Origin of the sequence: Dolichospermum sp. UHCC 0406, from assembly GCF_009712025.1 — a bacterium.
Lineage (GTDB): Bacteria > Cyanobacteriota > Cyanobacteriia > Cyanobacteriales > Nostocaceae > Dolichospermum > Dolichospermum lemmermannii.
Window position 1 is genome coordinate 175,970 of the sequence record NZ_VILA01000019.1, and the last position, 57,671, is coordinate 233,640.

A 57,671-nucleotide genomic window follows, 5' to 3' on the forward strand; every position below is an offset into this window, starting at 1 on the left:
GGAGCGGTGGTGGTGGCGGTGACGGTGGTGGCGGTGACGGTGGTGGCGGTGGCGGTGACGGTGGTGGCGGTGACGGTGGTGGCGGTTAATAGCCAGCCAGAATTTACACCTCATTTAATGTAGCTGTTATTAGTAGCAGTTCTCTTGTCTTGCACTATGGCAAAGGTGTTGATAAATCTGAAAAATTCTTAGTTGAAGAAGGAAAACAAAATGAAATTATCAAAATTAACAAGTTTGGTTTTTGTACTAGGAGCAATATTATATAGCTCTAAAGTTGATGCTCAAAATGTGCCGAATATTTTAGAGTCAGGAAGAGAATCAAGATTACTGTTAGTACAAGTTAATTCTCAAGATCCAAAGTTTTATATCAAGCGTGGTGAAGCCCGATTTGAATCAGGAGATATAAAAGGAGCGATTGAAGATTTCAACCAAGCCTTACGTCTTAATCCTAATATTGCATTAGCCTACTTGAATAGAGGTCTTAACCGTCGTGAACTAGGAGATGAAAATGGGGCTACTGCCGATTTGCAAAGAGCATCTGAACTATTTCAACAACAAGTAGAAATAGCTGAATCTCAATATGTTATCAAGTTATTTCCGAAAATAAACAATAAGTAAATCTTCAGACGCTTGCTTTAATTAAGAAGATGAACATTGATAAGAGATAGAAAAAATCGGTGTTGCTAAATTGAGGTATGAAATTCCCAAATTGAACCTTTAAAACTCAAACCTCAGTGCGTCTTTGCGCCTTTGCGTGAGACTAAAATTCATACCCTTAATCAGCAACGCCAAAAAATCTTTTTGCATCTTTATAGCAATTTCAAGAAAATGGTATTATGTATCAAAATCAAACTAACCTAATCAAATGGATGAATTAGAAGTAAAAATCCTCCAACTTATTCAAGAAACTTGTCAACATCCTAGTGGTAGTCTAGCCCGTCAAAAAGGATTAAATCAGATTATTTTACTAATTCAAAAAACAGGTAAATTATTGCGCGGTACAGGTATACCTGATGCCGAAGAAGCTTTACAGGAAACTTGGTGGTTTTTTTGCCGTAATCTTTGTGAAGCTACTAGCGCAAAAGAACCTTATAATCCTGATAAAAGTAGCGTGATTACTTGGATTAACAATTACTTCAGTTATCGGTTACAAGATAAACGGATTAGTTATTATGAACAAAAAAGTAAATTCGATTTTTTCTTAGAAGAAAATGATCAAATAGATCCTGCAAGTTTAATTCCTGCACCTACAGAACCAAGACCAATATTAAATGAAATTCAAGAATGGTTAAAAACAAATTCTCCAGAACTAAAACGTATTCATATCCGAAATCGTCCAGATGTTAATAGTTACATTTTAATTACTCGTCGTTTACCACCAGAAAAATCTTGGCTAGATTTATCTGTAGAGTTTGGTATACCTGTAGCAACTCTTAGCAATTTCTATCAACGTCAATGTTTTCCCCGTCTGCTCAATTTTGGTAAATCCCAAGCTTATTTTGATAGCGAAGGTTACTTTGATATATAAATTATGAATTATCCTACTGAACAACAAAGCATTTCTATTCCTATTTCGGCAAAGTTCCGAGATACAGCTTTACAATTTGCCCAAGAACAACCAAATCCAGAAAAAGCAAAACTCGTATATCTGAATACTTTAGCTGTACAAGTTGTGAATAACTACTTGCAAATGTTAGATATTTCTACTACATTAGAAGCTAGTCATAGTTGGGATTATTGGGGAAGAATAGCTGGAAATGTAGCAGATTTATTATTAACTGGAATTGGACATTTAGAATGTAGATATATCAGAACAGGAGATCAGATTTGTTATATTCCTCCTGAAGTTTGGCATCATCGTTTTGGTTATGTGGTAGTAGAAATTAATCAAACCTGCCAAGAAGCCAAAATCAGAGGATTTTTACCCCAAGTTACCACAACAGAAATTAAACTAGAACAGTTACAACCATTAGAACTTTTCCTAGAACATTATCATCAATCTTCGGGTATACAATTAAGACAATGGTTAGAGGGAATATATACATCTCAATGGCAAAGTATTGAGGAATTAGCTTTACAAAAAACTTCGCAATTAGCCTTTCGTTCTGCAAAAGTGCGGGGATTTGAAATAGATACATCCAAAAAAGTTTGGCAAGTTATTGAACAATTATATCCCCAGCGCAGTTGGAGGAAAATCTTACCATCAACATTATTAGAAAATTCAGATGTAGAAGTAATGGATATTCTTGTTCATCTTTTACAAACTACAAATGATGAAGAAATTCGTTGGACTCTAGCAGAGATTTTATGGACAATTACACCAAATCATCCTGTTGTTACTGCTAGACGAATTATGGATTTAGGAATGCAGTTATCAGGGAAACCTGTAGCTTTAATGGTGGCTATATTACCCAAACTAGATAAAACTTTTGCTGTGCTTTTGCGAGTATACCCAATGGGAAATAAAATTTATTTACCAGCAGATTTACTATTATCAGGATTATATGAAAATGGCCAGCCATTTTTAGAAGTTAAAGCCAGAGAACAAGGAGATAATTACATTCAATTAAAATTTTGTGCTGAAATGGGTGAAAAATTCCAAATCCGGGTTACTCTAAATAATGCAACCATTACGGAAAAGTTTGTCATTTAACCAGACAAATAAATTAGTTGTAGGTTGGGTTAAGGCTTTGCGAAACCCAAGCAATTCGCAAAGATGTTGGGTTATGCCTACGGCACGCTACGCGAACACGTTGTTCAACCCAACCTACATAGACTATTATAAAAAGTTTGTCATTTAACTAGACAAATCAATTAGGGTAAAAACAGTGGGTAAGCTGATTATATTCGAGATTGGAGAAGGTAGTTTTGAAAAAGGATTTCCTGTAAAAATCAGAATTGGGGAAGACGGTAAACCCCATTTCGCAGAAATTTCTGGCAGGTTCCCACCAGATTTAGAAATTCCTCAAACTTATTATGAATGGCAATCAGCTTATTATCAATTGCCTGGTAATTGGTTAATCACTGTACCTCAAACTCAAATTACCAATGTATCTACTACAGAGATTTGTGATACTGCTGCTAAAAAATTCCAGTCTAGTTTTAATAATTGGTTAAATCAACCATCTGTGAGAAAATTAGAACGGCAATTTTTACAAAAAATCGGTGATTGGCATAATGTCAGATTTATTGTACAAACACAAGATTCACTTTTAAGAAGACTTCCTTGGCATTTGTGGGAAATATTTCATACCAGTCATATTCAACCTGAAGTTGTCATTAGTTCTGAGTATGAACCATCCAAAATTAAATTAAAAAGTCCGGTAAAAATTCTGGCTATTTTAGGTAATAGTCAAGGGATTGATATTCAACCAGATTTACAAGCATTGACCGCAAAATTACCAGGGGCAATTATTGAACCTTTGCTGCAACCTTCGCGTCAAGAACTTGTTAATAAATTATGGTATCAACCTTGGGATATTTTATTTTTTGCCGGACATAGTTGCAGTCAAGAAGGTGATAGTTGGGGAGAAATTCAAATTAATGACAATGAAACTTTATCACTTTTACAGTTGCGTCATACTCTGGGATATGCTGTCAAAAAAGGATTGAAATTAGCAATTTTTAATTCTTGTGATGGTTTAGGATTAGCGCGTAATTTAGCTGATTTACGCATACCTTATACAATTGTGATGCGAGAACCTGTTCCTGATATTGTTGCTCAACATTTTCTAGAATATTTTCTCACAGTTTTTGCGTCTGGTGAATCTTTATATATTTCTGTACAACAAGCGCGTGTGCGTTTACAGGAAGAATTAGAAAATCAATATCCTTGTGCTTCTTGGATACCTGTAATTTTTCAAAATCCAGCCGCAGCATTACTCAAATATCCCCAACCTCGCAATTTACAAAAAATAGTTTTACAGTCAGCAATAGCTACGATGTTATTAGTAATTATCGGTGCTATTTCATGGCTGAGTTTCCAGGAAATCAAATTGCGAAATCGGTTTAGTTATGGGGAGAAAATATTATTTAATTCTCCAACTAATTTGGATAAACAAGCAGCTATAACAGCATTTTGGTGGAAAAATTATAATCTGGCAATTAAAAAATTTACCACCTATTTACAAGATTATCCTAATGATCCAGAAGCTAGAATATATTTAGAAAATGCGAAGGTTGGAAATAAAGAAGTAATCAAAATTGGTGTAGCTGTACCGATAGGTAGTAATCCTCCCGTAGCGCAAGAAATCCTGCGAGGAGTCGCACAAGCTCAACAAGAGATAAATCATGATGGTGGAGTGAATAGTAAATTTCTACAAATTCAAATTACTAATGACAATAATAACCCAGAAATAGCTCAACAAATAGCGGCAAGATTTGTCAAAAATAAAGATATTTTAGCTGTAATTGGTCATAATAGCAGTGATGCTACCGTACCAGCTTCTAATATATATCAATCTGGCAAATTGGTGATGATTTCCCCAACCAGTAGTTCTACAAAATTAACTGACCGTGAAGATCAAACCAATGGTAATTATATTTATAGAACTGTAATTAGTTCTCATGTAATTGCGGAAACTCTGGCGGAATATGCCAAAAATAATGATAAAAGTAAGATTCTTATTTGCAGTGATTCTCAAGCAACGGATCAATCTTTCATTCAGGCTTTTATTAATACTATTAATAACAGAAATTTAGAATTAATTAGTGATATTCATTGTGATTTTTCTGCTAATAACTTTCAAAGTGATAAAATTATTCAAAATGCTATTAATCAAAATGTCAATACTATTCTGCTGAATCCTCATATTGATAGAATTAATCAAGCTCTGGAAATTGCTAAAAGTAATCAAGGTAAGTTATTATTATTAGGAAATCCTAGTTTACAAACACAAACAACTCTGGCTGCTGGTAATGCAGTTAATGGTATGATTATGGCAGTTCCTTGGCAAATTAATGATTTAGAAAATAAAGAATTTGTCAAAAGTGCTAATCAGATTTGGGGTGAACAAATTTTAATTACTTGGCGGACAGCTACGGCTTTTGATGCTACTAAAACAGTAGCTATTGCTATGGAAAAAAATGGTAATACTAGAATAGGTATTCAACAAGCTTTAAGTCATAATTTTGCTTTTTCAGGTGTGACAGGGAGAATCAAATTTTTATCATGGGGCGATCGTGATCGCATCAGTAAGGCTATGTTAGTTCAAGTACAAGTAGACTCCCAAGCATCTACAGGCTATAGTTTTATCCGAAAGGAGTAGACAATAATTTGGTATAATTATCTAAAAAACTAATTACCATCTTGGGGAAGTGCAAATAAAAGTAAATTGTAATTATTTGACTAATGACTAATCAACACCGCATTGGCATTATTTTAGGAACTCGTCCCGAAGCTATTAAACTAGCACCAGTAATTCAAGTTTTTCAAAATTCTCCAGATTTTGAATTGCAGGTAATTCTCACAGGACAACATCGAGAAATGGTTGAACAAGTGATGCAATTGTTCAAACTCAAAGCCGATTGGAATTTAGAGATTATGCAGCGTCAACAATCTCTTAATGATATTACCTGTAGAAGTTTACAAGGTTTAGAAGCATTATTTCAAGCCCAAAAGTTAGATTTTGTAATTGTGCAAGGAGATACAACAACAGCTTTTGCAGCCACCTTGGCAGCTTTTTATCAAAAAATCCCTGTAGGTCATGTGGAAGCAGGTTTAAGGACTGATGATTTATTTAATCCTTTTCCCGAAGAAGCTAATAGAAGGTTGATTTCCCAGCTTACACAATTGCATTTTGCGCCGACTACTTTGGCGGTGGAAAACTTACAAAATTCTGGGGTGTTAGGAGAAATTCACTTAACAGGAAATACGGTAATTGATGCCTTATTAAATGTGGCTGCCAAAAAACCAGTTTGCAATATACCAGGTTTAGACTGGAGCAAATATAGGACAATATTGGCAACAGTTCATAGACGGGAAAATTGGGGATCACCGCTGCAAGACATCGCTGAAAGTTTTTTACAAATTTTAGAGCAATTTCCTGATACAGCCTTATTACTGCCATTACATAAAAATCCCACAGTTAGAGAACCATTGCAACAGTTATTAGGGAATCATTCCCGCATTTTCTTAACAGAACCCTTGGATTATGCCGAATTAGTGGGAGCTATTGAGCGATCGCATTTAATCTTAACCGATTCCGGTGGCTTGCAAGAAGAAGCCCCCAGTCTGGGTAAACCGGTGTTAGTTCTCAGAGATACCACCGAAAGACCAGAAGCAGTCACCGCTGGGACAGCCAAACTCCTAGGGACACAAACCGCAAATATCGTCACAGCCGCTAGTGAACTACTCAGCAATCCCGACGCTTACAGCAAAATGGCCACCGCCATTAATCCCTTTGGCGATGGCCATGCAGCAGAACGCATCCTGCAAATTGTCAAAAATTACTTAAGCTAAATGCCTAAAGCTCTCCGAGTTTGATAACCAACAACGCCATCTACACGCAGTCCGTTACGTCTTTGGAAGTGACGAACTGCATTAATGGTTCGTGAACCGTAAACGCCATCAACTCTAATCCCTAAAGCTCTTTGGATTTCTCTGACTCGTTCGCCTCTTGCGCCATATTCTACCGTTACCCTACCCCCAACACCGTAGCCAGAACGATATCTGCGGTGAGAACGTCCAGGAGTATTACCAATCCATCTTTCAGCAGCATAGTATCCTCGGTAACGTCCCGAAGAAATTCTCGCAAACCCATTTCTAACACTACCAGTTTCACCAACGTATGTACCATTGCGGACACAGGCTACAGATGAATTTGCAGTGCTAGGTCCAGTGCGAATATAAAGACAGCTTCCATTCGTGCTGGCATATTCAGCCGAAGCAAACTGCATTTGAGTCACTGTAGCTAGTAATATAGTTACACCGGCCAAAGTTAACCATGCAGAAGATTTAAAAATTTTCCGCCAATTAAATGACGATTTCGGAAGACTTAATGCAAAATTTTCATTTGTCCTTTCATCCTCTATATACATATAGGAATAAGCCAAATATTCCATAATCATCTGCTCCTTGATGTGAAATTTTGTGATACTTTTGTCTAGTTTTAATCTTCATTGATTTTATACTTCTTTATGACAATATGTTGGCTAATATATTCCGCCATTTGAACTGTCACATCAGGTATTTGTAATGAAATCATCAATTACATAAAGAGGTTAGTATTTTTATTTCCCTAAACCATGAGAAGTGAGAAAACTATCCGCACGAATTGGACTCCCATTGCGCCAAATTTCTATTTTTTCTGGACTAATTAAGTAGGAAAAAGTCCCATTATCTGCCTGATATTTGTGATTGTCAAGCTTCCAAGCCCGAATTTTTAAAACTTGACTTGGTTCTTGTTTCAATTTCCCCACATAAAATAACTGACCATGTTCTTCGCAAACTTTTATACTGACTGTTGTTGTCTCCCCTGTCATAACTGTAGTTCCATCACAATCAGTATTATTACTTACAGATAAAACTGGTTGTAGAATTGGGGTAATTGGTTTATTTACTGGTGTTTTTGCGATGGTGGCAGACGGTAATAAACTGAGAGGATTACTAGCTAAACGACCATCTGCATAAAATTCAAAATGCAAATGAGGGGCGGTGCTATTGCCTGTTGAACCCATTTCGGCAATAATTTGACCTTGTTTGACCTGTTGACCTTTACTTACTAATAAACGGCTATTATGTCCGTAAACTGTTACATTGCCATTAAAATGTTTAATTTCGATAAAATTGCCTAATCCCCAATCATCCCAACCAGCTTTCACGACTGTACCAGCAGCAGCAGCTAAAATTGGAGTCCCTTTTGCACCCGCAATATCAATTCCCTCATGCTGATATTTACGGAAACCTTGGGAAAGAATCCCTTGGGTCGGCCAAATTAAGTTAGCAGTAGGTGCGGGTGTGGGGTTAATTAGAGAAACTGTCTGAGTCAAAGCTGGGGAAACTTTACTTACAGCCACGGTACAGGATATTAAAGCCATCAAAGCATAATCACAAAAGCGGTAGATATTAACTTTTTTCATCAGTTTCTAGCCTAATAATTGCTATAGCAGCGAAAAAGAAGTCAAAGCTGACTGCTGTAAATGGAAAAATGCTATAGTTATTTGCTATTTCAGTCTCAAATGTGTCACATCGGGACAATTTGCTAGTTAAATTTACGACTCGTGCAAACTTACTATTCCCAAGATGCTTAGATTTTTTCGATTTATGGACATTACTAAAATTTGATTCTGTTAGGTTAAGACCACTAAAGTTGACAACCGATTCTGCCTAGGTTGCGATTAATTCTGCTTCTAAATTCATTAATCTACCCTGCTATTGCCAACTTTGAGAGTTGAAGTTGGTAAAGTATTGAGAGAATAAGTACAAATTAAATTTTCCAGATGACGATGAAAATTGGTATTTTAGGACTGGGACTTATAGGCGGTTGCTTAGGTTTCGATTTACGTTCGCAAGGACACCATGTTTTAGGTGTCAGTCGTCGTCAATCAACTTGTGAAAAGGCAATTAACCTTGGTAGCGTTGATCAAGCGTCGTTGGACTTGAGCTTGTTGGCATCAGCCGAAGTTGTATTTATTTGTACCCCTATAGGATTGATAGTCCCCCAAGTGAAAGAGTTGATCACTCATTTACCAAAGGCTACTATTGTTACTGATGTTGGTTCAGTTAAAATGCCTATAGTTGAGGCAATTTCTCCTGTGTGGGAAAATTTTGTCGGTGGTCATCCGATGGCGGGAAAAACAGACGCGGGTATAGAAGCAGCACAGCGAAATTTATTTGTTAATCGGCCTTATGTATTAACGCCTGTGGCAACAACACCTAGTAATGCTGTGACAATTGTAGAGGAAATTGTGCGATCGCTCGGTTCTATTATCTACCATTGTCAACCAGAACAACATGACCGCGCTGTGAGTTGGATTTCTCATTTACCTGTAATTGTGAGTGCCTCTTTGATAGCAGCTTGTTTAAGTGAAACAGATCCAGAAATCGCGGCCTTAGCCCAAAATTTTGCTAGTTCAGGGTTTCGAGATACAAGTAGGGTTGGGGGTGGAAATCCCGAATTAGGGGTAATGATGGCGCAATATAATCGCCAAGCATTATTACATTCTCTTCATCAATACCGCGAAAATTTGTCTGAATTTATTCATATAATTGAGCAGGAAAAGTGGGAATTATTAGCAGAAAAATTTAAATTCAATCAACAAGCGCGTCCTGATTTTGTAGAATAAGTTACTGGTGCGTTATCAATAATGTAACGCACCTGATCATTTAGTTATCACCGAGTCAGAAAGAAGAAAGAAAGCAGAATATTTATCTTTTCTGTTCCCTGTTCCCTGTTAAAGATTATTTACACATTAAATCGGAATAATAGTACATCACCTTCTTGGACAATATACTCTTTTCCTTCACTTCTGACTAAGCCTTTTTCTTTGGCTGCACTCATTGAACCATGAGTTACTAAATCATGATAAGCCACAGTTTCAGCCCGAATAAATCCCCGTTCAAAATCAGAGTGAATAACTCCTGCGGCTTGAGGTGCAGACATTCCGGCATTAATTGTCCAAGCGCGGGTTTCTTTCGGTCCACAGGTGAAATAAGTCCGCAAACCTAATAGAGTGTAAGTTGCGCGAATTAAAGATTTTAAACCACCTTCTTTTACACCTAAAGATTCCAGAAAATCAGCTTTATCTGCTTCTGGTAATTCTACTAATTCCGCTTCTACTTGAGCAGAAACAATGACAACTTGGGCATTTTCGACCGCAGCAACTTCTCGAACTCTCTCAACAAAATCATTACCTGTGGCTAAATCTTCTTCAGAAACATTAGCAGCGTAAATAATGGGTTTATTGGTAAGTAGTCCTAAGCCTTTGATAATTTCCGATTCTTCGGCATTCAAACCAACTTGACGGACAGATTTGCCTTCATTTAAAGCAGCGGCTAATTTTTCGAGAATTTCTACTTCAACCTGGGCATCTTTGCTAGTGCGTGCGAGTTTGCGACTTCTATCAATCCGTTTTTCAATTTGGAATAAGTCAGATAAACCAAGTTCTAAATTAATGATTTCAATATCTCGCGCTGGGTCAACAGAACCGGCTACGTGAATGATATCATCGTTTTCAAAACAACGGACAACATGAACTATGGCATCAACTTCCCGAATGTGGGATAAAAATTGATTACCCAGTCCTTCTCCTTGACTTGCACCTTTAACTAAACCGGCAATATCCACAAATTCGACACGGGCGGGTACTGTTTGTACTGAGGTAGCAATTTTTGCTAAAACGTTTAACCGGTCGTCGGGGACTGAGACCATGCCAACATTGGGTTCAATGGTACAAAATGGGAAGTTAGCGGCTTCAGCCTTAGCGTTAGCGACTACAGCGTTAAATAAGGTTGATTTTCCGACGTTGGGAAGTCCGACAATTCCGGCTCTTAGCATTGTAAATTTTAGATTTTGGTTTCAAGTATAAGGATAGTTCAAACAGGTGGAGGATGGTTGGAGTCATTGGTGTTAACTTAGGCTAAAAATGGCTTATCTGTTTGCTGACAAACTCGCCCAGAAATGAATTTCCGGTCTCAAAGCTAAAGTGCGTTTGAACGCACTCTGGTTAACTCAAAATCAAAAATTATCCTATTTATGCCTAAGTAAGTAGGTCGGCGTTAAAAATTATCGTTGTGGAAAGGCAAGAGGCAAGAAGCAAGAGTGAAGAGGTTTTTGGAGATTTTACTTTTCTTTACACAATTTGGTTTTATTATGTTGACCTACTTAGTCGGTTTTAACCGACTTTAGCTTTTAGACAGGGAATTTATTCCCTGGCTTTCATCCTTGACTTTCATCCTTGACTGAAAAATCTGTTTATGTAATTACAAATGTGGTATAAAAAAAATCTAAAATCTAAAATGGTATGAACAAGTATCTAATTACAGCCATAGTTACAACTGTTTTATGGCATAGTTTATTATCCAAGGCTTGGGGGCAAGCACCCAATTGTATTCCCCTAAGTTTGCCTCAAGTTAGCAAATCGGTGAATACTGTCCAGCAGAATAATGTGATCGTCATTGGTAAAGTGCCAAACCGCCCGTATGTGGTTGTTGTTCCTGGCAATTCAGATCAATTATTAAATGTTGTCAGAAGCTATGTTTCTGACGCATTTTTAGCCAAGCATCGGCTTGGGACTTATATATACGCTGGGAGTTCTAGTAAAAGAGAAGAAGCCGAGTGTTTATCTAGCGTGTTGAAATACCATAGGATAGATGCGCGAGTTATCTATTTCCACTAAGGAGGCTGTAGGATTGACACTCTCAGGGAGCCAAGCCACTGAGATTCTACTGACAGAATGAGATTAAGAGTTTAGCCCAATCTAATCTCGCGGCGACCTCAAAAGGGCAATTATATCAACTTGCAGTTCCTTAATTTAGGTTTGAGATTATTCTTCTTTCTGACTGCTAACTGCTGCTATATCCTGATTTTCCCACAATTCTAATAAACCAACTGTACCGACAAAAAATGTATAAGTTGCATATTTGATTGCTGTCTGATTGCGTGTTGGGGCATAATAAGCGGCAATTAATGCTTCAATAAAATGAGCGGATAGGGCAATATGGGCAATGATTAAAGCTGGTGTTAAGATACTGGGTAGTTGGTTATTGGTTATTGATGTTTGGAGATTCCATAATTCTAAGCCAATGGCGCTGGTGATGAGTGTGGTGGAGATGATTTTGATGATGGGGAATAGTTTTTGTTTGATATCTTTTAAGTTCATGTTGTTTGATTTTTTCAAAGTAAGAATATTTTACATTTTATTCTATCAAATTATTGATTAATTCATCTATTCTTAAAAGTTCATCAGTAATTTGGTTTACAGTATTTAATTCATTTGCAGGATCTGGAGTTTGAGTAGTCATGTATGATGTAGCTGAAGTATGTGCGACAAGACCTCGTTTTTCTCCAAATGTATTCATGGTAGCAAGCCAAGCAGGATCTAAATGATCACTATCTATTCCTATGGGTAAAAGTAAGGACAAAATATGATCTTCTTTGACTCCATGATTTTGACTAATAACTCTTTTAAAACTTTCCAACGCTAAATTTATTTTTTTTGATATTTTGATTTTTTCCTCTTTAACGGTTTTACTTCCCTTTTTTGGTGTAAGTGTATCTGGTGGTTCATCCATAGTTAAACCAGAAAACCCAAGTAGACATATTAAAGTACGAGTTGTTTTACCGCTTTCATCCCAAAGAGTTTTGGCATTTTGAACAACTTCCCAAGCTCTTTCTTCAAGATAAGATTCAATTTCAGCATGAGCTAAAACTCTATATGCAGCAGTTTTAGATAACTGACTCTCAGAATATAAACCCGTTGGGTTAATCTTAGGAAGAAATTGTTTTTTTAACCTATTTAACTCTCTAGTTAAAGTACGAAATCTAGCTGATTTTGACATATTATAGATAACAACCTATCTCAAACCATTGAAAATAATACGATTATCAACGAATTGAGGTAGGTTAAATTCTACATCTAAAACTTCTAGTAGACTTTCGCCCCAAAATCTAAAACGATTGTAAGTTTGACTAATGTTTTTGGTTGTTCCTTCAACACCTTCTTTAAAGTCGTTATTTGATGAACATAATTTTTTTAAAGCTTCTTGAACTTTGTCTTGATTTCTTTCAGCAGATTGTCTGATAATTTCATCTGAAAAATAAAATACCATCACATCTAAAATTGCTCTATTAAAGCGTCTTCTATATTTTTTATCATTGCTTAACCACATACGAAAAAAGTTTTTGTCTCCAAATATATTAATAGTTGTTTGTACTGCTTCCTCAAATTGGTTAACTACATTTTCAATATCATTATGTTTGTTATTCCAATCTTTATTAAGTTCTGTGCAGGTCATGTCAAGAAATGATTTAAGGTTTCCACTATATTTAGATAGAAAATAATGAAATCCTACATAACGTAACAATAATTCGACATCTCTCATCCGAAAATCAGGATGTGGTGATTTGAATATTTTTTTAAGAGCTTGACTTTTAATTGATTGATCATCTAAAAAATTGATAAATGAACCATGATGTAATGCTTGTCGAAGTTCTTGTGCTGATAATGGTGTACTTTGTACATTCAAACGTAGAAAAATTTTATAAAGGAAATTTTCGTCTTTTATATTCCGCAGAAGCATAGTGCGAATAGTTTGATTATCAAGATTATCAGTATCTCTACTCAAAAATAAATCACTTCTTATGTCTTCATATTTTTTGCCAATTAAATCACGTCTAAATTCTAGATTTCTTAAAGCAAAGGCATTATTTGGTATGTTTTCATCACTCCTGCCATAAAATTGCAGAATTGTTAACAAGCGTTGCTTACCATCAAGAACAATAAATTTACCTTGTTCTTGACTAGTTGCTAATACTATTTGTGGTACTGGAAACCCAAGTATAAGTGATTCGATAAATCTACTTTTGAGTGTTATATCCCAAGCGTCTCGTCTTTGAAATCTTGGAGTTAATTGGATATTATTGCGAAGAAGCTGATCAAGTATTGTTGCTGTTGTCCAGTCACTACCAGAAACAACAATTTCTCGAATTTGCTTTAATTCAGGAATTAACTCACTCAGCGGTTGAGACTCAATTTCTTGATCTTCCTCTTCCTCAAAAAATATTTCTTCTTCGTTAGTCATAGTTTCGGTCTGCATAAAGATTTGAATTTAAATACAATATATCATATTATTTCTTTATATTCTATACTTTATCAATTTTACCTAAAGTCCTAAACACTTCCTTTTCCCCCAAAAATGCTCAACCAAAACCAAACCCCCCTGATAGATGCCTTAAAAGCCTGTACAACCCGTCCTCACGCCCCATTTTACACCCCAGGACATAAACACGGTGCGGGCATTTCCCCACTTTTAACCGATTTAATTGGAAAAGATGTCTTTCGTGCTGACTTAACAGAATTAGCAGAATTAGATAATTTATTCACACCCCAAAGCGTAATTCTCGCAGCACAAGAACTAGCAGCAGAGGCTTTTGGTGCAGAGAAAACATGGTTTTTAGTTAATGGTTCTACCTGCGGAATTGAAGCTGCAATTCTCGCTACTTGTAGAACAGGAGAAAAAATTATTCTGCCGCGAAATGTCCACTCTTCTGTGATTTCTGGGTTAATTCTTTCTGGGGCAATTCCTATTTTTATAAATCCTGCATACAACTCAGATTTAGATATTTCTTACAGTATTACACCGGAAACATTAAAAGCAGCATTAGCAAAACATCCAGATACAAAAGTAGTGCTGATAGTTTATCCTAATTATTATGGTGTTTGTGGGAATTTGCCAGCATTGGTAAACCTTACCCACCAATATAATATTCCCTTAATTGTAGACGAAGCCCATGGCGCACATTTTCATTTTCACCCAGAATTACCAACATCTGCTTTATCCGCAGGGGCAGATTTAACAGTACAATCAATTCATAAAACATTGGGAGCAATGACACAAGCATCAATGTTACATATTCAAGGTCAAAGAATTGATATTGATAGAGTGAATAAAGCTTTGCAATTAGTTCAATCTACCAGTCCTAGTTTTATCCTTTTAGCTTCTCTAGATGCCGCACGTCAGCAAATGGCAATACATGGAGAAAAGCTGATGTTTGAAACTTTGGAATTAGCCAAAGAAGCAATTGATAAAATCAACAAAATTCCTAGTTTATCGGTTTTACAAATAGCTCAAAACCATATAAAAAATAACGGCTTTATAGATTTAGATAAAACCCGGTTAACCGTTAATGTTTCTCAGTTAGGTTTAACAGGTTTTACTGCTGAAGATATTATTAATGCCAATGGAGTAACCCCAGAATTTTCATCTTTACAAAATCTCACATTTATTATTAGCCTAGGAAACACAAAAACTGATATTGAAACATTAGTACAAACCTTAAATAATCTTACCCAAATTCCCCACTTGACAAATCGGGAAAAAATCTGTAAATATAAAAAAGATACTATAATCGCCCCTTCTATGTGCATTTCTCCCCGTGAGGCATTTTTTGCTGATAGTGAGATCTTACCTTTCGAGAAAACCCTAGAACGGATTTGTGCAGAAATTATTTGTCCTTATCCTCCAGGAATTCCCGTATTAATGCCAGGAGAACTAATTACAAAATCAGCTTTAGAATATTTGCAAGAAATTCAAAAAATGGGTGGTTTTATTACTGGTTGTGCAGATGAAACTTTGCAAACTTTAAAAGTTGTGAAAGGATAGATTTATCTCAACAGATATTTTAAAAGTAAAGAAAACATAAATCATTAGATATACCTATAATAATCATCAGAATATTTTAGTGTCAAGATTAACTTAGCACTAGAAATTCGTGCTTATATTAAATCAGCACTTTATCATGAAATTAAATAACTCCCGTGTTAGAAGCGTGCGTACTGATAACAATATTGTGTGGTTTTTTTGGCATCATCCTCAAAAAAAACCTGGTAATGAAAATTGTCTCTATGGATGTGATGAGTACAGGTGTGATTGCCTTTTATGTACTAATTGCATCACGACAAGGCTTATTTACTCCCATTATTTCCGATGTAAAAAACATTGCTTATGCCGATCCAGTTCCCCAAGCAGTGATATTAACAGCGATAGTTATCGGGTTTTCCATTCAGGCTTTGATGCTGGTTGGTGTGATGAAATTAGCACGGGATAACCCCACATTGGAAAGCAACGAGATTGAAAAAAATAATACACCATGAATACCATTACACTAGCTTGGATTGCTACCCCATTTTTTCTAGGGTTCATGATTTTTCTAGTCCCCAAACTGAACCGACATTTGACATTGTGGGGGACTATTGCTTCTGCTGCTTATGGGTTGCAGCTATTTATCGAACCATCACCCATCACAATGAATTTACTGGATAGTTTCGGTATTACCTTAGTAGCCGACGAGTTAAGTGGTTATTTTATTTTCACAAATGCCCTGGTAACGGCTGCTGTTGCCCTCTACTGCTGGCGCAGTGATAAAACGGCTTTTTTCTATGCCCAGATGATTATTGTGCATGGTAGCCTCAATGCTGCCTTTATCTGTGCCGATTTCATTAGTTTATATGTGGCTTTAGAGGTCAGCGGTATTGCGGCTTTTCTGTTGATTGCTTATCCCCGTAGCGATCGCTCAATTTGGGTAGGTTTACGGTATCTCTTTGTTAGCAATACTGCAATGTTATTTTATTTAGTAGGTGCAGTATTAGTTTATCAAACACATCATTCCTTTAATTTTGCCGGGTTAAAAGGATCACCCCCGGAAGCACTAGCACTAATTTTTCTGGGATTATTCATCAAAGCTGGAATTTTTGTCTCCGGTTTATGGCTACCTTTAACTCATTCTGAATCAGAAACCCCAGTTTCCGCATTGATGTCAGGAATTGTCGTTAAAGCCAGTGTTTTGCCTTTATTACGTTGTGCATTAGTTTCCGAAGAAATTGATATTATAGTCAGAATTTTTGGTGTGGGAACAGCTTTAATGGGTGTATCCTATGCTGTCTTTGAAAAGGATACCAAGCGCCTGTTAGCATTTAGCACTATTTCCCAGTTAGGCTGGATTCTCGCTGCACCGGCTGTAGGTGGATTTTATGCCCTCACCCATGGATTAGTCAAATCGTCTTTATTTTTGATTGCGGGTTCTTTACCCAGTCGCAATTTTAAAGAACTGCAAAATAAACCCATTCATACAACAATTTGGATACCTTTAGTTATTGCTAGTTTATCAATTTCTGGTTTGCCTTTGTTGTCAGGGTTTGCAGCAAAGGTATTAACGATAAAAAATGTAGAATCTTGGCAATTTATAGTGATGAATATTGCCGCAGTTGGTACAGCCATATCTTTTGCTAAATTTATTTTTCTCCCCCATATAAAAGCAGAAGAAGAAGAACAGAAAACAAAATCCGGTTTTTGGATATCAGTAATCTTTTTAATTACTGGATTATTTGTGGCAAATATTGTCTATCTTCCAGCTTATGAAATCACCAATATCACAAAAGCACTTTTAACTATTGCTGCGGGCTGGTTAGGATATCATTTCATTTTCAAGAAATTATCCATATCTCTACCTCGTGTATTTGAAGAATTTGAGCATTTAGTTGGTGTCATGAGTTTAACTTTAATCCTATTATTTTGGATGGCTTTACCATGATTGGACATCTCATATTCAGACTGTCAATTTGGTTATTACTCACAGCTAATGTGAGTTTAACAAATATTATCATCGGTGTAATTATTGCCTTACTTTTACCACGTGGTAAGTCATCACCAGAAAAATTAAAATCTTGGTTAAAGGTAATAATTAAAATCTTTGTTGCTATTCCGGTTGCTTTTATGGAGGCATTTGAAATTATCTTCCGTCCCCATAATCAAGAAGAAATTATCATGGAAAGAGTCAAACTCAACAGATCACCTTTATTGATTTTTCTTGATATATTTCTAATTACCTTTACACCCAAAACCATCGTCATGAAATACCACGAAGAAGGATGGTATGAAGTCCACCACATTAAACCCAAGAGAAAACAATCATGAAACTAGAAATAGTCTTAACGGCAATGATTTTAGCACTACTCATTCCCATTTATGAAGCTTGGAGAAGTGATGATACCTGGCAGAAAATGTTAGCTTTTGGCAGCATTTCTAGTAAAGTAGCCATCATGATTCTCGTAATTTCCGTTTTACGAGATGATTGGATGATTGGTGTAGTCGCAGCGATTATTTTGACGGTAGGAAATGCCGCATTAATGTTATTAGCACATATTCTCAGAAGATTAGGTGAAGTATGATTAAAACTAACAATAAGATCCCCGACTTCTGATCTTAATTAATAATTTATTTACTAGATACTAAAAGAAGTCGGGGATCTGACAACTAGCAACTTTTACAATTCAAATAGGACTACTAAATGATCAACATTCTTAGTTATACCTGCATAGGTATCGGCATAGTTTTCTGGTTTTGGGGAACTTCTCATTTAGTCAGCAACAGATCAGTATTATTCAAATTACATGGACTTTCTGTTGCTGATACGTTAGGTTCAATGATGATTATTGTCGGACTATTATTGAAAATACCCAGTGAATGGCCATTACTTATTCTTGGCATTATCTCCTTAGCAATTTGGAATACTATGCTGGGTTATGTATTAGCATATTGTTCAACAGCAGAGGAAAAACATGAATGATACTTATCTCTATTTAATCATTGCTTTATTACCCTTAACTGCGGGGATGTTAGTAACTCAAACTAACCCCTATCATGCCTTAATCATTCGTGGGGTACTCGGTGCAGTTGCGGCAATGGTAGATGCAGTTTTAGGTGCAGCAGATGTGGCTTTAACAGAAGCATTAATGGGAACAATGCTATCAATTACCCTCTATGCGATCGCAGTTCGTTCATCCTTAGTATTACGTCTTGGTGTCATGGAAAATCAGTCAATAGAAAAAAATCAGGATAGCAATTTTCAACAACTGATAAACGATTTTCGCAGCATTTTTAATGAACATTATTTACGTCTAGAACTCGTACCTTATCCTACTAAAGAAACCTTACAACAGGCATTAATAGAAAAAGAAATTCATGCTAGTTGTGTGCAATTAGAAAAAAGTGAGCAAGCACAGGAAACATACCAAACTGTAATTAGAGTGGAACGCATCTATAAGATTATGCAAAGTAAACTTTCATCACCAAAAACAACTTTACAATATTTCAATATTTTAGATTCAGGAGCGCAAAATTTATGAAATTAGTTTACATTTTAGCCGGAATAGCTTTATTTGTGAAAATGCTGATTATGCCTAATTCCGAACTAAATTTACCAGATATTTCCATTGTGGAAACAGTGGTTAAAGAAAGTGGTGTTCCCAATGCAGTATCAGGGATTATTTTCAGAAATCGGCTATATGATACAATCTTTGAAGTTATTGTTTTTACTATAGCCATTCTCGGAGCTAATTTTTTATTAGCTAATGAAAAACCATCTTGCAGCATCTATCAATTTAAAGATCAACCATCAATAATATTAGCTCGTCTAGGGGCGACAATTGCGGCATTAGTGGGCATTGAATTAGCAATTAGGGGGCATTTGAGTCCGGGAGGTGGTTTTGCGGCTGGGGTGGCTGGAGGAACAGCAATCGGACTCATAGCAATTACCTCATCATACCAATGGATGCAGGATATTTACCAACAGTGGCACGCGGCTATGTGGGAAAAGATTTCGGTGTTAGTCTTTATTGTTTTATCAGTGATAACTTTGTCGGGATTTGAGTTACCACACGGTGAGTTAGGAATGCTTTTTAGTGGCGGAATTTTGCCAATATTAAATATCTTAGTTGCTGTTAAAGTGGCATTAGGTTCTTGGGCTGTGATTTTGATTTTTATTCGTTATCGGGGTTTGTTATAAAAAGTGGGAGTTTAAAGAATTAGCGATCGCACTTAAGTAGGTGAACACAATAAAACCAAACTGTGTAAAGAAATGTAAAATCGCCTAAACCCTCTTCACTCTTGCCTCTTGCCTTTTGCTTTGCCATAACGACAATTTTCAACGCCAACCTACTTAGGGACTTCCAAGAAATAAATTATCCTGATTAACGAACCACAGAGGCGCAGAGGACACAGAGGAATAAGGGTTTGAGAGATTTTTGCGTTAGGTGGTTGAGTATTTTTTTATTTGGAAGTCCCTTAGCTTGTGTTAACCTATCGCTTAACCTAATCTAGAAATCAATGCTAAAGTGCAATAATAGCTGGTACTTCTTCTTCAACTTCATAACCATTTGCTAATCTTTCTATCGCACCATCAATTAAATCTAAACCTTGTTGGACAGTTTCCATTAAACTTAACTTACCCCGTAAATCAGCCGCACCCATAAAGCCTTTTGCATACCAAGTCATGTGTTTACGAGCTTGACGGACTCCCCTATCTCCCTTGTATTCCCACAAAGCAAAAAGATGTTCTCTGGCACATTCTAAGCGTTGAATTGGGTTAGGTGGTGTTAATAATTCTCCAGTTTTTAAGAAATGATCAACCTCACCAACTAAAAACGGATAACCTAAAGTTCCACGAGAACACATTACCCCATCTGCACCAGTTTGTTCTAAACATTTTACCGCAGCTTCCACAGAGAAAATATCCCCATTACCAATTACAGGAATTGATAAAATTTCCTTGACTTTTTTGATCCATTCCCACCGCGCATTACCATTGTAACCTTGAGCGCGAGTCCGTCCATGCACAGTAATCATTTTTGCTCCCGCGTCTTCCATTCTTTTCGCAAAATCAAGAATAGTAATTTCATGATCATTCCAACCAATGCGGGTTTTCACCGTCACGGGAACATCTACAGCTTTGACAACTTCTCGGACAATTGCTTCCGCAATTTCTGGTTGACGTAATAAAGAAGAACCACCACCATTTTTAGTAATTTTATTAACAGGACATCCCATATTAATATCAATCGTATCCGCACCTTCAGCCACTGCTTTTATGGCTGCTTCCGCGAGAAAATCCGGACGACAATCAAATAATTGAATACTAATTGGACGTTCATTAGGATCTACTTCCATAATGATTGGTAACTGCTTAACGTAATGCAAACCCGTAGCATTTACCATTTCTGTATACACCATAGATTCTGGTGCATAACGACGCACTAAACGCCGAAACACCATATCTGTCACCCCGGACAAAGGAGACTGTAAAACCCGGCTTTTAACCTCAAATGAGCCAATTTTTAAAGGAGTGGAAAGTCTAGCTTGAAGTTCGGGAGAAAGGTAAATCATGGTTAGAATTAAAAATACAATCGTTAATTGGGGAATCGAAGGCTGACAAGGGGTATTTAATTGAAGTGTGGACTCTTAAACCAGTAAATCCTAAATGGACATAAAATAAAATGAGCATAAAAAATAACGAAAATAAAGACCGGATTCTTGTCTCTTACCTTTTATGTGGGGCTGGTTTTTTGGGAATAAACGGTTTACATCGGTTATATAATGGCAAAACCGCTACTGGTTTATTATGGCTATTTACCTGCGGTTTATTTTACATGGGGCAAATCTATGATTTATTAATCATACCGAATATGGTTGACGAATATGAGCAGAATTTGCGGTTAAAAGCAGGTTTATCACCTCTGGGTATACCCATGAATGAACGGATATTTATTTCCCAAGTCCAGAAACCAACTGATAAACCACTGATTGTTAAACTGATAGAAGCCGCAGAGGCTAATGGTGGTAGTTTAACTGTAATTCAAGGTGTTAGGGCTACCGGATCTGGTATTGTGGAAGTGGAAACTATACTCAGAGAAATGCTGCAATCAGATCATCTCAGAATAGGTAACGACCCCATTTCTGGAGTCGTTACTTATTATTTCGATGAATTGTAAAGTTCTAATTTCTACCTAGCCACTTTTGTCCATTTAAGCGATATACTAGCCGAGATACCAACAATTCTAGGGTAGTTTTGCGCTCATCAATTAGAAATGACTCCAAGGTACTGGGTTTTTTACCTTCATTACAGGAAAATCCCTTTTTACCTTGAATATTTTCTTCAGGAAAATATACGTTAAACTGGCGTTGTCCCCCTTGCCAAGAACCAATAACTTGCCAACATTCTTCCGCTGAATTAAAACCAATAATAGAATATTTCTGCTTGGCAAAAGTCAGCTTTACATCTGGCACACCTTCTTTAGTAATTGCCTCTTGCAACGCTGGGAGGTAATGCTGCTGCATAAACTCTTCAAAAGGCTTATCTTCCAATGCTGGGGGTTTTTCCTTTTTGGCAGCTTTAGTCTCTGCTGGGGGCTTTTCTGGGGCGGTTGCAGCAGGATTAGAAGCTACATCTCCCGCTTGATTTTGATTAGTTTCTTCTGCCATTGCTCATTTTGGGGTAGTCAGTTATTTTTATTTTGACATACCAGAGCATAGCTACAGCTATTTAGATATAAAATAAGATTTCAAGAGTAATTAACCGCAGATTAACGCAGATTAGCGCAGATAAAGACGGATGAATTAATAAGTTTCATGATTCTGTGCAGCTTGGACTATCATTCGGATAAAATCGTTTAAATAGTAACTTTTCAAGAAGTATGTTGGATAAAATGGGTAATGGGTAATGGGTAATTTGGGACTTTTAAAATCCCATACCCTCCAGCGATATTTCAACCACCTGCAACAGCGGGAACAATACTCACTTCATCTTTATCCTCAAGTGGTGTTTCTGTATTTTGTAAAAATCGAATATCTTCGCTGTTGACATAGAAATTTAAGAACCGTAAAGGCTCTCCGTTTGGCTTCCGCAAACGCCCCTTAATAGCAGGATAGCTTGTTTCTAAGTAATCAAACAATTCAGAAATATTACTACCACTACATTCTAAGACAGCTTGATCTTCTGTAAACTTTTGTAGAACTGTGGGAACTAAAACTTTGACAGCCATTGTTTAAACGTTAATTGTTAGTGAGTGATTTGGTTGGTAGGGGTTTAGCAGTGCTAAACCCCTACAATTAATTGTTAGTGACAGGATTAAACTGTAACTTCTTGCCATTCTAAGCGGTCAAGTGTGCGGGATCTTTCTAAAGCCCGTTCAAAACTGTCTAGTTTGGCATCAATTGTTAAAGGTTCACCAATGTAGCCTTGAATTGCTTCCTGGGTTTTCAAACCATTGCCAGTGATATAAACCACTGTAGTTTCATCTGGATCAATTTTGCCAGCTTCTACTAATTTTTTAAGAACAGCAACGGTTGTACCACCTGCGGTTTCGGTAAAGATACCTTCGGTTTCTGCCAATAGTTTGATACCTTCGATAATTTCGGCATCATTAACTGATTCAATATTACCGTTGGTTTTGTTTGCTATTTCTACAGCATATACGCCGTCTGCGGGATTGCCAATCGCAATGGATTTAGCAATTGTGTTAGGTTTAACTGGTTGAATAAAGTCTCTACCTTCTTTAAAAGCTTTCGCAATGGGGGAACAACCTTCCGCTTGAGCGCCACTAAAGCGAACATCTTTACCTTCTACCAAACCAACTTCGACAAATTCTTGGAAACCTTTATAAATTTTGGTAAACAGAGAACCAGAAGCCAAAGGGGCAACTATATGATCTGGTAATTGCCAACCTAGTTGTTCTGCAACTTCAAAGGCTAATGTCTTAGAACCTTCAGAGTAGTAAGGACGCAGGTTAATATTCACAAAACCCCAACCGTGGGTATTGGCAACTTCTGAGCAAAGACGATTAACTTGATCATAGTTGCCTTTGACTGACATCAGGGTAGGACTATAAATCAAGCTACCGATGACTTTACCAGCTTCTAAGTCAGAAGGGATAAATACACAGCAATCTAAACCAGCGTAGGCGGCGATCGCTGCGGTAGAATTTGCTAAATTACCTGTACTAGCACAAGAAACAGTCGTAAAACCCAATTCTCTTGCTCTACTGAGGGCAACTGACACCACCCGATCCTTAAAGCTCAGGGTGGGCATATTGACGGCATCATTTTTAATATAAAGTTTATTTAGACCCAGGCGACGGGCAAGACGGTGGGAACGCACCAAGGGAGTCATTCCTGTTCCCACATCTATATAATCATCTGTAGCAACTGGCAAAAAGTGACGATAGCGCCAGATAGAATTGGGACCAGCTTCAATAGTTTCTCGACTAACTAAACTCCGCAGCACATTGTAATCATATTTGACTTCCAACGGTCCAAAACACAATTCACATACATGAGTGGCTTTAAGTTCGTATTCTGCTCCACATTCTTTACACTTCAAAGCCTTGAGAATAGAAGTGTTCGCTTGGTTGAGGTTTGTAATCGCCTGAGTCATAATTTTGCGTTCCCTGGGTATCCGTCAACTTTGGAATGATACTAGCACAAGGCAAAATCCACGTCAAACATACCCGACCATTTTTATCGGGTTTGGTTACTCAAGAGTTAGTTAAGTTCTCATTAATAATTAAATCCCATATTCCGCACTTCATTTTGTAATATGCGAATATTTCCTTAATTTTATTTTTTATTGTCTTTAAAAATACATATTTTATCAAATACTTTAAGCTTTAATACGTAAGATTTTGAACCTTATTAAGAATAATTCTTGAAAAGGGTCATACTAGATTATGAGTGCGGAATGTCGGTTAAAAAATAATCCCTTTGTCAAAGTGAGTTGTAATTTTTCAAGGGGGCAGGTAGATGAGAAAATTTATCAAGAATTAGAATATGATTCCTGAACTTCAGCCAGAACGACTACAAAACTTGAGTCAAGAATTACAATTTGCTATTAATACTAATAATATCTCCTCCATGGAGGATCACAGTCAAAAAACCAGAAGAGAAATTCGCAATTTACCTGATGAAGTCCAGTTAGTACAAGGTTGTATTCTCGCTATCCAACAAGCCAAAGCCGTTGCCCCTACTGAAGCTAATGCCATGTCTGACAAACTCTCTCGGATGTTAAATGCAGCCATCAGTAGTGATAGTAATGAGGTAGATCATTTATAGCGGGAATTAAAAGAATGCAGAATTTAGAATTTAGAATTTAGAATTACGTTTTGCAACGGGGATTTTACCCCGACGCAAAACCCGCTGCTTGTAGAAGCAGGGGACTTTAACCCCCAAAGGTAAGTTAAAACCAGATGTGCAACATTGGTTAAATCAAGAATTACCCAGTCATAGTATTATCACGGGACTTAAGCGATGAACACCAAAACTAAAGTTGATTGTCCTGTTTGCGGGTATCAAGGAATTGAGGGCAACATTTGTCCTAATTGTGATACTGATGTTTCTCTAATTCGCTCATTGGCAGAATTACCCCAGCAGCCAAAATCCTGGACAACAGGCATCGCTATCTTAATGCTGATGATTGGTATTACTATCGGTGTAGGAGGTAGTTTTTTTGCCCTGCAAACAGCTATATATACCGCAACAGTTCCTAAACCTACAGTTACTACTACTCCTAATCTCAGTCCCCAGGTAATTACCCCTGTCATTCCTAAACCAGCGTCACCACTAGCCACTTATACCGTAAAATCAGGAGATACTCTTAGTAGTATTGCTGGCAAGTTTTGTAGTAAACCTACTGATTGGCAATTAATCGTTGCCGCTAACGCCGAATTACAAAAACGGGAAAATAAATTAGATATAGATCAGGAGTTGAAAATTCCTAGTAGCTGTAAAAGGAAAAACCCATGATGATAGTTGACAACTTCAAACAAGCTAGTCAGAAAGCTGAAAATTTTGCCCAAAAAAAACAACTGCGGGCAGCGGTAATTACTGCGGAAACGCTTTTGAGTAATCATCCTCATTCCCAAATTAACACTTGGGCTAACAAAATTCTAACTGTGCTATCTAAAGAGATTTCCCGTGCCTGACTTATCCCCAAACTATCTAATTAGCTTAGAATTACGAGAATTACTCGTCCAAAAACTCGGCATTCTGCAAAAAGATAATGTAGTATTACAGCAGTCTTTGAGAGAACAGCAAACCCGAACTACAGCCCAAACAGAAGATTTATTCTTGGAACTTTTAGAAGTTGCTGATGCCTTAGAAGCTTTATTAGACTATCTAGAAAACAATCCCAATCCTAGTCCAGAATTTATCGAACGCTTACCCAGATCCATAGGTGCAGTTAATCGCAAGTTTCTCGGTGTTTTAGGAAAGCGCCAACTTTTACCTATAGAATTACAAGAAGGCACAGAACCAGATTTTAACTTATGTCGCGTCATTGATCGGGAAGAAAGAACGGATATCCCAGACCAAACAATCACTAAAATTGTCCGTCGCGGATTTCATTTAGGTGAAAAAGTCCTCCGTCCCGCAGAAGTCATTACCGCTAAATCAGATAATGGTCATTAGTCAGTTGTCCGTTGTCCGTTGTCCGTTGTCAGTAGGGGCGAAGCATTTGGAAGATAAATTATCGGTCATTGCCAAAAATAGTTCTCCAAATGCTTCGCCCGTACAGTTGTCCGTTGTCCGTTGTCATTGGGAAAATTCTTTCCCCCCCCAACTCCCCCAACTCCCCCAACTCCCCCAACTCCCCCAACTTCCCCAACTCCCCCTGCCCTTCTATCCCCCTTACACTGTTAACTATGACTCCTCACGAAAGTGATATAAAAGATGCTTCTTCACAAACAAAAATCTGGAGTGGTTGGCAGGAAAATTTAGTTTTAATAACTATTGCCCTGTGTTTAGCTCTGCTAATTCGGACATTTATCGCTGAACCACGCCTGATTCCATCAGAATCAATGTACCCTACTTTACACACAGGCGATCGCTTGGTCATAGAAAAAGTATCATACCGGATTCATCCTCCTAAAATCGGCGATATCGTCGTTTTTAACTCACCACCAGAATTACAAAGACGCGGATATTCTCAAAACCAAGCCTTTATCAAACGGGTAATTGGTGAACCAGGAGCAGTAATTAGCATCGCTCAAAGCAAAGTTTACCTCAACGGTACAGCCTTAACAGAAGACTACATTGCTGAACCACCAAATAGCCCATTTCCAGAAATCAAAGTCCCGGAAGGCGCATTTTTCGTCATGGGAGACAACCGCAATGATAGTAATGACTCTCGCTATTGGGGTTTTGTCCCCCGTCAAAACGTCATCGGTCGTGCTACATTTCGCTTCTGGCCTCTTGACCGTATCGGCTTAATCTAGTCCACTGACAACTGACAAATGACAACTGTACGGGCGAAGCATTTGGAGAACTATTTTTGGCAATGACCGATAATTTATCTTCCAAATGCTTCGCCCCTACTGACAAATGACAACTGTACGGGCGAAGCATTTGGAGAACTATTTTTAGTAATGACCGATAATTTATCTTCCAAATGCTTCGCCCCTACTGACAAATGACAACTGTACGGGCGAAGCATTTGGAGAACTATTTTTAGTAATGACCGATAATTTATCTTCCAAATGCTTCGCCCCTACTGACCACTGACAACTGTACGGGCGAAGCATTTGGAGAACTATTTTTAGTAATGACCGATAATTTATCTTCCAAATGCTTCGCCCCTACTGACCACTGACTAAAACCGCAAATAATACATCAACTGAGCGATCGCATCCCCAGATAATTCTAAACGTTGTTGAAAATCTGCTAAACTCCGGTAAGAACCAGCAGCCAGACGGTTTTCCACAACTGTCTGTGCTAGGGATAAATCTATAAAAGGGATTTTGGCAAGACTTTCTACCGAAGCAGTATTAGGGTTAACTTGCTGGGGTTTATCGAGGGAATTTTGATCATAATAATTAAAATTCAGCAAAGACTTGAGCGGTTCTAATCGTTGTACTGGCAAACCCAAAGCCGCAGCCACATCTTCGATACAATAGAATATCACACCAGCGCGAGAAAGTTCCACAAGCGATCGCCCTTGGTGAATTGACAACCCAGGTAAACGCAGCCAATCATCCACAGTTGCTTGATTAGCATCAATACCCAAACCCAATTCAGCGGCCATTTGTACCTCTTCCCCCGACTGTAAACGATAATAAGGATCATTCAGCAGCTTGGCGCGAAGCTTTTGCAATTTCAGATTTAAAGGTAGCCACTTATTCATTCTTAACCTGATCCTTTTACCAATTACCAATTACCAATTACCAATTACCAATTACCAATTACTAATTACCAATTACCAATTACCTAAATTTGATCTAACATTTGCCGACGTTTTTGCTCAAACTCGTATTCAGAAATTAATCCATCTTGACGGAGTGCTTCTAACTCACGCAAAGCATTAGCAACTGATTCTACTTGATTCCCAACTTGGGTTGATACCTTCATTACTGATTCACCCAAATTAAAATACCGATCAAAAGTTTCTTCATCTTGAGTTAAATACCAAACCCCTTCAATAGCACAAGCTACCTTGGGAATCGGTGTCCAAGACAATAGAACATACAGTATTCCCCAAAGTGGCTGTCCCACGTAGAATTTATGTAAACCCGAAATCGTTAATGTGCCAGAAAAGGCTAAAATAGCAGCAATAGTCCGGCTTTTTCGTTTAGTTAAGATCATTTTATCTATAGCCATTCTACTTGATTCATGAACTGATTAATTCTTCAGAGGGAACAGGGAACGGGCAACAGAGAACAGAGAAAACTCATGTTTAAAAACATGAGATTGAAATAATGAAACTGTTTTTTTCGGGCTACGCATATTTTAAAAACATCTTTTTTTTGACTCAAGTTCTGAACTAGTGAAACTTTAGTTTCTTATCTGTTCCCTCTTCCCTCTTCCCTCTTCCCTCTTTTTGTAATAATATAGAATTATTGCTTGCTTGACAGTCATGCTCAAAATACCGAATGGAACTTTAAGATAAAATTCAGTAATAGTCAAGATTAATTTGTAAATAATGATATGATGCCACTCAATTCCCTATCAACAGAATGGTTAAACCTGCTTTTTGATCCCTACGCTGTGCTAGGGGTGTCAGTGAATGCTGATGAACGTCAAATCAGTAAACGGTATTATATTCTAGCAAAGTTGCTACATCCTGATAACTATATCAAGCATAACCAACCAGATCAGGAATTAGCTCAAGCAGTATTTACACAATTGATTAATCCAGCTTATGAACAACTCAATCAGACGAAAAAACGCTTAAATGTAATAAATTTACTACGCTCAGAAGCAGAAGTTTTAGATCCACAGAAAGTCCGTGCTATCAAAGTTTCTACCATTCAGGCAATATCAACAATGTCTGCTGAAGAAGCAGAATTATTTTATGAAGACGTAGTTACATCCTATGGGTATGAGCAATATCATTCATTACCTCAGTCATGTCACATAACACAGCAATTAAGTACGTTAAATATAGTCTATCTATCACACCAAAAACCAAACAGTCCACTGGCTAATCAATCTAAATCTATCATCCCCCAGGAAGAAAACCAGAGACCTCCAGACACCTCATCTTCAACAACAATTCTCAAACCAGAGCCAATAAGCTATGCTCAAGTTTACTATGAGAGAGCCGTAGAATATTATAATCAGGAAAACTGGAACTTAGCAGTAAAAGAACTGCGAGATGCTATTAAATTAGACCTAAATAACAGTGATTACTACGCACTACTGGGAGTAGTCCATTTTCACCAGAAATTTATAGGCATGAGTAAAGTCTACATCGGTCAAGCATTAAAAATTAATCCTCAACAACCACTAGCCTTAAAATACGCTGCCCTTTTGCCAATTCAAGTCAATGAAACAGTTAAGCCTCAATCAATGTCCAAAGCCTTGAGTATTGCTTCTTTCTTAGGTAAGTTTTTATCAACCAAACTTCATTAACATCCCCCCTAACTCTATCCACTTGAAGTCAAGTAGTGAAATTTCGGTAAAAACTCCTACTTGAACCGAAGTAGTTTCCCTAGATGAATCTTCTACACTAAAATGGGAACAGAGACAAAATTTGAAGCTACTGAAGTCATAGCACTCAGTTAAAGAAAAGCAAAATGGGATTCTTCGACTCGGAAATAGTCCAGCACGAAGCCAAGCAATTGTTTGAAGATTATCAAGCACTGATTCAGCTTGGCAACAGCTACGGCAAATTTGACCGCGAGGGCAAAAAGCTGTTTATTGAGCAAATGGAATCCATGATGGACAGATATCGCGTCTTTATGAAGCGTTTCGAGCTATCAGAGGATTTCATGGCGCAAATGACCATACAGCAACTAAAAACTCAACTAGGTCAGTTTGGCGTAACTCCACAGCAAATGTTTGATCAGTGCGATTCGTTGTTAGCTGAATCACGGTAATCAGTCCGTACATAAGCTAACCAACCCAATCCAATCCAATCATGGAAAAAGGTTGAACTCTCGGTCTGATATGGGTGAAAGTCCCATCTACCAGACTCAGGTATGACTCCCTATCTGCCCACGATGACCCGACTCGGTATCGGGAGGTCGAAGCTGGGAACAGGGCATAATCAGACATCCGTTGTGGGGTGACACTGGTGCTAATGGGGAGTTCCTACGGTGAAACACCAGCCTAGAAAAGCAACCGAACATTGAGCAGGACACAACAGCAAAATCCTGACTTCACTGGAGCATAATTCCCGCCGCATATTGGTCAGATAGCGGTAAGAGTCTAGGGAATCCAGTGGTTGAATTGGCTACACCTAACGGAACTATCAATCAACCGAGGGAACGAATAAAAACGGATTGAGGGTCTAAGGGCGGTCGAACCCTAAGTAGGCTGGACGAGCAGCGGAAATCCCTCAATCCGGGTAGGACAGGCCGTAATTGGTCTGAGGTGTTCAGAATACACAAATGGTCGCAGAGCATGATTAGACACAGAGGCAACTCTAGTGAATCCTGGAAGACGTTGCCTTGGAAGAAATTCCGCCGTAACTTATTCCGCCTACAAAAACGCGTGTATAAAGCTGTTCTTGTTGGAGACAAGCGCAAAGCGAAGTCCTTACAAAAGCTGATTCTGAAATCAACCTCCGCAAGATTACTGGCTATTCGTCAAGTAACACAGCTAAATGCTGGGCAAAAGACAGCGGGAATTGACGGTAAAACCGCGCTCTCTTTTGAGCAAAGGTTTCAACTGAGCGAAAAACTCTCAAGCGAATGTAACGACTGGAAACACCAGGGATTACGTGAAATACCTATCCCCAAAAAGGATGGCAAAACCCGAATTCTCAAAGTCCCCACTATTGCAGATAGGGCGTATCAATGCCTTGTTAAATACGCATTAGATCCAGCACACGAAGCAACTTTCCATGACAGGAGCTACGGGTTTAGAACGAGACGCTCGGCACACGATGCCCAGAAATTCCTGTTCAATAACCTAAATTCTCGCGTCAACGGAATAGATAAACGAGTTATAGAACTCGACATCGAAAAATGCTTTGATAGGATAAACCACACCGCCATTATGGACAGACTCATTGCTCCCAAGAGCATAAGACAAGGAATTTTCCGATGTCTCAAAGCCGGAGTTAATCCAGAGTTTCCCGAACAAGGAACACCTCAAGGTGGTATGGTAAGCCCACTATTAGCTAACATCGCCTTAAATGGGATTGAAAGTATTCACAGATATCACAGGACATCCAACTGTAGAATCACAGACAAAACCTCCAAGGAATATATTATTGAGCCATCAGTCCGCTACGCAGATGACATGGTAATAATACTCCGTCCCCAAGACGATGCTACCGTTATACTTGATAAAATCAGTCAGTTTTTAGCAGAGCGGGGAATGAAAGTCAGTGAGCAAAAGACAAAGCTAACCGCCGCGACAGATGGGTTTGATTTCCTCGGCTGGAACTTTAAAATCCAGAAAAACGGAAAGTTTAGATGTACCCCCTCAGTGGATAACTACAAAGCTTTTCGCAAGAAAGTAAAACACATCATCAACAACTCGAATTATGGTGCTACCACAAAGGCTGAGAAATTAGCCCCAGTAGTTAGAGGTTGGAGGAATTACCACCGCTTCTGCAAGATGGATGGGTCGAAGTTTTCCTTATGGCACATCAATCACAGAGCATTCAGGGTATTCAACAAGGAAACTAAGCAGAATCGCCATACCTGCCACGAGCTAATCAAGAAAGCATTCCCAGCAGTTCCTTACTCCGAAAACAAACACATCAATGTCAAAGGTGAGAAATCACCCTACGATGGAGATTTAAGTTACTGGAGCGAGCGCAACAGCAAGCTCTATAACAGCGATACCTCTAAAGCCCTTAAACGGCAAAACCATAAATGTGGTCATTGTGGATTGAAAATGATTGGGGATGAGAAGGTACATTTGCATCATTGTTGATGGAAACCATAACAATTGGAAACCTAAAAACCTTCTAGCCATTCACTTTCATCTGCCACGATTATATACATATCAGCAAAAGCGGAAGCTAAGAACATCGGGAGCCGGGTGCGGTGAAAGTCGCACGCCCGGATCTAACTGAGAGGGGCGAGGAATAATATCCTCCCTCGACTCAACCAATGAACGTGACATTAGAAAGGATGAAAGCGGAATTGGAACAAACAAAATAACTGGGAACAGGGGAGGCAGTGGGAAAATTCTTTCTCCCACTGACAACGGACAACGGACAACGGACAACTGTACGGGCGAAGTATTTGGAGAACTATTTTTGGCAATGACCGATAATTTATCTTCCAAATGCTTCGCCCCTACTGACAACTGACAACTGACCAATTAGTTTGATTTGGGACGGGGAAACTGAGAAGGAGGCTTAAACTTTTCTACGGGTACGCCCTTAAGTGCTTTTGTCATAAAATCTCGCCAAATGGGGGCTACAGTACCACCACCAGTTGCTCCACTAGCTAACTGTTTGCTGTCGTCCCGTCCTACCCAGACAGCAGTAGTTAGTTGGGGTACAGTACCTACAAACCAAATATCCTTTTCTGAGGATGTAGTTCCTGTTTTACCCGCACTGGGGCGATTTATAGCAGCACCTTTTCCCGTACCTTCTGTCATTACTGAAGTCATGATATCAATAGTCGCTGCTGATGCCCAAGGGTCAAGAACTTGTTTAGGTTTGGGTGTATTATCGAGAATCACGTTACCAGCACTATCTGTAATTCTCACAATTACAGTAGATGGTGACTGCCAGCCATAATTAGCAAAGGTAGCATAGGCACTGGCCATTTCTAGGGGAGTGACACCAATAGCACCCAAAGGTAAAGAGGTAACAGGTTCCATGGGACTCATAATTCCTAATGTCCGGCAGGTTTCAATCACCTTATTCATCCCCACCGATTTACCAAGTTTAATCACTGGGATGTTTCGAGATTGAGCGAGGGCTTTGCGAATTGACATCGCTCCGGCAAAGCCACCATCATAGTTTCTTGGGAAGTACCTATTATTACCATCTTGGTAGCTGACTGGAGCATCTATCACTGTGCTATCTGGTGCATATTTGCCAGTAGCAAAGGCGGTATAGTAAACAAATGGTTTAAATGAAGAGCCTGGTTGTCGTTGAGCTTGTGTAGCTCGGTTAAATTCACTGGCTTTGTAATCTACACCACCGACAAGGGCTTTCACAAAATGGGTGCGGGGATCAATTGACACTAAGGCCATTTGATTCTTATTCAACCCTTGAGACTGAAGCTTTTCATGCCAATCTCTAACGGTTTCTTCGGCCATTGCTTGGAATTTAGCATCAACCGTAGTTTGGACGCGCATTCCCCCTTTGAGCAGAGAATCACGTCCAAATTTTTTCGCCAACTCTTGGGCTACAGTATTGGTAATATAAGGTGAGGCACTACCTTGAAAAGACCTGATTTTACCCAGTTTAATTGGTTGTTTCAGGGCATCATCATATTCTTTTTGGGTAATCCAATTCAATTCGATCATTCGCCCCAGAACTTCTTTTTGTTTCTGTTTGGCCAATTTCATGCTTGCAAAAGGGCTAAACTCTTCTGGTGCTTGGATTAAACCCGCCATCATAGCTGATTCACCCAAAGTTAAATATTCTGCTGATTTATTAAAATAACTGCGGGCTGCTGTTTGCACACCGTAGTTATTATGACCCCAATAAACTTGATTGAGGTACATTTCTAGAATTTCCTCTTTGCTGAGGATTTGCTCTAACCGAATTGCTAGGACAGCCTCGGCTAACTTCCGCGTAAATGCCCGTTTTTGAGACAAAAATAAGTTTTTTACTAACTGCATGGTGATGGTAGAACCACCTTCTTTTACGCCACCTGCTACCATGTTGACTATGACGGCACGGCCAACACCAGTGGGATTAATCCCGTGATGATCGTAGAAGTGACCATCTTCACTGGCTAGGACGGCGCGTTTGAGGTTGGGGGAAACTTTATTGAGGGGTACTACTTCTCGGTTAGCTTCTCCGTGAATACTGGTTAAAAGTTTGCCTTTTATATCGTATATGTAAGTTGTTTCCGAGGGGAAAAAGTTTTTTATTTGTCTAACATCTGGTAAATTACGGAAACTAATGGCTAAACCTACCAGTGTTCCCGCAACAATAGAGCTTGTTAGGAGTGTTATGGATAGCAAAGTACCGCCAGTTATCTGACCTACTCCCTTAAAAAACTCAAATCCAGATGAATCCTTCTCTTGTGGTTGTTTGTTTGCAAAAGTCCTAGACGACACGGCGATCTCACTTCCTCACTTGTAAATTTAAATGTAATTCATTAAATGGAAAAAGGCAGTTAATTTTTTGTAATTATAGTAATCTGGCCGGAGAAAGGACAGATAATTGGTTTGTGAACATAACAGACTTAACTTTTAGAGTGGAAAGTATAGTTAATAGCGAATTTCTTAGTATGACGCAAAGTTTCTCTTGGTTGCATCGTGGTGTGGCAGAAATTTTTCCCCATAATGGTGATAATGATCCGGAAAGTTTGGAAAAGCGGTTACTCAATTCTGACTGTCCGTTAAGGATTAAACTGGGTATTGACCCGACTGGGGCAGATATTCATTTGGGTCATAGTATACCTGTACGGAAATTACGGGCTTTTCAAGATGCTGGTCATACAGCGGTACTGATTATTGGTGATTTTACTGCCCGAATTGGTGATCCTACTGGTAAATCTGAGGTGCGTCGTCAACTTACGGAAGCTGATGTGGCACAAAATGCCCAAACTTATCTTGACCAAGTCCGTCCTATTTTAGATTTTGATACTCCCGGTAGGTTAGAAGTCCGTTATAACTCAGAATGGCTTTCCCGTCTAGATTTGGGGAAAACTTTGGAGTTACTTTCCACAATGACGGTCGGACAAATGTTGGCTAAGGAAGGTTTTGCGGAACGTTATAAACAAGAGAGTCCTATTTTTCTCCATGAGTTCCTGTATCCACTGATGCAAGGTTATGATTCTGTGGCTGTGGAAGCTGATGTGGAATTGGGAGGGACTGATCAAAAATTTAACATCGCTGTGGGACGAGATCTACAACGTCATTTTGGTCTAAAACCTCAATTTGGACTGTTATTACCAATTTTAATTGGGACTGATGGTGTCCAAAAAATGTCTAAGTCTTTGGGTAATTATGTGGGGTTGGGTGAACATCCTTCCCAAAAGTATCAAAAACTTCAAGGTATACCAGATAATTTACTGTCACAGTATTTTGAACTGCTCACAGATTTATCTTTGGATGGTCTGCCAGAAAACCCGCGCCACGCCCAAGAATTTTTAGCCTGGGAAATTGTCCGTCAGTATCACGGTGAACAAGCGGCTAATGAGGCGAAGGAGGCGGCAAAAAGTGGTGGGAAGGAGGGAGCATTACCAGAATTTTCTCTGGCTGCTGTTCCTCAATTTCCGGCGAAATTAGCGTTTATTTTAGGTGCTACCGGTTTATGTAAAAGTACAGCCGAAGGTAAACGGAAAATTCAGGAGGGTGGAGTGAGGATAAATAGTGATAAGATTGCTGATGCGGATTTAAGTTTTTCTACACCTGATGATTTATATGATAAGGTGTTACAGGTGGGTAAGAAGAATTTTGTGCGGTTGGTAAAGTAGCTGTCAGCTATCAGCACTCCAGAGTCAGTCAGGGAATCTATTCCCTGTCTAAAAATAAGAATGACTTTGATGTTTTTATTTATCTTATTTAAAATTTTTATCGTTAGCATGATTTTAATATCTTTGCTGATTCCGTCATCATAAACTGTCTATTTTGTCAACCCACCCTTGACGTTGCTTTACAAAACTACATCAAGGTATTTCTAAATTTGTCCAAAAAATTCTCTATCACTCCTGAATATTTTCCCCGTCCTCACTTTCCCTATTTCTCAAATACCTATAAATAAAGGATTTCCAGATTGTACTTCCTACAATTTTAGAAAATTGATATACTACGCCTAAATTATGAAATTTTACCAAATCGCTGAAACTATTGCAAGATCGTTGATAAATAGAAATTATTCTCAATAAAATATTAAGAAAATATAAATATGAAGTTATATTAATTTTTCTAAAATAGAAATATTTAAACTATTTTCCAAATATTCATAATTTACACTTATAAATTAGGGAAATAACAGGGTTAAGAGCAAAATTTTTGTTGTGGTCTATTACACAGTATTTATATATTATTAAACACTTATAGGCTTTAATTAAGTAAATCTAATTGTTAAACTACTCAAAAGTAGTCATATTAAACATCGCTATTAAAGTATAATAAATTGGATAATATGTAATAAGTAATAACCAGAATTATGAATGATGAAAAAATTATTGTACCTTTAGATGTACCAGATTTAGACAGTGCGATCGCTCTTGTTGATAAACTTCCCCAAGTCACTTTCTGGAAAGTTGGTTTGGAGTTGTTTACTAGCACTGGTCCCAAGATTCTGGAAATCCTCAAATCTCAAGAAAAGCGAATTTTCCTAGATTTGAAATTTCACGATATCCCCAATACTGTCGCCGGTGCTTGTCGCGCTGCGGCTGGTTATGGGGTGGATTTATTGACAATTCACGCAACTTGTGGTAATGATGCTTTAAAAGCTGCGGCGGAAGCGGTGCAAATTGGGGCGGAAAAAGCCGGGACAAAACCACCTCAGTTAATCGCTATTACGTTGTTAACCAGTATTTCGGCGCGACAATTGGCGGTTGATTTAAAAATACCTTTAGAATTGCCAGAATTTGCTTTAGAAATGGCACTGTTGGCACAGAATTCTGGTTTAAATGGGGCTGTTTGTTCTCCCCAAGAGGTGCAACAATTAAGAGCAAGTTGTGAAAAAGACTTTTTGCTGGTTTGTCCAGGGGTGCGGCCAACATGGGCCGAGAAGGGAGATCAAAAGCGATCGCTCACTCCCTCTCAAGCTATCACAGCGGGTGCAGACTATCTCGTTATCGGTCGTCCCATTACTGCGGCGGCTGTTCCTGAGTTAGCTTGGAATCAGATTTTAGAGGAGTTGAAGATATAATCTGATTATCAAGATAGTTCTTCCTCGTCATTTCTATCATAACAAATTCAAAATCAATTGTCAACCCTCTTAATACTATTTTTTTGCCTTTGTTGGGGGTAAGTTATTAAATCAAATCGGTTTTACGTTTTACGTTAATTAGACACCAATTGTAGCAAAAATGAGCAATGCTAAACCCTGACTGTAGTTTAGGAATTCCAGAGGAAAAAAGCAAAAGGAAGAAGAAAGTAAATTTCTCTCCTGCTTTTTGGTGCTTATATTTGATAGCCTGTAATTGCTGGCTGTTTATTTCTCCTGGATTTCATTACTCCGCTGATGCTAAAAATATTCCTCCCAAACCTGTAAATCCCAAAATTAGTAATTCTTGTTCTGAGCAAAGTTTAGAAACTTTAACAACTCAGCTAATATTAGATATACCTAGCTATACTAATCGTGTTATCCAGCGTGCGCGTATTCTGAACAGGAGTGTTGATACTTTTTCCTATATATTAGTTGCTGGTAAACCAGAATTTGAACCTTTACCATTAAATCCAAGTATTGATAATGGGGATAAGTATAACGCCAAAGGAGTAAAACAGGTTTTCTTTACTACCCTAGAACGGACATATATCCACAAAAAACCTGTGGAATTACAAGAATTTCACAGGCTATTTTTGACAAAAACGAACATTGGTTGGACTGTGGTAATGATGTTTACCCAAGACGGTAGTTATCCAGTCAAACCACCTATCGCACCACCGAGAAATAGTAGTAACGGGGCGATCGCTCAAGGTGTTAAACTATGGTTACGGGATTGTCAAGCTGGCAGTGTTCGATAATCATATCATTGTTTTTGTTTCGCGCAGAGGCGCAGAGAAGCAAAGGCGCAAAGGAAAAAATACATGATTACCCTTGGGGAATTTGATTTAATTCTGCTGTGAGTTTTTCTTGATTACGTCTGCGGATTTTGGCGTAAAGTTGAATACTCACAGCCATGAAAATCACTAAACCAAAAATTAACCAAGCTGTAATATCCGTTGGTAAGTTATTCTTAAATGTCGCCAACATCACAATTACAACTAATAAAAGTGTTGGTGCTTCATTTAATGCGCGTAAACTTTGACCAGTCCACTTACATTCATTTGCTGCTAACTGCTTCATTAATCTTCCACAGTAGTAATGATAGCCAATTAATATACCTACAAACCCTAATTTGAAATGTAACCAGGGTTCTTGTAGCAGTTCCATGTTTGTAGATAAGATTCCAATGGCCATTGCTACCGTTACGCACATACCTGGAGTGGTAATAATATCGTAAAGACGCTTTTCCATGATTTGATACTGGTTTTTCAGTATCGTTCTTGCTGGTTCTGGTTCAAGGTTCGCTTCAACGTGGTAGATAAACAACCGCACTAGGTAAAATAACCCCGCAAACCAAACCACAAAGCCAATAATATGAAATGCTTTAAACCACGAATAAGCCATGAATCCTAACCTACCTTCATCAATTTACAAATGATTGCATCTACTCTCATTATCAGGTTATGGTGATTTTACAGCAAGGATGCAGGTAGGTTAAGAAGTGTAAATCTTATATTTATCATCATCATATTTCATCCTCAACTACTTCTTCTTCCATATTGAACTCAACTCGACTTTGTAAAACTATTTCTTCAATTACTTGAATACCCCTTTGAAAATCTAAGACTTTATTAAAACGAAGTATTAACTCTGGAATATTTATCACTTCCTCTATACATTCCATATATTTCTTAATAATAGCTTTGATTTGATATCTTATCCTGGCTTGTTCCTCAATATTTTTGAGTAAATATTCAACTTCATCCTCAGTTTTGATTACAAAAGTAACTGGATATTTTTGTACCTTATCAATATCTAAAAAATATTTTCCCGTATCTAAAGTTTCTGTAACTTGAAAAAACCTTCCCAGAGGCTTCATAACAAAATCTATCCCACCATCATTTGCATTTGTGCGTCCAGTCTTATACAAAATCAAATGATCAACATTTAATTCATATTGTGACCAACCCCAGTATATTTTTTGCTCTGCATAATACTGTTTTAAAATCGCATAACTCACAATTTCAAATACTCTAGCATCTACATTTGGCTTTAATAGACTTCTAATAAATTCAATTGCTGCTTCAGATGACTGATTTTGAATTTCCATCATTTTTTGACAATAAATCATGAATTCATTGAATGATTTCATTCTGGCTTGAATATAAGCATCAATGATATCTTTAACGGATTTAGAAATATTGATTAATTGCTCACCAATTTCGATTTTTAAAAGATTTTCATTAATCCAATATCTATTTGTTGTTGAATCTCTCCATCTCCAGGAAAATATTTATTAAGAATATTAATTATTGTTTTCGTGAAATCATGCTGTAGTATTTGCATCAAAGATACTCCCTTGGATAAAATCTAAATCTACTTTTTTACCATTTTTATTTTTGACATTATGGTTTTTCTGTGGTGGTAAGAGTTTTTCTCCTTTATATTCTGCCATTTTTAAAACCCTTCTTAACCCAATTTTTAGATATTCTTCTTGTAGTTCAATACTGATAGATTCCCTACCTAAAACTTTAGCTACAGCAGCAGTTGTAAAAGTTCCAGCAAAAGGATCAAGTATTAAGCTTCCTTCATGGCTACTTGCTAAAATAATTCTTTCTAATAATGACGCTGGTTTTTGTGAAGGATGGTTTTCGTATTCTTCCATGCGATATCTAACACGGGGAAAATACCAAGCATTACCAGGTACTTTTTCTGTATTATAGGGAGTAGGAACTGATTTCCTGTAATCAATTAATTTACGTTGTGCGCCTGTTTTTGCTTCAACTTTGATATCATCTGCATTAAAAATATAATTATTTTTATTTTTGACACAATGAAGAATAGGTTCATACATTGAACCAAAGTATTTTGTAGCTTGAACTCCAGAACTATCATAATGCCATATTATGCGACTGAGAATAGTTAATTTTTTTCTCAAGTAAATATCAAAATAAGGCATTGCTTGGGTACTTGTCATCACATAAATTGTACCATTTTGTTTGAGAATGCGAATACATTCATCAAGCCATTGATATGACCAATTTATATATTCTGCTTCTGATTCCCATTTATCATGGAAATTACCAAATTTCTTACCTATATTATAGGGAGGATCGATAAAAATTAAATCTACTGATTCTGAAGGAATATGATTTGATAAAACGCTAATAGCATCACCATGAAAGATGGTATGTTGTTGATTTTTATATTGTTCAATCATTATTTTAAATAGGTAGAAAAGATTTTGAATGTGCAGATCAAAAACTGATATAGTATTTCCTCGTCTAAAGAAGTACAAAAACATCTGCGTTTGTCTGCGTTTATCTGCGTTTAATTATTACTTCTTTTACCTCACTTGAATAGGAATTGCTATAAAGTAATATATCATGTGACTTTACTATCCTTCTTCTCAGAAATACATAAAAGAGGGATAGCAGAGAACAAGAAACACAGGTTTATAACTAATTCGATTGGGAACGCCGGACAAATGGGAGTAAATCCTGTAAAATCACTTCATGATAATGTTCTTGGGGATAATGTCCCACATTATTAAGTTTAATTATTTCACCATTGGCGACAGATTTAACGAAAGTTTCCGCCATATCTACAGATAACCAAGGATCAATTATCCCCCATTGGACTAAAATAGGTTGTGGCCATTCTTTAAACCCATTTTCTATTTCTATCATCGCTTTTTCTAGTTGAAAATTGCGAATTGTGGTGAGGAGACTTCTCCCAGAAGCAGAACTTTTCAAAAATGGTTTTCTATAAATATCTAAATCTTCATCTTCAATGCGGTAACGACTACCCCCTTCCAATGTTCTATCAACCAACAAAGGATCTTGGGTAATGATATCTCCAGCTAATGGTAAACCCATTTGTTTGATTTTCCAAGGAATTTTGGCAGAAGTAGAAATTGGTGTATTTAAAATCGCTATATTAGCAATCTTTTCAGGATGACGTAAGGCATATTGTAACCCAACTGAACCTAAAAATCCTTGGACAACTAAGGAAAATCTTTCTAGTTCTAAAGCTTTAACAAATCCATCCAAAGCTGTGATAAATGCGTCCGGAGTATAAGCAAAATCCTGTTTTTCGGGTTTACCAGAAAATCCGTAACCAATCCAGTCCGGTGCGATCGCTCTATTTCCCTGTGCTGCTAAACTGGGAATAACATTTCTCCAACTATAACTTTGAGAAACTAACCCGTGTAAGCATAACACAGGGATTAAATCAGTTCTCCCAATCGGTTCAGCTTCCCGATAAAACCATTCTAAAGAATCTACCGTAATTTTATGTTCTTGAATTGACACGCTATTTTCCTATTTGGGAATGCAATAACACTGTACAAGTGCTACATTATCATCCTACAAATAGGTAACAGGTGAGCAAATTCAACCTTTGCGCCTTTGCGCGTGCATCTTTCAGAGTAACTTCGTTAACGCGCAGCGTGCCGTAGGCATAACATAATTCCCAAAAAAAGAAAAAAATTTCGCATTTTATAGATAAAGGGGGTTGACTTGCGGCTGGGAATCTGATATAGTTGAAACTGACGAGGAAGAACTATCTTGCCATAAAAATTAATTAAACTCCAATACCTTTTCCTTCTTCTCGCCATAACTGATTTAACCTGTTAGCGGGCATGGTTAAATACAAAACATCTCCAGGGGCGAGAATCGTTTCTAATAAATCCCAGCCTTGTACAGTTTCGTGGTTGATTTCCACATACAAAGGCACAAAATCCGCCAACTTGGCCACATCTTTCACCCACTCATCACAGAAAGGGTGTATTGGTGTAATTGTGGTGGCAAAAGCTACCCATAAATTATCAGCAATAATGCCATTACCAATAATCCTACCACCTAGGGCAGCAGCAGCGAAGGCAGGGGCAGCTAGTTCAGCGGGACTGAGTACAGCTTCAAAGTCAAATACCTGTTGTGCTATACCAGCAAAATCGGGATCAGCATAGTTGACAATCACAGGAATATTCGGTGCTAAAGCCTTAGCTTTGAGAGCAATTTCCAAATTAGTAGCATCATTGCTAGTGACAGCTAAAACTGCGGTAGCTGTGTTGATATTACTTGACTGTAGAGTAGCGCGAAAACTGGCATCAGCAAGGATGACAGGAATACTCATACCTCTAGCAGTAGTCACATATCTATTATTAGCGTCTGTTTCAATTACTACTACTTCATGGCCACTCAGATGTAATTGTTGAACAATTCTAATGCCGATACCACTTAAACCGCAAACAATATAATGATTATGTTGGGGAATTCTCGCTGCGTCTAAAAATTGTTTTAAGCGACTACCCAGGATAAAATCTGTCAGCGTAGCGTACCAAAGCCCAATTACCACAGCCCCAATTAGCATAATGATAACGGTAAATAATTTGATGCTATCAGGTGCATTTTCTACGACTTTATCATTACCACCAGCCCCTGTAATCATGCCGACAGCAAAATATAAAGCATCAACAAAAGAGAGATTATGCTTACTGGCAACATAGGTAAATGTAGAGAGTAAAATAATTACTAATAAAGCTATTGCCATGCCGACAACTGATTGGGCGTGTTTCTGAAATTCCCTAATATTAGCAAAAGCTTTGATTAATTTTCTAATAAATGATTTACGTTGTGGACGAATGCGGGGTTGAGTGCCAATAATTAAGCGATCACCTACTTTCAATTGTTGATCTAATAACACTGCTGAAACTACATTCATTTTCCCTTGGATAGGGACATAATAAATCAGCATTCGCGTTGGATCTTCCCATAAACAGCTAATTTTTCTACCCTTCCAAGCATGATTTTCGTGAATATATTCTTCTTGAATTGGCCAAGTTTGCTCAAGTAATTTAATTTGGCCAATGGCTTTGTTTCCTAAAGCGGCAAAGGTAAATACTGGTGCGGCTAAACCCACAACACTCAAACTTAAATGATTTGACAAAGTTTGATCAAGACGTTCACCTAAATTCGTATTATAAAAACGGTTAATAATCCGAATTTGGGGATTAAGTACCCGTGCTTGCATCATGATTGATAAATTTAGGGCATCATCAGAAGTCGCAATTACTAAAGTATGTGCTTCGGTAATTCCCGCTGCTTGCAAAGTGGCAACTGCCTGTAACTCACCAACAATTACATTAGCAGCAGTTTCACCAGCAACGGGTTTGCGATGAATACCTACTACTAAAGCCCCATGTTCTCTCAGTAACCGAAATATTTTATATCCGGTACGCCCTAAGCCGCAAACAATAATTCGAGGTTTCATAAAACCGCAGCATAAAATTTATATAAATGGCTACATAGGGGGTGCTGAAAAAGTTGTCTGTGAGGGCTAGGAGTCAGGAGTCAGGAGTCAGGAGTCAGGAGCGATGCCCTGAGCTTGTCGAAGGGTCAGGAGGAAGAATTAGAAGAAGAGAAGAATAGTTTTGAATCTGGTCAAGTGATAGGTTTTTGCTGATTTCAACCCTTATTCCTTGCACCTGATTCACCTTTTTTACCTTCAAACTCTTGATATATCTCAGTTCTAGGTTTATTCAGCAGCCCCTACATATCAATTATCAAAAAAGAATTCAGGAGTTGGAATTGAATTCAATAATCTCTATTCTTGCTTAACTAACGGGATAATAACTGTAACTGAACACACTATAGGGATAAGATCCCCGACTTCTTAGAAAAGTCGGGGATCTGACTCTTGCAGAAAATTAAAAATAATTAGAAAATGCACATAATAATCCGACAACCCTCTAACTAATGTGGGAAAGCATAAGTTAAGAGGGGATGTCGAAAACGAACAAATTATGTGACTAAATCGGCATTGGCAGAAGTGCGTTTCAACATGAATACAGCCACAATAATTCCCACAATGGCTAATCCCGCAGTTGGATAAAAGAAATTAGTGTAACTGCCGAAAATGTCTCTAATTTTGCCAGCTAATAAAGTTCCACCCAAAGCCCCCATACCGTAAGCAGTGAAGACAATACCGTAATTTTTGGCATAGTCTTGGGATTGAAACATGATTAAAGTAGAAGTGGGAGCGATCGCTAACCAACCCCCCAAAGCCAAGTAAAATAGCGAAAAAGCGACTATATAAGTGAGTACACTGCCCTTACCCGCACTCAGCATCATAATCGAACCAATCAAAATTAAAACAAAGGAAACAATTGCCCCCAACTTTGGCGTAAATTTGTCCGTAAACCACCCAAAAAACAACCGTCCCGCACCATTAAAGACAGCAAACAGAGAAACTGTATTTGCGGCTGTGGCTGCATCTAATTTAATAATTTCCTGTGCTAGAGGACTAGAAATACCAATAGCTGCCAGTCCCGCAAAAGAACCAATGGTGTAGCACAACCACAAGCCATAAAAACTGGAAGTCTGAAGAATTGATCCTGAAGTTGTCGTGTGAGAATTTGTTTGCACAGATCCGGGTGGAGTCCATCCTTCTGGTTGCCAACCTGGAGGAGGAGTTGTGAGGACAGTAGAAATAGCGGTAATAATAACTGCAAAAGCAATACCTAAAATTACAAAAGTTTGCTGAACTCCAAAAGCATCTATCAGAAACTTGGCCAAAGGTGCAGTAATTAAAGGTGACAAACCAAATCCAATCACAGTAGCGCCCACAGCCAAACCTTTTTTATCAGGAAACCACTTAGCCACCACAGCCAATGGTACACCGTAAGTGATACCCACACCCATACCAGCAATCACACCATAGGTAATAGTTAATGTAGGAATATTGCCACCCAAACTAGAGAGGATATAACCTACTGCCGTAATTAACCCACCAACACCTGTAATCAGACGAGTATCAAAACGATTGATATAAAAGCCAGTGATTGGCATTAAAATTGCGAATACAACCAGCAGCACCGTAAATGGTAATAGGCTATCAGTTGCACCCACACTAAGAAGTTTTTCCAAAGGTTTTCTAAAAATACTCCAAGAATAAACTGTACCCAAGCACAGTAAAACAGTGATACTTAGAGGTATCAGTAGCCATCGCCCTTTCTCCGCAGGCATACCAAATAATTGTAGTTTTTCCATTTGTTGTTATGTGAGGTGAATATATAATTTTTTTGCAGTATCTCACTTTTTGGCTAAATTGGCATAAATGTTTTTTATATCGAGGTGAGTACGTAGGATAGCGTGAAAAATTAGCTAAGATATTTCTGTTAATTCTTCTGGATAAACTGCTGTAAAGTAATCCTGGAAAGAATTAATCAGGGTTATTATGGCACTTTATTTAGATTCAGCTATTGCCGCAGAAGCCGAAATTGTTAAACATTGGGGTTGGGTAAAAGGTATCACCACCAACCCCACATTGTTAGCACAAGCCAACACCCCACCAGAAACCACCCTCAAAACCTTAGTTTCCTTAACTTCAGGTCCGGTATATTATCAACTCCTCGTTTCAGACAAAGAGAAAATGATAGCCCAAGGGAGAAAAGCTTTTGAAATTATTGGTTCTCAAACCATCTTAAAAATTCCTGCCACACCCCTAGGATTTGAGGTAGTAGCCACCCTTTCCTCAGAAATCACCTGTTCCGTCACCGGCATTTACAGCCCCGCACAAGCCGCAGTAGCCAAGGAAGCGGGGGCAAAAATCGCCATAGCCTATGTCAATCGGGCTGAACGCTTGTTAGGAGACGGTATTGCTTTGGTACGAGATATGGCCAGTATTCTCAAAGGCAGTAATGTGGAAATTTTAGCAGCTAGTATCAAGTCACCAGCAGAAGCAGCCGCGTCTCTCCAAGCCGGTGCTAATCATCTCACCTTACCATTGGCAATGTTGCAAGCCATAGCAAGCCATGAATTTTCCAATCAAACCGTGATTGATTTTGCGGCTGGAGGAATCGGCTTAACAATTTAAATTAATAGCCTCTAGTATATACTCCAACACCATTAGTGAATAAATGAAGGGTTTCACCCCTCATCCTTAAAACCTTGATTTTCCATAATCAAAATATTTTAAAATTGGTTTTATGGTCCTAGACAAAATGGCTTAAAAACCAGTGAAATCAATCTATATCGGGGATGATGGGTGTGACCCCCTATTAATTATTCCCGGAAAATATAGATTACAAACTGTTGGCAATGAACAAATAAAAAATTTAAAAATAAATGCCAAATTGGCAACCATCATGAAACGAACCAGGCTAAATTATATGAGTCGAGCAAAAACAAGGGATTCGTTAAGAGACTGAATCAATTAGCAAAAAGCTCTTGTTAAGATTGCTTAAAAAATAAATAGAATTAGTATTTGCTGCCTAGGAATACCTGCTAAGTATAGACGTTATCGTTAACCTGCAAATTACCCCCCTAATTAACGGTTCTCGTCTGTATGAATAAAGTTCCTAATCGCTTCAGCAGCAAATGATAGAGTGGGAGAGAAAGGCGCTTGGTAATGCCTCCTCCCACTCTCTTTTTTTGGGTACTTTTTATAAGTCGTGCAGCTTTTAATCTGTTGATTCTGACTGATAAATTCTGTGTTGAAAAAGTCTTTTTTGCACCAGTTGAATTGATTCTACAATTGCTTCTAATTTGACAGGCTTAGGAATAAAATCATCCATACCAACAGATAAACATTCATCTCTGTTTGACTGCATTGCATTGGCAGTCATAGCAATAATATAAGGACGATTAGTTTTACCCCATTCTTGATAAATTGCTTCTGTTGTTTCTATCCCATCTAATTCTGGCATTTGTATATCCATGAAAATAACATCATATATCTGTTGTTTTAATGCGGTTAATACCTCAACCCCATTATTGACAATATCTACTTGATATCCTAGTTTCTGAAATAATTTCTCAGCAATTTTCTGATTAACAATATTATCTTCAGCAATCAATATTTGTAAAGGAAATTTCTGGGAGAAATGGGTATCAAATTTAATGACTGGTTTTTGGATATCTTGATTTTTGGGGGTGAGAAAATCTAGCTCTACACTAAATAGACTACCTTGGGATAATTTACTAATGACTTTAATTTCACTACCCATTATTTGAGCTATTTTTTGACTAATTGCTAAACCTAATCCTGTGCCTTGAGATTTAAGTTTACTTTCTCCTACTTGCTCAAATGGTAAGAATATTTTGGCTAATTTTTCAGAGCTAATTCCCACACCAGTATCTGTGACTTGGAAGTTTATTTTAGTTAAATAAAATAACTCATTTTTTGGTTCTTGACTAATAAAATTAACAATCAAAGTTACTTTACCTGTATCCGTAAATTTAATAGCGTTTCCTAATAGATTTAGCAAAATCTGTTTTAAGCGTTTTTCATCGGTATGAATAATAATAGGTATTTTTTGGTCAAATTGATAGATAAAATCAATATTTTTTTCCATTGTAGAATAACGACAAATTTCGACTATCCCTTTCAAAAAATCAGGAAAGTTAAAATTTTGCAGTTCTAGTGCCATTTTTCCAGCTTCTATTTTAGAAATATCTAAAATATCATTAATTAATGATAATAAATGGACACCTGATTGATAAATGATTTGAATATCTTCTTTCTCTGATGTTGTTAATGTTGGTGAATCTTGAAAAATTTGAGAAATTCCTAAAATACCATTTAATGGTATCCGCAGTTCGTGACTCATGTTGGTGAGAAATTGACTTTTGTAACGGTTAGCATCTACATAATTTTGTTTTGCTAATTCTAATTCTAAATTTTGCTGAATAAGCTGTTCTTTTTGTTGCTCTAATATTTCTGCTATTTGCTGAAGTTCTAGCGATTTATCAAATAATTCCATTTGCGAATTTTTTAGGATTAATGTTGCTGTTTTTCTTTCACTAATCACAGCATTTAATACAAGTGTTGTTAAGACAATTACCCCAATAAAGCATTGTAGTAATAAAAGAGATTCATTTAAGTTAGAACGATTAAATGCTCCTAGTCCTCTAACTGTTCCTAAAATAGCCATTACAGCTACAAGTACAATTAAGTTTGTAGCAGCTAGTTTCCCAAACCGAAAAACTGCCCAAACTAAACAAGGAATAATCATGTATTCTATAAAGTAGTTACTAAAAAAAGCATTTTCACATATAATAATAACAATTGTTAATAAGAGTAAAATTTCGATAATTCCCCAAAAAGTTCTTGATTTTAGGTTAATTGCAAATTCTTGTTTGTGCGTTAAGAAATATTCCTTAAATAACTCTCCCCAAGTTAGTAATGCTGGAGTAAAAATAAAGATTCCAGCTACGTTAGATATCCACCAAGTTACCCATAAATTGGTAAAGTCAATAATAGATATTTTTCCTCCTAATGTTAATGCTGTTACTCCCGCAGTCGCATTCACAATTGGTCCAATCATCCCTGTGAATACTAAAAATTTCCTCACGTCGCTTAGTCGTTCTAGAGGAGAGGGTGTAGCAACTAATTTGCGAAATAGGAAACAACCCAGTAATATCCCAGAAGTTGTACCAATAGCAATTCCTAAAACCTGTAAAATTGAAGAAATGAGCGTAATGATATTGGTTGGATTAATAAATGCCCAAATATTTGCTAAGAATGACCCAATTAATACTCCTGGCCAAATCCAATACCCAAAAAGTAATATAGCAGCAGTAGCAAAACCATCAGGTGGCCAAACTGGTGTAACATTTTGGGGCGTAGAAGCGAGAATTCGAGAAAATTGTGCAGTTTCGTAGTATACTAAAGCTAAAACTGCTATCCATGTAGAACGGACTGATATAAATCCTAAGTTGAATTTCATTAATTTATAAGACCTCGCGGTAAGCGGGAAACTCAGTCACTTTAGTGCTGAGAGGGAAGCGACACGGGCGGTTTTAACCGCCGTAATAATTAGACTTGTTGATCTTAGAATCAACTTAACTTTTTTAACAGTGCATTGTCCTAATCTTTTCCAATTAGCGTCACTAACAGAGACTGCTTTTTCAGTATCTCCGCTAACCCAACCAAAGAAAGTTTTACTTCCTTGAGTGGCTTCCACAAAGTCACCTTTTCTAAAGCCATGACGAGTTGTAGTGCCTCCATATTTCCGACGATTACCACCTTCACTAAAAGTCATTAAATGGAGTTGTCTACGACTAATTGGAGGACGACGCACAATGGTGAATTGAGACTCTGTGATATCAACCCCTCCTATCCAAGATGCGCCATGATTTTTAGCACCTTCCCACGTCTGGTATTTAACAAATTCAGAACTTGCTAAGGCAACCGCATCAACTGCGTGTGTTTCTGGTATTTGCAAAGATTTATCGGATTTTTCTTTATGCAATCCCAGGTACTTACGAAGGTTTGAGGTTTCCCAGCCCTTCTTTAAAACGACATTTATAAGTTTTGATAGTCGGCTAATTTGGTATCTCTGTCCAACCATGACGGGACTAAAGCCTTTGTTACCTCGTGCTTCAACCTCTTCAATAACAACTGTTTTTATTGGGTAAAGTTGGAGGAGTAAACTAATTACTCGATATTCCAAGTCTTTGTTTGCTCTAATACTTGGAGGCAACTTTGAGCCACGACGATTATCAAATCTTGCTTGACGATGATTGCGTTTGTTGAAAGATAGCTTTCTATTAATTCGCCTTCCTCGCCTATTACGCCGCATCATTGATCGTTGATCCATTCGGTCTTTGACCGTTTTGAAAGGCAAAACTAAATGCAACATTTGCAAGGTGAACTTTTTGGACTGAACCGCTATACCTGAAAAGAGTTTACCAGGGTCTAAACCAAGAACTATTTCTTGCGTTTCAGTATTACTTGATTCGGCTAATAACTGGACATAGAAAATGCCAAGTTTATCGAATTTGCCGATTGCTTTACCGCATTTGATCCATCGTCTTGCTCGACTAGGTTTAGTTGGCATTAATGGCGTATTGTCTACTGAAATTACGGGTACTCGCATAAAGAGATAATCCTTCGAGTAAAGTTTAATGTCCCTTCGCTCAACGCAATCAAGATGTCTTGGCTTTAACCAACGCTATTACAAGATAGCTTGAAGATAATCCGAACTAGAGAAGTATTCGGAAGTTCGTACCAAATTGCGTCTCAATGAGCTAGTCAAACACGTAAGTCTTGATTTCTTACAAGCTCAGTCCCTTTAAGGCTGAGTTATTGACAATTGTATTTGACAGTAATATACAATAGGCATCTCCGGTAATTAAATGTGCGTGGTTTGAAACCCTTGTAGAGACGTTCTATAGAACGTCTCTACATTCATTTTCACCAGAGGTCTAATTGTTCAACTCTCTGTTAGTGTGATATCCATAACTGTAATCACTATTGTTACTTTTGATCAACAAAAACAAGCTGATACCCAGTCAGAAAAAAACTGAAGAATATGGACATCAGAGGAGCAACTGAATAATACAGGATATTTTTCTGATTTTTAGCAGCATTTCTCTAGTTAACCCAGGAAATCCCCCTTTCTATATTTTATAGTTGATCAGAAAAGAGGGATACAAGGATTTACGGTTTTGGAGATAATTGCTTATTCTACTTCTGCTTTGCTCCAGCTTTAGCAGCTTTAGCAGCTTTAGCGGCTTTTTTAGCAGCTTTTTCGGCTTCTGCTGCTGCTAATTCTGCTTGTTCTTTCTCTTCGGCTTTCTTATCGAGATAGTAGTGATAATCTCCTAAATAAACGCGAAATTCACCATCACGAATTTCGACGATTTTGTTAGCTACTTGGGAGATAAAATAACGGTCGTGGGAAACTACCAGGGCTGTACCATCATAGTTTTGCAAAGCCTCTTCCATCATCTCCTTTGCCGGAATATCTAAGTGGTTGGTAGGCTCATCCAGAATGATTAAGTTCGCTGGACGTAAAAGCATTTTTGCCAATGCTAACCGAGCTTTTTCACCTCCACTCAATGCCCCAACTTTCTTAAATACGGTATCACCAGTAAATAAGAATCTTCCTAACAGTGTGCGGACTTCTTCGTTTGTCCAGTTGGGAACTTCATCATGAATTGTTTCCATGACGGTTTTATTTAAATCCAACGCTTCCGCTTGGTTTTGCTCAAAGTAACCCGGAATAACGTTGTGATCACCTAATTTCACAATCCCTTCTGTGGGAGGTTCAACACCCATCATAATTTTTAATAGTGTGGATTTACCCGCACCATTGGGACCGAGAAACGCAATTCTGTCTCCTCTTTCCACTAGCAGATTTGCCGACAAAAACAGAATTTTATCCCCATAAACATGAGTTAAATCCTTAATCTCTACCACTTCTCTACCGCTACGACTAGCATCAGGAAAACGGAAATGCAGAGTTCTTACTCCGCCTGTGGGAGCTTCGATGCGTTCAATTTTATCTAGTTGCTTTTCTCTACTTTTCGCTTGGGTACTGCGGGTAGCACTGGCGCGGAATTTATCTACAAATGCTTGTTGTTTTTCTAATTCTTTTTGCTGACGTTCGTAAGCGTTAAGTTGTGCGTATTGATTTTCCGCTTTTTGTTGTAGGTAGGATGAGTAATTACCCAGGTAAGAACTGGAAACACCCCGTTCAGTTTCCACGATTTGGTTACACAGACGATCTAAAAATTCCCGGTCATGGGAAACTATCACCATGGGGGTAATTAAACCGCGCAGGTAATTTTCTAACCACTCAATGGTTTCTAAATCTAAGTGGTTTGTCGGTTCGTCCAGTAGTAACAAGTCGGGTTTTTGCAGGAGAATTTTCCCTAAACTCATCCGCATTTGCCAACCACCGGAGAAGGCACTAACTAGGCGATCGCCATCTTCTAGTTGAAATCCCATCTCTGGTAAGATCTTACCAATCCGCGAGTCTAAGTTATATCCGTCTAAAGCCTCAAATTGACGCTGTAACCTATCTAACTGATGAATTAGTTCATCTAACTCTTCTGGATTAGCAGTTTCCATCTCATGGGGAATATGAGCTAAAGCCATCTGCACTGCGTTGGCTTCTTTAAATACAGTCCAAAATTCTTCTCTGACTGTACGAGTGGGGTCAACCTCAAATTCTTGGTTAAGATAAGCTATATGTAGACTGGAAGGGCGAATAATTTCCCCAGCGGTGGGTTCAATCTCCCCAGAGATGATTTTCAATTGGGTGGATTTTCCCGCACCGTTAACACCAACTAAACCAATCCGATCTCCTGGTTTGACTTCCCAGTTGACATCTTTAAGAACTTCGCCTGTAGGATAAATTTTACTGATATGTTCTAATCGCAGCATGAAGCGTCTCGTAGGTAGGGGACAGGGGGCAAAGCTAACGCCGTATATAATCTTAACAAAATTTAACGCCTTATGTACAATTTTTTGGCTAATTCTTTCCTAGAGTCAGGAGGTAGGGGCGCAGGCTCTGCGCCCTTTGTCAGCAGAAAGAAGAGAGAAGAAGAAAAACGGGGTTTACCAGCAAGTGTTGTACATGACAACTGAGACCTTTTTGCAACTTTTAGTTATAGTATTGTTTGACAATTTCTGGGTTATTATTGCCTTTTTTGAGGAAATAATTTATTGATCAAAGGTTCTGATCACTTTATTCTCTTGTTCTAGGTTTTATGCTTGCTAATTCTCAATTTTATTCGCGGTTTAACAATAAATTAATACTGATTTTTTGAGGCAATTAAGATAGTAAATTAACAATAATTAACATCTTAAATTAATAAAAATAGCCGAAAATATATCTAATTAGGTTGACAATTTACACTCTTGTAAATAATTATCATAGTGAACCCGGATAATCGTTAATGAGGAAAATATGCACACAGTTGTTCTCGTTCTAGTTCAGGTGTTAATTGTAATTGGACTCTCCCGACTTGTGGGACTGGGATTCAAAGTAATTAAACAACCATTGGTAATTGGTGAGATCTTCGCTGGTATCATGCTTGGTCCATCATTATTTGGTTTAATTGCTCCCGGTTTAGCACATAGCCTGTTTCCCCCAGAAACAATGCCTTATTTGAATGTTTTATCGCAAATAGGGCTAATATTTTTTATGTTTCTGATTGGGTTGGAATTAAATCCTAAATATCTGAGTGGTAACTTAAAAACTGCCATTCTCATTTCTAATCTCAGCATTATTGTTCCCTTTGCTTCGGCTTTTGGATTATCTTTCCTCCTTTATCCTTTAGTTTCTGGCAACAATGTAAATTTTGCCCCTTTTGCCTTGTTTTTAGGGGCAGCCATGTCAATTACCGCCTTTCCTGTATTGGCGAGAATTATTACCGAAAATAACTTACAGGGAACTCGGTTAGGGACATTAGCCTTAACTTGTGCGGCGGTGGATGATGTGACAGCTTGGTGTATTTTAGCAGTAGCGATCGCTGTCGCTCGTCACGGTAGTATTGATCAACAAGCTATTTTCACCATTGTTGAAAGCATTGTTTATATTGGCTTCATGTTCACAGTTGGACGGTGGTTTCTCAAACGGTTAAGCAAACATCATCGTCGGGCTGGACGTTTGAGTCAATTCGTTCTCGCTGTAATTTATATGGGAGTTGTGTCCTCTGCCTTAATTACTGAATTTATTGGCATTCACCTAATTTTTGGGGCATTCTTATTAGGCGCAGTCATGCCCAAAGATGAGGGATTAGTCAGAGAATTAGCCATCAAAACTGAAGATTTTGTTCTCATCTTTCTCTTACCAATCTTCTTTGCCTACAGTGGTTTAAAAACACAAATTGGTTTACTTAACAGTCCTCATTTATGGCTATTGTCTGCTTTGATTTTATTAGTAGCAATTGGCGGTAAGTTTACTGGTGCTTATATAGCTGCTCGAATTAGTGGCATTGACAAACGAGAAGCATCAGCCCTCGGTTGGTTAATGAATACTCGCGGTTTAACCGAGTTAATTGTCTTGAACATTGGTTTAGAGTTAGGCGTAATTACCCCCTTACTTTTCACCATGTTAGTAATTATGGCTTTGGTGACAACATTCATGACTTCACCATTACTGGAATGGACTTATCCTAAGCGCCTAATCAGATTAGATATAGTTGAACCAGAAGCAGAAATTCCCTCAGAAGCTGTACCAGCCCCCAGCGAACCTTACCTCATCCCATATCGGATTTTAGTCCCAGTTGCCAATCCCAATGCCCAAAAAGGTTTGTTACAGTTAGCAACAGCGATCGCAGTCAACAACCGACAACCTGCTATTGTTTATCCCCTCAGTTTTATTGAACTCGAAGAAGACTATGGCTTTGAAAGTACCCCCACCGAAGCCGACAGACTGATTGCCGAGCGTCGCCAAAAATTAGAAGAATTAATCGCCACCCTAGAACCACCACTAACACGTTCCTGTATCCATCCCATAGTTCGCATATCTAGCAATGTTGCTAGAGAAACAGCACAAATAGCCAAAATTGAACAACCCGATTTAGTTCTCGTCGGTTGGCATCGTCCAGCTTTTAGTAACAATCGGTTAGGGGGAAGAGTCGGACAAATCCTGGGGACTACACCAGTAGATGTCGCCGTATTTGTAGATAAAGGTGGCGAACGGTTAGAAAGTTTATTAGTTCCCTACTCTGCCAACATTCATGACGATTTAGCATTAATTATCGCCCTCAGAATGCTGATTAATCGTGATACTTGTATGTTACAAGTTTTACAAGTCTTTAAAGGCAATCATGTCCAAGACGAATTAAGTTATGAACTCAACACCATGATTGAGCAGTTACCCAAAAGTGTCCGCGATCGCATTGAAATTAAAACTGTTACATCCCCAGAACCAATCCAAGCGGTAATTACTGCCTCAGAAAATGTTGATTTAACCATTGCTGGTACTAGCCGTCTGTGGGGAATAGAACGTCAAACCCTGGGAAGATACACAGATCAACTCGCCATCCAATGTCGTTCTTCATTACTCATTACCCGTCGTTACAGTCAAGTTACCTCACACCTCACCGCCCTTTTACCAGCAGTTAATACCCAAGAAATAATTCGTAATTCTTAATTTTTGCCAACCAGGTACTATATTGAATCACCACCAAATTATGAAAACAATAACTAATAAAATTCTTCCATCTATCGGGGTAAGTTTATGTGGTTTAATCACCCTTACCCCCAATATCAGTATTGCCCAACCAATCGCACAACTTAATAATTGGGAATTTAACCCCAAATCCCAGCAATTAGAAATTAATATCTCCGCAACTGCAACACCCCAATATTTCTACCTAATTCAACCACCACGTCTGGTTCTCGATTTACCTAATACCAAACTCGGTAAAGTCCTCACCCAAAAAGAATATGCCGGTGCAATTCAGAAAATTCGTATTTCTCAACTTAACGCCAATATTACCCGCATAGTTCTTGACCTAGCACCAGGAACCAAATTCCAACCCAACCAAGTACAACTTCAACCTCTTTCTCGACAAAAACCCACGCGCTGGGTATTCAATCCTCATCTTAGCTTTTCTCCCGCTAAGAGTCTCTTACCCACACCCGACACTACTCTACCACCATCCACAAATCTCACAAGTAACTCCCAACAACCCTTAATCACCGTACCACCTCTAAATTCTCAAAACCCCCCAGTAATTACCAATTCACCCCTACCTGCCGCTATGTTGACCCCACCTTCAGAAAACAAAAATAGTTCTCCAAATAAACTCAAAGAAATTCCCATAATTGAATTTGGGCAACCTTTACCTAAGAATCTATAAAATAGTAAAAATATAAAAAGTACCGCCTTGTTAAACGCCATTCATCTCACTCCCAATCTCTGACTGGGACAGAAACTTCATCCTGTACATCCTTAAATCCTGGATATCCTGATTCAGACATTTTTTAATCCACTTTGTCAAGGCAAGAGCGTTTTGACTCCCGTTCTAAAGTTGCCACCACAAAATCAAAAGTGTGAGTTTTAACAATTTCAATAGTAGCAACTTCAAAATCACAGGTTTTTAATTCTGGTTCTTTTGTTGTATCTCCTGGAGAAGTACCTGCTTGAATTTGGGAAGATATGGAATCTGCTAAATCAGCATATTCACCCCCAAGATTGCGGAATACATCTACAGCTATTTGTGCAAAGGGTAGAACTTTCTCTTTATCGGTTTCAATTTCAGGTAATAAATCTATAAGTGCGGTAAAACTATTAACTGATAAACCAATTCTGTCACCAATATATTTAGAAACAGCATCTAAAACATTGATTGTTTCATTAGTGGCCATTGCCGGATTGAGTACCTTTCGCACACCAGGCAAAAAATCATAAACTCTAGCTTTTCCGGCTTTATCTTCCTTAGTAACATGAAGTAATCCCCCCATATATACTTCTGCCACATGAACAGGTTGGGCTGTTTTTAAACAGGTTTTTCTAATCAGATTAACCACAGAAATATCCACAGGTGCAGCAGCCATCATTCCTGCTAATCTTTGGGCTGTGAGTGATGCTGTATTTAGGAATTGTTTAACAATTATTTTCGCTTGTTCTTCTTGACCTAACCCCCCGTCCCCCTTCCCTGCGAGGGAAGGGGGGGAATTTGTTCCCTCTCCTTTTTGGGGAGGGTTAGGGAGAGGTGAAGAGAGGTATTCTAAATCAAATAAATAAGTAGAAATTCTAGTATTTCCAAAACCGGCAATTACTCGCCCCCAAAGTTTTAATATTTGTGGGTCTAAATTGAGAACAGGTAAAATTAAAGTTTTATGCCAATTAATATTTAACCAAAAAGGTAAATCATCTAAAATTAATTTATTATTAGCAATACCAGGATTTAAGGCTTTAGCAAAAAGTTTACGTCCTAAAGATAATTGGGTACTATCCCATAATCGTTCAGGAAAGAATTGGACAACAGCAGTAGGTTGAGATTCCGACCAATCTTTTAACCATTGATGAAAAGTGGGATTTTGCCAAAGGGGAGATACACAATCACTAATAAGTAAAGTTAAACCCCGTTTATTTGGATGAATCAATTCCCGGTGCTGATGTTGACGTTGTTCTAATTTACCTCCTTTTTTACGACGAATGAGCATTAAATTATTATTTTGAGATTTAATAGTCAAAACTCGAATACGCCGAAATGCCCCTTGATTTTCGAGAATTTGTTGAAATTCATCTATCAATTCTTGCCAAATAAAAGCAGAACGGGATTCTTCAACTACTAATTCTAAATTTAGCCATCTTTCTGGTTCTGGTTTGGTAACAGGTAGCCATATATCACGTTCAATAATGCGGTTAATTGTTGCTTCTTCATTTAAAATAAATCTGCTTGTAGAAGGTACTTTGCGCTTGAGGGGACGCATTGCCCGACCAATTTCTAAGGAATTTTGAATAGTCCGGGCTGCGGGAACTTGAAACGGAAATCCTGATGTTGTGTTTTTTGTTCCTGATGTTTGATTATTTGGTTTTTTTTCTGGTGATTTCGTATAAACATTAATAACTGAATCTTGTACAGAAGTATCTTGAGAAGGTTCTATTTTTCCATCATCAATTATTTTGGTTTCTGGTGCTTTTGGTTCAGCAATAACTCCCATTTGCAAAGCCAACCAAATACTATCAGCAATATCTTCATCATCCAATGACAAACTGTGCAGTAATCCAGCCTGATCTAATCGGCTGATTAAGCGTTTAATCATAGCATGAGAAGATAATTTATTCATTTTCTTCTTCAGCCTCTAAGTCTTCAACTGCACCTAAATCTGTAAGCAGTTTCTCAATCAACTTACTTTTACTATCAATACGTCCTTTTGTCACCATAAAAATAGCATTTAATA

At 38.0% G+C, this 57,671-nt stretch carries 58 protein-coding genes and 1 pseudogene (1 of these 59 cut by a window edge); 31 read left to right on the plus strand and 28 right to left on the minus strand.

The features are described 5' to 3' along the window. Positions 1 to 210 precede the first annotated feature (210 nt). The 5 genes from FJR09_RS18190 (at position 211) to wecB (ending at position 6,460) form a co-directional block, all read left to right on the plus strand. On the plus strand, positions 211 to 618 hold the full coding sequence (locus FJR09_RS18190; RefSeq protein WP_051155247.1) for a tetratricopeptide repeat protein: 408 nt from the start codon (positions 211 to 213) through the stop codon (positions 616 to 618). Positions 619 to 865: 247 nt separating this feature from the next. Continuing rightward, positions 866 to 1,528, plus strand: coding sequence for a sigma-70 family RNA polymerase sigma factor (locus FJR09_RS18195; protein ID WP_168651283.1), 663 nt, complete (start codon positions 866 to 868; stop codon positions 1,526 to 1,528). A gap of 3 nt (positions 1,529 to 1,531) precedes the next feature. Further along, the gene (locus FJR09_RS18200; protein WP_015083269.1) at positions 1,532 to 2,653 is read left to right on the plus strand and encodes a DUF1822 family protein; all 1,122 of its coding nucleotides are present in this window, start codon (positions 1,532 to 1,534) and stop codon (positions 2,651 to 2,653) included. A gap of 175 nt (positions 2,654 to 2,828) precedes the next feature. Continuing rightward, positions 2,829 to 5,267, plus strand: a complete 2,439-nt coding sequence (locus tag FJR09_RS18205; protein WP_015083268.1) for an ABC transporter substrate-binding protein — start codon at positions 2,829 to 2,831, stop codon at positions 5,265 to 5,267. Between the two features lie 83 nt (positions 5,268 to 5,350). Continuing rightward, the gene (wecB, locus tag FJR09_RS18210) at positions 5,351 to 6,460 is read left to right on the plus strand and encodes a non-hydrolyzing UDP-N-acetylglucosamine 2-epimerase (protein WP_015083267.1); all 1,110 of its coding nucleotides are present in this window, start codon (positions 5,351 to 5,353) and stop codon (positions 6,458 to 6,460) included. Here the strand turns inward: wecB and FJR09_RS18215 are convergent. Together FJR09_RS18215 and FJR09_RS18220 are read right to left on the minus strand one after the other, a co-directional pair. After that, positions 6,457 to 7,062 (minus strand): peptidoglycan-binding domain-containing protein, encoded by a 606-nt coding sequence (locus FJR09_RS18215; RefSeq protein ID WP_015083266.1) that lies wholly within the window; start codon positions 7,060 to 7,062, stop codon positions 6,457 to 6,459. The two genes, wecB and FJR09_RS18215, sit on opposite strands and share 4 nt — an antisense overlap. 168 nt (positions 7,063 to 7,230) lie before the next feature. After that, a complete protein-coding gene (locus tag FJR09_RS18220; protein ID WP_174782930.1) occupies positions 7,231 to 8,079 on the minus strand; it encodes a M23 family metallopeptidase in 849 nt (282 codons plus the stop codon). A gap of 366 nt (positions 8,080 to 8,445) precedes the next feature. Here FJR09_RS18220 and FJR09_RS18225 point away from each other — a divergent pair, with 366 nt between their 5' ends. After that, the gene (locus FJR09_RS18225; protein WP_041458582.1) at positions 8,446 to 9,285 is read left to right on the plus strand and encodes a prephenate/arogenate dehydrogenase; all 840 of its coding nucleotides are present in this window, start codon (positions 8,446 to 8,448) and stop codon (positions 9,283 to 9,285) included. Between the two features lie 119 nt (positions 9,286 to 9,404). On the opposite strand, the gene ychF is transcribed toward FJR09_RS18225, so the two are convergent. Further along, positions 9,405 to 10,496 (minus strand): redox-regulated ATPase YchF, encoded by a 1,092-nt coding sequence (gene ychF / locus FJR09_RS18230; RefSeq protein ID WP_015083262.1) that lies wholly within the window; start codon positions 10,494 to 10,496, stop codon positions 9,405 to 9,407. 466 nt (positions 10,497 to 10,962) lie between these two features. Here ychF and FJR09_RS18235 point away from each other — a divergent pair, with 466 nt between their 5' ends. Then, the gene (locus tag FJR09_RS18235; protein WP_015083261.1) at positions 10,963 to 11,337 is read left to right on the plus strand and encodes a hypothetical protein; all 375 of its coding nucleotides are present in this window, start codon (positions 10,963 to 10,965) and stop codon (positions 11,335 to 11,337) included. A gap of 147 nt (positions 11,338 to 11,484) precedes the next feature. On the opposite strand, the gene FJR09_RS18240 is transcribed toward FJR09_RS18235, so the two are convergent. The 3 genes from FJR09_RS18240 to FJR09_RS18250 are packed head-to-tail and all read right to left on the minus strand — an operon-like array spanning position 11,485 to position 13,741. Beyond that, the gene (locus FJR09_RS18240) at positions 11,485 to 11,820 is read right to left on the minus strand and encodes a hypothetical protein (RefSeq protein ID WP_015083260.1); all 336 of its coding nucleotides are present in this window, start codon (positions 11,818 to 11,820) and stop codon (positions 11,485 to 11,487) included. A gap of 37 nt (positions 11,821 to 11,857) precedes the next feature. After that, positions 11,858 to 12,499, minus strand: a complete 642-nt coding sequence (locus tag FJR09_RS18245) for a HEPN domain-containing protein (protein WP_015083259.1) — start codon at positions 12,497 to 12,499, stop codon at positions 11,858 to 11,860. A gap of 15 nt (positions 12,500 to 12,514) precedes the next feature. Next, the gene (locus FJR09_RS18250; RefSeq protein ID WP_235082129.1) at positions 12,515 to 13,741 is read right to left on the minus strand and encodes a DUF262 domain-containing protein; all 1,227 of its coding nucleotides are present in this window, start codon (positions 13,739 to 13,741) and stop codon (positions 12,515 to 12,517) included. 114 nt (positions 13,742 to 13,855) lie between these two features. Here FJR09_RS18250 and FJR09_RS18255 point away from each other — a divergent pair, with 114 nt between their 5' ends. The 8 genes from FJR09_RS18255 to FJR09_RS18290 all read left to right on the plus strand — a co-directional run bounded on the left by FJR09_RS18255 (position 13,856) and on the right by FJR09_RS18290 (position 19,502). Next, on the plus strand, positions 13,856 to 15,322 hold the full coding sequence (locus tag FJR09_RS18255; protein ID WP_015083257.1) for an aminotransferase class I/II-fold pyridoxal phosphate-dependent enzyme: 1,467 nt from the start codon (positions 13,856 to 13,858) through the stop codon (positions 15,320 to 15,322). A 155-nt stretch (positions 15,323 to 15,477) separates the two neighbouring features. Beyond that, positions 15,478 to 15,813 carry a cation:proton antiporter subunit C gene (locus FJR09_RS18260; protein WP_015083256.1) on the plus strand — a complete coding sequence of 112 codons (336 nt, stop codon included), beginning with the start codon at positions 15,478 to 15,480 and terminating at the stop codon, positions 15,811 to 15,813. After that, the gene (locus tag FJR09_RS18265) at positions 15,810 to 17,249 is read left to right on the plus strand and encodes a cation:proton antiporter (RefSeq protein WP_015083255.1); all 1,440 of its coding nucleotides are present in this window, start codon (positions 15,810 to 15,812) and stop codon (positions 17,247 to 17,249) included. The genes FJR09_RS18260 and FJR09_RS18265 overlap by 4 nt, the downstream gene beginning before the upstream one ends. Further along, positions 17,246 to 17,632, plus strand: a complete 387-nt coding sequence (locus FJR09_RS18270; RefSeq protein ID WP_015083254.1) for a Na+/H+ antiporter subunit E — start codon at positions 17,246 to 17,248, stop codon at positions 17,630 to 17,632. Before FJR09_RS18265 ends, FJR09_RS18270 begins: the two co-directional genes overlap by 4 nt. Further along, on the plus strand, positions 17,629 to 17,886 hold the full coding sequence (locus FJR09_RS18275) for a hypothetical protein (protein WP_015083253.1): 258 nt from the start codon (positions 17,629 to 17,631) through the stop codon (positions 17,884 to 17,886). The genes FJR09_RS18270 and FJR09_RS18275 overlap by 4 nt, the downstream gene beginning before the upstream one ends. Positions 17,887 to 18,005: 119 nt before the next feature. Beyond that, a complete protein-coding gene (locus tag FJR09_RS18280; RefSeq protein ID WP_015083252.1) occupies positions 18,006 to 18,284 on the plus strand; it encodes a monovalent cation/H(+) antiporter subunit G in 279 nt (92 codons plus the stop codon). Next, on the plus strand, positions 18,277 to 18,843 hold the full coding sequence (locus tag FJR09_RS18285; protein WP_015083251.1) for a DUF4040 domain-containing protein: 567 nt from the start codon (positions 18,277 to 18,279) through the stop codon (positions 18,841 to 18,843). Before FJR09_RS18280 ends, FJR09_RS18285 begins: the two co-directional genes overlap by 8 nt. Next, positions 18,840 to 19,502: a Na(+)/H(+) antiporter subunit B gene (locus FJR09_RS18290; protein ID WP_015083250.1), complete on the plus strand. Its 663-nt coding sequence runs from the start codon at positions 18,840 to 18,842 to the stop codon at positions 19,500 to 19,502. The genes FJR09_RS18285 and FJR09_RS18290 overlap by 4 nt, the downstream gene beginning before the upstream one ends. A 323-nt stretch (positions 19,503 to 19,825) precedes the next feature. Here FJR09_RS18290 and dusB read toward each other — a convergent pair whose 3' ends face one another. Continuing rightward, positions 19,826 to 20,878 carry a tRNA dihydrouridine synthase DusB gene (gene dusB / locus FJR09_RS18295; protein ID WP_015083248.1) on the minus strand — a complete coding sequence of 351 codons (1,053 nt, stop codon included), beginning with the start codon at positions 20,876 to 20,878 and terminating at the stop codon, positions 19,826 to 19,828. A 110-nt stretch (positions 20,879 to 20,988) separates the two neighbouring features. Here dusB and FJR09_RS18300 point away from each other — a divergent pair, with 110 nt between their 5' ends. Beyond that, positions 20,989 to 21,483, plus strand: coding sequence for a TM2 domain-containing protein (locus tag FJR09_RS18300; protein ID WP_015083247.1), 495 nt, complete (start codon positions 20,989 to 20,991; stop codon positions 21,481 to 21,483). Positions 21,484 to 21,487: 4 nt separating this feature from the next. Here the strand turns inward: FJR09_RS18300 and FJR09_RS18305 are convergent, their stop codons facing one another. The 3 genes from FJR09_RS18305 to thrC form a co-directional block, all read right to left on the minus strand. Continuing rightward, positions 21,488 to 21,973 (minus strand): DUF2996 domain-containing protein, encoded by a 486-nt coding sequence (locus tag FJR09_RS18305; protein ID WP_015083246.1) that lies wholly within the window; start codon positions 21,971 to 21,973, stop codon positions 21,488 to 21,490. A 284-nt stretch (positions 21,974 to 22,257) separates the two neighbouring features. Then, a complete protein-coding gene (locus FJR09_RS18310; protein WP_015083245.1) occupies positions 22,258 to 22,533 on the minus strand; it encodes a MoaD/ThiS family protein in 276 nt (91 codons plus the stop codon). 86 nt (positions 22,534 to 22,619) lie between these two features. Further along, on the minus strand, positions 22,620 to 23,924 hold the full coding sequence (thrC, locus tag FJR09_RS18315; protein ID WP_168654150.1) for a threonine synthase: 1,305 nt from the start codon (positions 23,922 to 23,924) through the stop codon (positions 22,620 to 22,622). Between the two features lie 392 nt (positions 23,925 to 24,316). On the opposite strand from thrC, the gene FJR09_RS18320 reads away from it, so the two are divergent. The 6 genes from FJR09_RS18320 (at position 24,317) to lepB (ending at position 26,757) form a co-directional block, all read left to right on the plus strand. Beyond that, positions 24,317 to 24,598, plus strand: a complete 282-nt coding sequence (locus FJR09_RS18320) for a hypothetical protein (RefSeq protein WP_174783335.1) — start codon at positions 24,317 to 24,319, stop codon at positions 24,596 to 24,598. Positions 24,599 to 24,793: 195 nt separating this feature from the next. Continuing rightward, positions 24,794 to 25,288, plus strand: a complete 495-nt coding sequence (locus FJR09_RS18325; protein WP_148760119.1) for a LysM peptidoglycan-binding domain-containing protein — start codon at positions 24,794 to 24,796, stop codon at positions 25,286 to 25,288. Next, on the plus strand, positions 25,285 to 25,467 hold the full coding sequence (locus tag FJR09_RS18330; RefSeq protein ID WP_148279137.1) for a hypothetical protein: 183 nt from the start codon (positions 25,285 to 25,287) through the stop codon (positions 25,465 to 25,467). The genes FJR09_RS18325 and FJR09_RS18330 overlap by 4 nt, the downstream gene beginning before the upstream one ends. Then, positions 25,460 to 25,951, plus strand: coding sequence for a nucleotide exchange factor GrpE (locus FJR09_RS18335; protein WP_015083242.1), 492 nt, complete (start codon positions 25,460 to 25,462; stop codon positions 25,949 to 25,951). The genes FJR09_RS18330 and FJR09_RS18335 overlap by 8 nt, the downstream gene beginning before the upstream one ends. Beyond that, a complete protein-coding gene (locus FJR09_RS18340) occupies positions 25,941 to 26,204 on the plus strand; it encodes a hypothetical protein (RefSeq protein WP_015083241.1) in 264 nt (87 codons plus the stop codon). Before FJR09_RS18335 ends, FJR09_RS18340 begins: the two co-directional genes overlap by 11 nt. Then, entirely contained in the window at positions 26,185 to 26,757 is a 573-nt protein-coding gene (gene lepB, locus FJR09_RS18345) for a signal peptidase I (RefSeq protein ID WP_015083240.1), read from the plus strand. Before FJR09_RS18340 ends, lepB begins: the two co-directional genes overlap by 20 nt. Here the strand turns inward: lepB and FJR09_RS25445 are convergent. The 5 genes from FJR09_RS25445 to FJR09_RS18360 form a co-directional block, all read right to left on the minus strand. Then, on the minus strand, positions 26,714 to 26,887 hold the full coding sequence (locus tag FJR09_RS25445) for a hypothetical protein (protein ID WP_235082128.1): 174 nt from the start codon (positions 26,885 to 26,887) through the stop codon (positions 26,714 to 26,716). The two genes, lepB and FJR09_RS25445, sit on opposite strands and share 44 nt — an antisense overlap. Beyond that, on the minus strand, positions 26,832 to 26,975 hold the full coding sequence (locus FJR09_RS25450) for a hypothetical protein (RefSeq protein WP_254433140.1): 144 nt from the start codon (positions 26,973 to 26,975) through the stop codon (positions 26,832 to 26,834). The genes FJR09_RS25445 and FJR09_RS25450 overlap by 56 nt, the downstream gene beginning before the upstream one ends. Beyond that, positions 26,920 to 27,063: a hypothetical protein gene (locus FJR09_RS25455; protein ID WP_254433141.1), complete on the minus strand. Its 144-nt coding sequence runs from the start codon at positions 27,061 to 27,063 to the stop codon at positions 26,920 to 26,922. Before FJR09_RS25455 ends, FJR09_RS25450 begins: the two co-directional genes overlap by 56 nt. Before the next feature lie 68 nt (positions 27,064 to 27,131). Next, entirely contained in the window at positions 27,132 to 27,662 is a 531-nt protein-coding gene (locus FJR09_RS18355) for a ComEA family DNA-binding protein (protein WP_015083239.1), read from the minus strand. 83 nt (positions 27,663 to 27,745) lie between these two features. Beyond that, a complete protein-coding gene (locus tag FJR09_RS18360) occupies positions 27,746 to 28,117 on the minus strand; it encodes an NINE protein (protein WP_041458635.1) in 372 nt (123 codons plus the stop codon). 345 nt (positions 28,118 to 28,462) lie between these two features. Here FJR09_RS18360 and FJR09_RS18365 point away from each other — a divergent pair, with 345 nt between their 5' ends. The 3 genes and pseudogenes from FJR09_RS18365 (at position 28,463) to FJR09_RS18375 (ending at position 31,959) form a co-directional block, all read left to right on the plus strand. Continuing rightward, positions 28,463 to 29,389, plus strand: a complete 927-nt coding sequence (locus FJR09_RS18365) for a DnaJ domain-containing protein (protein WP_235082127.1) — start codon at positions 28,463 to 28,465, stop codon at positions 29,387 to 29,389. 164 nt (positions 29,390 to 29,553) lie between these two features. Then, the gene (locus FJR09_RS18370) at positions 29,554 to 29,856 is read left to right on the plus strand and encodes a DUF1825 family protein (RefSeq protein ID WP_015083236.1); all 303 of its coding nucleotides are present in this window, start codon (positions 29,554 to 29,556) and stop codon (positions 29,854 to 29,856) included. Between the two features lie 526 nt (positions 29,857 to 30,382). Beyond that, positions 30,383 to 31,959, plus strand: a pseudogene (locus tag FJR09_RS18375) (group II intron reverse transcriptase/maturase). Here the strand turns inward: FJR09_RS18375 and FJR09_RS18380 are convergent. Both FJR09_RS18380 and FJR09_RS18385 read right to left on the minus strand, forming a co-directional pair. Further along, the gene (locus FJR09_RS18380) at positions 31,940 to 32,245 is read right to left on the minus strand and encodes a hypothetical protein (protein WP_217361133.1); all 306 of its coding nucleotides are present in this window, start codon (positions 32,243 to 32,245) and stop codon (positions 31,940 to 31,942) included. The pseudogene FJR09_RS18375 and the gene FJR09_RS18380 sit on opposite strands and share 20 nt — an antisense overlap. 15 nt (positions 32,246 to 32,260) lie before the next feature. Further along, positions 32,261 to 34,183: a transglycosylase domain-containing protein gene (locus FJR09_RS18385; protein ID WP_015083233.1), complete on the minus strand. Its 1,923-nt coding sequence runs from the start codon at positions 34,181 to 34,183 to the stop codon at positions 32,261 to 32,263. A gap of 173 nt (positions 34,184 to 34,356) precedes the next feature. On the opposite strand from FJR09_RS18385, the gene tyrS reads away from it, so the two are divergent. The 3 genes from tyrS (at position 34,357) to FJR09_RS18400 (ending at position 37,771) form a co-directional block, all read left to right on the plus strand. Then, positions 34,357 to 35,547, plus strand: a complete 1,191-nt coding sequence (gene tyrS, locus FJR09_RS18390) for a tyrosine--tRNA ligase (RefSeq protein ID WP_174783190.1) — start codon at positions 34,357 to 34,359, stop codon at positions 35,545 to 35,547. Positions 35,548 to 36,242: 695 nt separating this feature from the next. Continuing rightward, positions 36,243 to 36,953 (plus strand): orotidine-5'-phosphate decarboxylase, encoded by a 711-nt coding sequence (pyrF, locus tag FJR09_RS18395; RefSeq protein ID WP_168653798.1) that lies wholly within the window; start codon positions 36,243 to 36,245, stop codon positions 36,951 to 36,953. A gap of 167 nt (positions 36,954 to 37,120) precedes the next feature. Further along, the gene (locus FJR09_RS18400) at positions 37,121 to 37,771 is read left to right on the plus strand and encodes a hypothetical protein (RefSeq protein ID WP_168634418.1); all 651 of its coding nucleotides are present in this window, start codon (positions 37,121 to 37,123) and stop codon (positions 37,769 to 37,771) included. A 67-nt stretch (positions 37,772 to 37,838) separates the two neighbouring features. Here the strand turns inward: FJR09_RS18400 and hemJ are convergent, their stop codons facing one another. The 6 genes from hemJ to FJR09_RS18430 form a co-directional block, all read right to left on the minus strand. Then, positions 37,839 to 38,417: a protoporphyrinogen oxidase HemJ gene (gene hemJ / locus FJR09_RS18405; protein ID WP_148760141.1), complete on the minus strand. Its 579-nt coding sequence runs from the start codon at positions 38,415 to 38,417 to the stop codon at positions 37,839 to 37,841. A gap of 121 nt (positions 38,418 to 38,538) precedes the next feature. Continuing rightward, entirely contained in the window at positions 38,539 to 39,126 is a 588-nt protein-coding gene (locus FJR09_RS18410; protein ID WP_174782926.1) for a hypothetical protein, read from the minus strand. A gap of 213 nt (positions 39,127 to 39,339) precedes the next feature. Further along, on the minus strand, positions 39,340 to 40,233 hold the full coding sequence (gene yhdJ, locus FJR09_RS18415; RefSeq protein ID WP_168653797.1) for an adenine-specific DNA-methyltransferase: 894 nt from the start codon (positions 40,231 to 40,233) through the stop codon (positions 39,340 to 39,342). Between the two features lie 241 nt (positions 40,234 to 40,474). Beyond that, complete coding sequence (locus tag FJR09_RS18420) at positions 40,475 to 41,326, minus strand: alpha/beta fold hydrolase (RefSeq protein WP_168634419.1); 852 nt, start codon at positions 41,324 to 41,326, stop codon at positions 40,475 to 40,477. A gap of 271 nt (positions 41,327 to 41,597) precedes the next feature. Then, on the minus strand, positions 41,598 to 43,286 hold the full coding sequence (locus tag FJR09_RS18425; RefSeq protein ID WP_015083224.1) for a TrkA family potassium uptake protein: 1,689 nt from the start codon (positions 43,284 to 43,286) through the stop codon (positions 41,598 to 41,600). A 530-nt stretch (positions 43,287 to 43,816) separates the two neighbouring features. Continuing rightward, positions 43,817 to 45,064 (minus strand): OFA family MFS transporter, encoded by a 1,248-nt coding sequence (locus tag FJR09_RS18430; RefSeq protein WP_015083223.1) that lies wholly within the window; start codon positions 45,062 to 45,064, stop codon positions 43,817 to 43,819. Positions 45,065 to 45,251: 187 nt separating this feature from the next. On the opposite strand from FJR09_RS18430, the gene FJR09_RS18435 reads away from it, so the two are divergent. Then, positions 45,252 to 45,890 carry a transaldolase family protein gene (locus FJR09_RS18435; protein ID WP_015083222.1) on the plus strand — a complete coding sequence of 213 codons (639 nt, stop codon included), beginning with the start codon at positions 45,252 to 45,254 and terminating at the stop codon, positions 45,888 to 45,890. Between the two features lie 586 nt (positions 45,891 to 46,476). Here FJR09_RS18435 and FJR09_RS18440 read toward each other — a convergent pair. The 3 genes from FJR09_RS18440 to FJR09_RS18450 form a co-directional block, all read right to left on the minus strand. Beyond that, positions 46,477 to 48,744, minus strand: coding sequence for an MASE1 domain-containing protein (locus tag FJR09_RS18440; RefSeq protein ID WP_015083221.1), 2,268 nt, complete (start codon positions 48,742 to 48,744; stop codon positions 46,477 to 46,479). Positions 48,745 to 48,780: 36 nt separating this feature from the next. Beyond that, positions 48,781 to 49,896: an RRXRR domain-containing protein gene (locus FJR09_RS18445; RefSeq protein WP_168654151.1), complete on the minus strand. Its 1,116-nt coding sequence runs from the start codon at positions 49,894 to 49,896 to the stop codon at positions 48,781 to 48,783. A 590-nt stretch (positions 49,897 to 50,486) separates the two neighbouring features. Continuing rightward, complete coding sequence (locus FJR09_RS18450; protein WP_168634128.1) at positions 50,487 to 52,190, minus strand: ABC-F family ATP-binding cassette domain-containing protein; 1,704 nt, start codon at positions 52,188 to 52,190, stop codon at positions 50,487 to 50,489. A 526-nt stretch (positions 52,191 to 52,716) separates the two neighbouring features. Here FJR09_RS18450 and FJR09_RS18455 point away from each other — a divergent pair. Together FJR09_RS18455 and FJR09_RS18460 are read left to right on the plus strand one after the other, a co-directional pair. Further along, entirely contained in the window at positions 52,717 to 54,909 is a 2,193-nt protein-coding gene (locus FJR09_RS18455) for a cation:proton antiporter (RefSeq protein WP_168634127.1), read from the plus strand. Between the two features lie 40 nt (positions 54,910 to 54,949). Continuing rightward, positions 54,950 to 55,621 (plus strand): AMIN domain-containing protein, encoded by a 672-nt coding sequence (locus FJR09_RS18460; protein WP_041458577.1) that lies wholly within the window; start codon positions 54,950 to 54,952, stop codon positions 55,619 to 55,621. A gap of 124 nt (positions 55,622 to 55,745) precedes the next feature. Here FJR09_RS18460 and FJR09_RS18465 read toward each other — a convergent pair whose 3' ends face one another. Both FJR09_RS18465 and FJR09_RS18470 read right to left on the minus strand, forming a co-directional pair. Continuing rightward, positions 55,746 to 57,557: an SAV_2336 N-terminal domain-related protein gene (locus FJR09_RS18465; RefSeq protein ID WP_015083216.1), complete on the minus strand. Its 1,812-nt coding sequence runs from the start codon at positions 57,555 to 57,557 to the stop codon at positions 55,746 to 55,748. Beyond that, on the minus strand, positions 57,550 to 57,671 hold the end of the coding sequence (locus FJR09_RS18470) for a hypothetical protein (protein WP_162471203.1). It continues 166 nt past the right edge of the window; 122 of the gene's 288 nt are visible here — the last part of the coding sequence; its start codon lies beyond the right edge, outside the window — the gene reads right to left on this strand; the stop codon is at positions 57,550 to 57,552. The genes FJR09_RS18465 and FJR09_RS18470 overlap by 8 nt, the downstream gene beginning before the upstream one ends.

Bases quoted from the DNA above. Each gene is read 5' to 3' on its own strand.
- FJR09_RS18410 (WP_174782926.1), bottom strand. From the start codon at position 39,126: ATGATGGAAATTCAAAATCAGTCATCTGAAGCAGCAATTGAATTTATT.
- FJR09_RS18200 (WP_015083269.1), top strand. From the start codon at position 1,532: ATGAATTATCCTACTGAACAACAAAGCATTTCTATTCCTATTTCGGCA.
- FJR09_RS25450 (WP_254433140.1), bottom strand. From the start codon at position 26,975: ATGCTTCGCCCGTACAGTTGTCATTTGTCAGTAGGGGCGAAGCATTTG.
- FJR09_RS18225 (WP_041458582.1), top strand. From the start codon at position 8,446: ATGAAAATTGGTATTTTAGGACTGGGACTTATAGGCGGTTGCTTAGGT.
- FJR09_RS18365 (WP_235082127.1), top strand. From the start codon at position 28,463: ATGATGCCACTCAATTCCCTATCAACAGAATGGTTAAACCTGCTTTTT.
- tyrS (WP_174783190.1), top strand. From the start codon at position 34,357: ATGACGCAAAGTTTCTCTTGGTTGCATCGTGGTGTGGCAGAAATTTTT.
- FJR09_RS18460 (WP_041458577.1), top strand. From the start codon at position 54,950: ATGAAAACAATAACTAATAAAATTCTTCCATCTATCGGGGTAAGTTTA.
- FJR09_RS18465 (WP_015083216.1), bottom strand. From the start codon at position 57,557: ATGAATAAATTATCTTCTCATGCTATGATTAAACGCTTAATCAGCCGA.
- FJR09_RS25445 (WP_235082128.1), bottom strand. From the start codon at position 26,887: ATGCTTCGCCCGTACAGTTGTCATTTGTCAGTAGGGGCGAAGCATTTG.
- FJR09_RS18425 (WP_015083224.1), bottom strand. From the start codon at position 43,286: ATGAAACCTCGAATTATTGTTTGCGGCTTAGGGCGTACCGGATATAAA.
- FJR09_RS18440 (WP_015083221.1), bottom strand. From the start codon at position 48,744: ATGAAATTCAACTTAGGATTTATATCAGTCCGTTCTACATGGATAGCA.
- yhdJ (WP_168653797.1), bottom strand. From the start codon at position 40,233: ATGATTGAACAATATAAAAATCAACAACATACCATCTTTCATGGTGAT.
- FJR09_RS18275 (WP_015083253.1), top strand. From the start codon at position 17,629: ATGAAACTAGAAATAGTCTTAACGGCAATGATTTTAGCACTACTCATT.
- FJR09_RS18325 (WP_148760119.1), top strand. From the start codon at position 24,794: ATGAACACCAAAACTAAAGTTGATTGTCCTGTTTGCGGGTATCAAGGA.
- FJR09_RS25455 (WP_254433141.1), bottom strand. From the start codon at position 27,063: ATGCTTCGCCCGTACAGTTGTCAGTGGTCAGTAGGGGCGAAGCATTTG.
- FJR09_RS18445 (WP_168654151.1), bottom strand. From the start codon at position 49,896: ATGCGAGTACCCGTAATTTCAGTAGACAATACGCCATTAATGCCAACT.
- FJR09_RS18255 (WP_015083257.1), top strand. From the start codon at position 13,856: ATGCTCAACCAAAACCAAACCCCCCTGATAGATGCCTTAAAAGCCTGT.
- FJR09_RS18235 (WP_015083261.1), top strand. From the start codon at position 10,963: ATGAACAAGTATCTAATTACAGCCATAGTTACAACTGTTTTATGGCAT.
- FJR09_RS18355 (WP_015083239.1), bottom strand. From the start codon at position 27,662: ATGAATAAGTGGCTACCTTTAAATCTGAAATTGCAAAAGCTTCGCGCC.
- FJR09_RS18270 (WP_015083254.1), top strand. From the start codon at position 17,246: ATGATTGGACATCTCATATTCAGACTGTCAATTTGGTTATTACTCACA.
- FJR09_RS18340 (WP_015083241.1), top strand. From the start codon at position 25,941: ATGGTCATTAGTCAGTTGTCCGTTGTCCGTTGTCCGTTGTCAGTAGGG.
- FJR09_RS18195 (WP_168651283.1), top strand. From the start codon at position 866: ATGGATGAATTAGAAGTAAAAATCCTCCAACTTATTCAAGAAACTTGT.
- FJR09_RS18245 (WP_015083259.1), bottom strand. From the start codon at position 12,499: ATGTCAAAATCAGCTAGATTTCGTACTTTAACTAGAGAGTTAAATAGG.
- dusB (WP_015083248.1), bottom strand. From the start codon at position 20,878: ATGATTTACCTTTCTCCCGAACTTCAAGCTAGACTTTCCACTCCTTTA.
- wecB (WP_015083267.1), top strand. From the start codon at position 5,351: ATGACTAATCAACACCGCATTGGCATTATTTTAGGAACTCGTCCCGAA.
- FJR09_RS18190 (WP_051155247.1), top strand. From the start codon at position 211: ATGAAATTATCAAAATTAACAAGTTTGGTTTTTGTACTAGGAGCAATA.
- FJR09_RS18400 (WP_168634418.1), top strand. From the start codon at position 37,121: ATGCTAAACCCTGACTGTAGTTTAGGAATTCCAGAGGAAAAAAGCAAA.
- ychF (WP_015083262.1), bottom strand. From the start codon at position 10,496: ATGCTAAGAGCCGGAATTGTCGGACTTCCCAACGTCGGAAAATCAACC.
- FJR09_RS18220 (WP_174782930.1), bottom strand. From the start codon at position 8,079: ATGAAAAAAGTTAATATCTACCGCTTTTGTGATTATGCTTTGATGGCT.
- FJR09_RS18290 (WP_015083250.1), top strand. From the start codon at position 18,840: ATGAAATTAGTTTACATTTTAGCCGGAATAGCTTTATTTGTGAAAATG.
- FJR09_RS18370 (WP_015083236.1), top strand. From the start codon at position 29,554: ATGGGATTCTTCGACTCGGAAATAGTCCAGCACGAAGCCAAGCAATTG.
- FJR09_RS18430 (WP_015083223.1), bottom strand. From the start codon at position 45,064: ATGGAAAAACTACAATTATTTGGTATGCCTGCGGAGAAAGGGCGATGG.
- FJR09_RS18250 (WP_235082129.1), bottom strand. From the start codon at position 13,741: ATGACTAACGAAGAAGAAATATTTTTTGAGGAAGAGGAAGATCAAGAA.
- thrC (WP_168654150.1), bottom strand. From the start codon at position 23,924: ATGACTCAGGCGATTACAAACCTCAACCAAGCGAACACTTCTATTCTC.
- FJR09_RS18265 (WP_015083255.1), top strand. From the start codon at position 15,810: ATGAATACCATTACACTAGCTTGGATTGCTACCCCATTTTTTCTAGGG.
- hemJ (WP_148760141.1), bottom strand. From the start codon at position 38,417: ATGGCTTATTCGTGGTTTAAAGCATTTCATATTATTGGCTTTGTGGTT.
- FJR09_RS18300 (WP_015083247.1), top strand. From the start codon at position 20,989: ATGAGCATAAAAAATAACGAAAATAAAGACCGGATTCTTGTCTCTTAC.
- pyrF (WP_168653798.1), top strand. From the start codon at position 36,243: ATGAATGATGAAAAAATTATTGTACCTTTAGATGTACCAGATTTAGAC.
- FJR09_RS18305 (WP_015083246.1), bottom strand. From the start codon at position 21,973: ATGGCAGAAGAAACTAATCAAAATCAAGCGGGAGATGTAGCTTCTAAT.
- FJR09_RS18320 (WP_174783335.1), top strand. From the start codon at position 24,317: ATGATTCCTGAACTTCAGCCAGAACGACTACAAAACTTGAGTCAAGAA.
- FJR09_RS18215 (WP_015083266.1), bottom strand. From the start codon at position 7,062: ATGGAATATTTGGCTTATTCCTATATGTATATAGAGGATGAAAGGACA.
- FJR09_RS18330 (WP_148279137.1), top strand. From the start codon at position 25,285: ATGATGATAGTTGACAACTTCAAACAAGCTAGTCAGAAAGCTGAAAAT.
- lepB (WP_015083240.1), top strand. From the start codon at position 26,185: ATGACTCCTCACGAAAGTGATATAAAAGATGCTTCTTCACAAACAAAA.
- FJR09_RS18455 (WP_168634127.1), top strand. From the start codon at position 52,717: ATGCACACAGTTGTTCTCGTTCTAGTTCAGGTGTTAATTGTAATTGGA.
- FJR09_RS18280 (WP_015083252.1), top strand. From the start codon at position 18,006: ATGATCAACATTCTTAGTTATACCTGCATAGGTATCGGCATAGTTTTC.
- FJR09_RS18450 (WP_168634128.1), bottom strand. From the start codon at position 52,190: ATGCTGCGATTAGAACATATCAGTAAAATTTATCCTACAGGCGAAGTT.
- FJR09_RS18285 (WP_015083251.1), top strand. From the start codon at position 18,277: ATGAATGATACTTATCTCTATTTAATCATTGCTTTATTACCCTTAACT.
- FJR09_RS18310 (WP_015083245.1), bottom strand. From the start codon at position 22,533: ATGGCTGTCAAAGTTTTAGTTCCCACAGTTCTACAAAAGTTTACAGAA.
- FJR09_RS18435 (WP_015083222.1), top strand. From the start codon at position 45,252: ATGGCACTTTATTTAGATTCAGCTATTGCCGCAGAAGCCGAAATTGTT.
- FJR09_RS18240 (WP_015083260.1), bottom strand. From the start codon at position 11,820: ATGAACTTAAAAGATATCAAACAAAAACTATTCCCCATCATCAAAATC.